This is a genomic window from Streptomyces sp. NPDC054932 (genome assembly GCF_053610205.1).
Genome location: NZ_JBSGXU010000011.1, coordinates 1 through 55,489, shown reverse-complemented (window position 1 = coordinate 55,489; position 55,489 = coordinate 1). Strand labels below are relative to the sequence as shown.

Below are 55,489 nucleotides of genomic sequence, written 5' to 3'. Positions count from 1 at the left end.
CAGAGCGTCTCGCGGGCGAGCAGGGTCACGATCCGGAGCCTGAGCGGGTCGGCCAGAACCCGGATCAGATCAGTGTCGACTGACGTCATCATGGACTGATACTGTCACATCAGTTGGGGCTGACACCAGCCCGAGCTGATCCTATTGGCTCCTTTGAACGGGATCGCCATGCCCTCGCCTTCCTCGCCGCTCCTGCCGGACGAACGCCTCGCCGCCGGGGCTGCCCGTCTCGCCACCCGATATGCCGGCCACTTCGCGCCGGAAACCGTGTTGGGCCTGCTCGCCGACTCCTACACGCGTCTCGCCGAGCAGGCACGGGTCCGTACGCACTTGGTCGTGCTGGCGGAACGGCTGACCGCCGACCGCCTCGACGCTCTCGCCCACACCCGGGGGCTGACGAGCGGGCCGAGCCGGGTGTTGTTCGTGTGCAGCCACAACGCCGGCCGCTCCCAGATGGCCGCCGCCCTCCTGGCCCACCGGGCGGGCGAGCGGGTCACCGTCTCCTCCGCGGGCACCGACCCCGCGGGCGGGGTGGCGCCGCACATCGCCCAGGCCCTTACCGAGGCCGGGGTGGACCTGGCCGACGCCTACCCCAAGCCGCTGACCGAAGAGGTCGTCCAGGCCGCCGACACCGTGATCACGATGGGCTGCGGTGACGCCTGCCCCGTGGTGCCGGGCCGCCGCTACCTCGACTGGCCCGTGGCCGACCCCGACGGGGCGCCGATCGCCGTCGTCCGCGACATCCGCGACGCCATCGACGCCCGCGTCACCGAGCTCCTCACCCAGCTCGCTCCCTAAAAGCCCCCGCATCCCCATCGCAGTCGCCTCACCCCAAGGAAGAACAGATGTCCTCCGCTCCTGCCGCCTCCGTCCTGTTCGTCTGCATCCACAACGCGGGCCGCTCCCAGATGGCGGCCGGGTTCCTGCGCCACCTCGCCGGCGACCGCGTCGAGGTCCGCTCCGCCGGTTCCGTGCCCGGCGAGCAGATCAACCCCTCCGCCGTCGCCGCCATGGCAGAGCTGGGCATCGACATCTCCGACCAGAAGCCCAAGGTCCTCACCCCCGAGGCCGCCCAGGCGTCCGACTACATCATCACCATGGGCTGCGGGGACGCCTGCCCGTACTTCCCCGGCAAGACCTACCTCGACTGGCAGCTCGAGGACCCGGCCGGCCAGGGCGTCGAGGCCGTCCGCCCCATCCGCGACGAGATCAAGGGCCTCATCGAGGGACTCATCGCCGAGATCGACGCCAAGTCGAAGGCCTGAGACACCTGACGTGACCGAGACGACCCCGACCGACGACGTCCGCGACGTCATCGTCGGCACCGTCCACCGCGCCAAGACGGTGATCATCGCGACCGGATCCGGCTACCGCAAGCTCGGCCTCCCCAAGGAGGACGAGCTCTCCGGCCGCGGGGTCTCCTGGTGCGCCACCTGCGACGGGTTCTTCTTCCGTGACCGCGACATCGTCGTGGTCGGCGGCGGCGACACCACCATGGAAGAGGCCACCTTCCTCACCCGCTTCGCCCGCTCGGTCACCATCGTCCACCGCCGCTCCGCCCTGCGTGCCTCCAAGGTCATGCAGAACCGGGCCTTCACCGACGACAAGATCTCCTTCGCCTTCGACAGCGAAATCGCCGAGATCAAGGAAACGAACGGCATGCTCTCCGGCGTCGTCCTGCGCGACACCTTCACCGGAAAGCTCCGCGACCTCGACGTCACCCGCCTGTTCATCGCCATCGGACACGACCCCCGCACCGAACTCTTCACCGGACAGGTCGACCTCGACGACGAGGGCTACATCAAGGTCACCTTGCCCTCGACCCGCACGAACATCCCCGGCGTCTTCGCCGCCGGCGACGTCGTCGACCACACCTACCGCCAAGCCATCACCGCAGCCGGCTCCGGCTGCGCAGCGGCCCTCGACGCCGAGCGCCACCTCGCCACCCTCAGCGACGAACACAGCACGACCGTCGACAAGGCCCAAGAAGAGCTGCCCTGGGCACACAGGAGGTGAAGGATTCAGCATCGGGCTCGGCACGCTGTGGCCACCAGTCCGGTTTCGACGGGTGGTACGAGACCTGGCTCAATGCCCTGATGCGTCTCACCCCTGCCGAGCAGAACAACCGCGCCTCCCCAGTGGCGGCACGATGGGCGCGTGCATACGACGCCCTGGAGCTGTCGATCAACTGCACCACGCGGGGCGCGGAATGGTGACCGACATCGCTCCTTCCATGGCCGAGCCGTGGTCGTGGCCAATGCCGGACGCGAGGGGATCGATCTGCCGTGGCCGGCCCAGCTCCTCCTCCGGGCCCAATCCGGGCGGTTCCCGCCAAGCTGACAACATCCCCAAGGTCGCGTTCTCGCCCGACGCCCACTGCTGATCGAACACACAACCAGCCAGGCGGATCCCCCACCTCGATCACCCCTCGAACGGAGCAACGTAGGTGTCAAAGTGACGTAGGGCCTGGGAATGCTCCCGCGCAGCTGCGAGGCGCACCGATGGCCGGAGCGGCTCGCAGGGAGCAGGGAGCAGTACCGCGACTTCCTCGACCCCTCGGGCCGGGTCGTGGGGCCTTCCGGCACCGGGACCGATGCCGGGTGTGCCGCTGTCGCAGCGCGGGTACCGAGCGCGCTGCGACAAGCGGAACACGTCTCAGGACGGGGTCAGAGGCGGTCGAGGAAGAGGCCGGCGTCGATGGTGTGGTCGACGGTGCCCGGTGCGCCCGTGGTCACCTCGGCCGTGGCGCACTGGCTCTTGGCTGGCTGGCCGCCGTTGGGGCGGGTGGGGGCGTTGTTCGGGCAGGCGCCCGTGCCCTCCCAGTCGAAGGTGCCGTCGGGCTTGCGGCAGGCGCGGTTGAGGTCGCCGCGCTGCGCCGCGCAGCGGCATGAACGCGCCGAACGCGAAGAGGGCAGCGGAGACGAGCTTGACGATCCAGTCGGGCAGGAGCCCGATCAGGCTGCCCGCCCCGACTGCGATCGACGTGCACGATGAAGGCGCTCGATGTGCCGAACCAGACGTAGAGCGGGCGCATGCGCGTGCCCATCGCCAAGGAGGCGACCATCGTCTTGTCGGGGAGCTCTGCGAGGAAGATCAGACCGAAGGCGGTGAGGATCGCCAGGGGGTCGAGGTGCATTCCGGGTGGCTTTCTGTGAGAGCCGGACCCCGGTCTTCGCGAAGTGCCACAGGCGACCGGAGGACCGCTCGGCCGGGCACGACGGTCGAGCCCGCAGGGCGCGGGCACGTCAATGCCTGACCGAAGGTCTCGCCCGCCCGCGTCATCCACAGGCCCGGCCACCGGGAGCCCGGGGGCTCAGTGTGTCGGCGACCGGTTCGCGGGGCCACTCCCCTTCGTATCCGCCAACACTCCACCACCTGGCCAGGGACCCTGGAACGCCTCTGGCTCATGGATGCAGTGTTGCCTCGCCCTTGACGAGGATGCCGGTGCGCTGGCCCGGGCGTACGGCGACGGGCCCGGCGACTCGGATGCCGACCGGGCTGTCCAGGCCGTCGACGGAGACGGTGACCATGGCGTCGTGGCCGTAGAAGGTCACGTCGGTGACGGTGCCCTGGGCGGCCGTCGCGGTTTCGGTGAGCCGGAGTTGCTCGGGCCGCAGCAGGACGGTGCCCTCGCTCCGTCCCACGGGGGGCGCTGCAAGAGGGAGGCGGCCCAGCGCGGTCGTCGCGGTGCCGTGGTCGGCGGTGCCGGGGACGAGTACGGCGTCGCCGACGAAGCGGGCCACCCAGGGGTCGGCCGGGCGCCGGTAGACCTCTTGCGGGGTGTCGCACTGGGCCACGCGGCCGTCCCGTACGACAGCGACCAGGTCAGCGGTGGAGAGGGCTTCCTGCTGGTCGTGAGTGACGAGCAGGGCGGTGGCTCCGGTGGCACGCAGGGCGGCTCGGACATCCGCCCGGACACCGGCGCGCAGGGCGCTGTCGAGGGCGTTGAACGGTTCGTCGAGCAGGACCAGAGCCGGCTCCGGCGCCAGGGCTCGGGCCAGGGCGATGCGCTGCTGCTGGCCGCCGGACAGCTCGTGCGGCATCCGGTCGCCGTAGCCGCCGAGACCGACGAGTTCGAGCATCTCCTCGGTGCGGCTGCGGCGCTCGGCGCGGTCGTGTCCGGTCAGCCCGAAGGCAACATTGTGGGCGACGCTCAAGTGGGGGAAGAGCGCCCCTTCCTGGGGGACGATGCCGATGCGGCGTCGCTCGGGGGGAAGGTGGACTCCGGGGCCGGACAGGGTGCGCCCGCCGACGGTGACAGTGCCCGCGTCCGCGCGCAGGAAGCCGGCGACGATGCGGAGCAACGTGGTCTTGCCGCAGCCGGAGGGGCCGAGGAGGGCGGCCAGAGTGCCGGCGGGGACGGTGAGGTCGAGGCCGCGCAGGACGGGCGCGTCCGGGCCGTAGGACTTCGACACTCCGGTGATCTGTACGTCGGTCATGTGCGGTGCCGCCCGAGGAGGTAGGAGGGGATGGCCGCCAGCAGGATGAGCGCCGCGGCATAGGGGGCCGCCGCGGCGAACGATCCGGTCCCGGTCTCTGTCCAGAGGCGGGTGGCGAGGGTGTCCATGCCGGTGGGGCGCAGCAGGAGCGTCGCGGGGAGTTCCTTCATGCACACGACGAAGGTGAGGGCGGCTCCGGCGGCGACCCCGGGCGCGGCCAGCGGCACTGTGATCTCGCGCAGTACACGCAGGGGGCGCCGGCCGAGCGAGCGGGCGACGTCCTCCAGCACCGGCGGGGACTGCAGTACGGCGGCCCGGGTCGCTGCCACTGCGACGGGCAGGAACAGCACCGCGTACGCGCAGACGAGCAGCGGGATTTCCTGGTAGAGCGGTTCGGCGTAGCGGACCGCGAAGAAGACCAGGGAGAGCGCGACGGTGATGCCGGGCAGTGCGTGCCCGGCGTAGGCGGACTGTTCCAGGAGGTGTGCGGTCCGGCCGCGGTGGCGGGCGGCGATCACCCCGACGGGCAGGGCGAGGAGGGTGGTGAGCGCGGCTCCCGCGGCGGCGACGCCGAGGGTGGTACCGGCGGTGTCGAGGAGCCGGGCCGGGTCCCAGGTCGCGGAGTTGCCCACGGCGAGCCAGTACCCGAGCGTGGCCAGCGGCATGAGGACGGCGATGGCTACGACCGCCGTACACCAGGCCAGGGCGGGTGTCCGCCACCGGCCGAGCGGCGCGGGGACGGCGGGGCGTGCCGTGCCGGTCCCGGTCCTGGCGTGTCCCGCGCGGCCACGGGTACGGGCCTCGGCGGCGACGAGCAGGATCGTCATCACGACCAGGACGACGCTGAGGGCGGCGGCCGGGGTGCGGTCGAAGCTGGCCCGGTAGGAGGTGTAGATGCCGCGGGTGAAGGTGTCGTACCGCATCAGGGAGACGGCGCCGAAGTCGGAGAACACGTACAGCGCGACCAGGACGGCTCCCCCGGCCGCGGCGGGGCGCACCTGCGGCAGCGTGACGCGCAGGAAGGTCCGCAGCGGCCCGTGGCCGAGTGAGCGCGAGACCTCCTCCTGTGCCGGATCGGCCCCGCGCAGTGCGGCGGTGACGGGCAGGTAGACGTACGGGAAGCTCACCAGGGTCAGCGCGAGGGCGGCGCCGCCGAAGCCCGCGAGGCCGGGGAACGCGGACAGCCAGGTGAAGGCGGCTACGTAGCTCGGCACGGCCAGGGGCAGGGTCACCAGGACCGACCAGGCCCGGGCGCCGGGCAGCGCGGTCCGTACGGTGAGCCAGGCCAGGGACACGCCGAGCAGCAGGGAGACCGATACGACGACGACGGCCAGTCCGAGGCTGCGGCCGAGCAGTTGCGCCGTGCGCTCGTTGGCGATGACGTCCCAGGCGAACGCGGGACCACGCTCCAGGGAGCGAACGGCGAGGTAGCCGAGCGGCAGCAGAGCGAACACGGCGGCGACGGCCGCCGGCAGGAGCAGGACGGCGGGCGGGCGGCGCCCGGCGCGCAGCCGCCCGGCGGGCACGGTGGCGCCTGCCGGGCGGGCTGCGGGATCCGCCGGTGCGACGGGATCCGTGGAGTGCATCAGGGTCAGACCATCCCGGCTTCCTGGAGCATCTTCAGGGTCTCCTGAAGCGAGTCCAGCCTGCCGAGGTCGATCTTGGGGGCGTCGAGGGAGGCCAATGGCGGCAGATCCTTGACGGTGCTGGTGACGCCGGCGGCCAGCGGGTACTCCTTGGTGTCCTCGGCGAAGTACTTCTGGGCCTTCTCCGAGAGCAGGAAGTCGACCGCCTTCTGTGCGGCCGGCGCCTGGTCGCTGCCCTTGAGGATGCCGACTCCGGCCGTGTTGACGAGGGCGCCCGGGTCACCGCCAGGCAGGAAGTGGATCTTCGCCTGGACCTTGCTCTCGCCCTTTTCGGCGACCTGCTCGTACCAGTAGTAGTGGTTGACCAGGCCGAGCGAGACCTCGCCCTTGCCGACGCCGTCGAGGACCTTGAGGTTGTTGTCGTAGACCTTCGGCTCGTTGGCCTTCAGACCCTTGAGCCAGGCGCGGGTGGCGTCGTCGCCCTCGAGGACGCGCATGCCGGTGACGAATGCCTGGAAGGAGGCGTTGGTCGGGACGTAGCCGATCTTGCCCTTCCACTCCGGCTTGACCAGGTCGTGCACGGTGTCGGGGGCCTTGGCGACCTTGGCGGGGTTGTAAGCGAGGACGCGGGCGCGCCCGGAGGTGCCCACCCAGTCGCCCGCGCCGCCACGGAAGGCGGCATCGACCTTGTCGAGCGAGGCCTGGGGCAGCTGCTCCAGCAGTCCCTTCTTGGAGAGCGCGCCGAGGGCTCCCGCATCCTGGGAGAAAAACAGGCCCGCCTTGGTCTTGTCGCCCTCTTCCTGGATCTGGGCGGCGAGTTCGGCGCTCTCGCCGTAGCGGACGGCGACCGTGGTGCCGACGGCCTTCTCGAGCTCGTCCAGGAGGGGCTTGACCAGCTTCTCGTTGCGGCCGGAGTAGATCACGAGCCCGGCATCGTCCTCGTCGACACCGCAGCCGGCGACAGCGGGGAGGAGAAGGGCTGCCGCGAAGAGCGCGGTCAAGCGTCGGACCAAGGGGCGTCGCATGGGAAGCCTTCCTGCACGTGCAGCGAGAACCTGAACGCCCAATAAGTAAGGTAAAGCTAACCTAAAGGCAAGGGTGATGCACGCAACATTTTGACCTCACCGGTGGTTCGGCGAAGCCGACCCTACCTGTGAATTCCTTATGGATCTTCAATGTCTCAGCTGTGACTTTCCTGTGACTATCCCCTGAGGTAAGGCTTTCCTAAGATGCGCTCGTGACAGCCCTTCCCGCCCTACTCCCGGGTACCAAAACCGTTCGGTTCGCCGGCGCCCTCGCGGCCCACGGCGGCCGCACCGCGGCCATCACCGCCGACGGCCCGGTGACCTACAGCGAGCTCGCCGCCCGGGTGGAAGCGACAGCCAATCGTCTGGGCCGGACGCGCCGTCTGGTCATGGTGATCGGCGCCAACACCGTCGAGGCGCTCGTCGTCCACCTCGCCGCTCTCGCGGCGGGGCACCCGGTCCTGCTGGTGCCGGGCGACCACCCGGAAGCCGTGCAGTCGCTCATCGACGCGTACGACCCGGACGTCGTGGCACACCCGGACGGCGGGCGATGGGTACTCGACGAGCGGCGCCCCTTCTCGGCACATGACCTGCACCCGGATCTCGCGCTGCTGCTGAGCACTTCCGGATCGACCGGATCCCCGAAACTCGTACGCCTGTCGCACGAAAACCTTCAGGCCAACGCTGAATCCATAGCCGATTACCTGGAAATCCGGGACACCGATCGCGCGGCCACGACGCTGCCTATGCACTACTGCTACGGCCTTTCCGTCATCCACAGCCATCTGCTGCGCGGCGCCGCATTGATCCTCACCGACCTTTCGGTGGCGGACAGTTGCTTCTGGAAGCTGTTCCGGAATGCCCGAGGAACGACCTTCGCGGGCGTCCCGTACACCTTCGACCTGCTCGACCGCGTCGGCTTCGCCGCGATGGACCTGCCCCACCTGCGCTACGTCACCCAGGCAGGCGGCCGGCTCGCCCCCGACCGGGTACGGCACTACGCGGCCCTCGGCCGTGCCGCCGGCTGGGAGCTGTTCGCGATGTACGGACAGACCGAGGCCACGGCCCGCATGGCCTACCTGCCACCCGCCCTCGCGGAAACCCATCCCGAGGCAGCCGGAATCGCGATCCCCGGCGGCTCCTTCCGGCTCCAACCGCTGCCCGAATGGCCCGCGGAGAACACCGGCGAGCTCGTCTACGCGGGGCCGAACGTCATGCTCGGCTACGCCCTCACCCCCGAGGACCTCGCCCTGGGCCGGACGGTGGATGAGCTGCACACCGGCGACATCGCGCGGCGTACCCCTGACGGACTTTACGAAATCGTCGGCCGCCGCAGCCGGTTCGCGAAAATCCTCGGCCTGCGCATCGACCCGGCACAGGTCGAGACGATGCTCGCACGGCACGACGTCACGTCCCTGTGCACCGGCGACGACGATGCCCTCGCCATCGCCGCCATCGGCACGGGCGCCGCGGCCGCGCGCCGGATACGAAGCCTGGTGACGAGCGAGTGCGGCCTGCCGGCCCGCGCAGTCCGCGTCCATCTCCTGGCCGACCTTCCCCGTCTGCCCACGGGCAAGCCCGACTACCGCGCGGTGCGCGAACTGGCCCACCCCGCCGGCACGGGCCCATCGACGCCCGAGCACCCTCTCGGCAGCGGCCCCGAAGACCTGTGCCTGCTCTACGCACGCATCCTCGACCGGCCCGAGGTGACGCCGGACAGCAGCTTCGTCAGCCTGGGCGGCGACTCGCTCTCGTACGTCGAGATGTCCCTCCACCTCGAAGAGCGGCTCGGCCACCTGCCAACCGGCTGGCACACCACGCCGATCCGGGAACTCAGGCCGCCGGACGTAGAGATACCCGCGCACAGGCGGGCGCTGGAGACCAGCGTCGCCCTGCGCGCCATGGCGATCTTCTGCATCGTCGGTTCGCACATCCACGTCTTCGGCATCAAGGGCGGAGCACACCTGCTCCTCGCCCTCGCGGGCTACAACTTCGCCCGCTTCCACCTCACCACCGCCGAACGCGGCGAACGCGTCCGGCGCGCCTGCCTCAGCATCGCGCGGGTCGCGGTGCCGTCCATGATGTGGATCGGCTTCGTACTCCTCCTCAACGACGACTACACCCTGGCCAACCTCGCCCTCCTCGACAGCGTGCTGGGGCCCGAGGACAGCAAGACGGGCATGCACTTCTGGTTCATCGAGGCACTGGTCTACATCCTGATCGTCGCCGTAGCCCTCCTCGCGCTCCCCCTCGCCGACCGGGCCGAGCGCCGATTCCCCTACGGCCTGCCCCTGACGCTCGCCGCCATCGGCCTGCTCACCCGCTACGACCTGCTCGGTCTCCCCGACCGCACCCAGATGCCCGACGCGGTCACCGTCTTCTGGCTGTTCGCACTCGGCTGGGCGGCGGCGAAAGCACGCGCCAAGACACAGCGAATCGTGGTCACGGCCGTCGCCCTGGCCACAGTGCCCGGCTTCTTCCCCGGCGACCCCGGACGAGAGGCGATCATCATCGCCACCTTCGCCCTGCTCGTGTGGGTGCCGTCCCTCCCCAGCCGCGAACGCATCAATCAGGTCGCCGGCCTCCTGGCCACCAGCTCCCTGTACATCTACCTGACCCACTGGCAGATCTTCCCGCTGATCGACGGCTTCTCAAGGCACTTGGCCTTCCTCGCCTCACTGATCTTCGGCATCGCGTACGGCATCGCAGCGACCCGCGTGATGCGTGCTCTGCCCTCGCTGCTGTCACCCGGTGCACTGCGCAGACGTGCCCGTCGGGGTCTCCAGGTGGTCAGTGGTCAGCCGTGGTCGAAGTCCAACGTGACGCCATGACCGGCGGGGCGCGTACGGCAGGCGAGGGCGAAGCCCTCGGCTGCCTCTGCGGGCTCGAGGTTGCTGGGGTCATGGTGGACGTCACCGCACATGACCTTGGCTCGACAGGTGCCGCAGATGCCTTCGCGGCAGGAGTACGGTACGTCGAGTCCCGTACGGAGAGCGGCGTCCAGCACTGACTCGGAGCCGCGGACGGACAGCGTTGTGCCGACGCCCCGGTCGATCACGGTGACGTCGTACGGCCGCGCTGACACGTCGCCGCTGTTTCCGCCCGCAGTGCCTGCGGGCTTCGCACCGGTCGGGGCGGTCGGCGCCACCGCGGTGAAGCGCTCGGAGTGGATGCGGGACGGTTCCATCCCGCGTTCGGTGAGGACCATGCGCACATCCGCGGTCATGCCGGACGGGCCGCACATGTACGCCTCGTCGACGTCGTCGAGATCGGAGCCCTTCTGCGCGATGAGTGCGCGCAATCCCACGGCATCGATCCGGCCCGATGATCCGCCGGGTCTCCGGCGACGGGACGGCTGAGGACCCGGAGAACACGAAGGCGCGTGGCGTACTCCTTCTCCAAGCGGGGGAGTTCCTCCCGGAAGATGGAAAAGCGGGTGCGGGGGAACAGGTGACGCGTTCACCGGGCAATCAGCTCGGCCACCTCGACCAGGAGCACAGCCAAGCTCTTCTCCCGGGCGTCGTAGAGCTGCTGGGCGAGCTCAGCCCGGTCGGCTGTGAGCTTCGGCCGGCGCCCGCCGACCCGGCCGCGGGCCCGCGCGGAGGCGAGCCCATCGTTCGTGTTCGCCGCGGTCAACTCTCTCTGGAGCTCCGCAAGCACGCTAAGCATCCCGAACATGACCCGGCCCTCCATGGTGGCGGTGTCGATGCCCTGCTCGATGACGTGCAGCCCGATCCCGCGCTCGCGCAGCTCGGCGCCGAGGGTCACCAGGTGCAGGACGGAACGGGAGAGCCGGTCGAGCCGGGTCACCTTCAACGTGTCGCCCTCGCGCATCAGCTGCATGACGAGATCGAGCTTCGGCCGGGACGCCTTCGCGCCGCTGGCGACGTCGACATGGATGTCGTCGCGGTCGACACCGTTGCGGAGAAGCGCGTCGATCTGATGGTCGGGGCTCTGGTCGGCCGTCGAAGCGCGACAGTGGCCAAGAAGCATCGTCGGAAACCACCCGAAGGACCGTTCTCCGACGTTGATTTCCGACGCGGGTTGTCGACGGTGCCCACCTGCGGGTTCGTGAGCGGGTGTGAGTGTCGGCAGACGGTCGTTTGCCGACACTCGCAGCCGTGGACCCAACCGCCGCTACGCTCACGCAATGCAACAATAATTACAGAGTGCTACTTGTCGCTTGACGGCAGCTCGGGGATACAGGGCCTCCTCAACCGCCACCGGATGCGACGTTCCTGCGCCGCAACCAGTGCCACCACCGGTTCTGTGGCCGTTGGGTGGACATGGCCAGCGCTGTCTCCAGCGCGTTGCGGGTGCTCAAGGTATGCGTGTGCTCGTCGCCCAGGATGCGGACGCGGTCATCGAAGGTTCGGCGCAGCAGGTCTATCGCCTCGGCCTGCTCACCTGCGCCGGTCAGAGCGAGAGCGAGGTTGTGGCGACTGGCAAGGGTATCCGGGTGCTCGGGGCTCAGGGTGCGGGTGCGGTCCTCCAGGGTCTGCCGGTGCATGCGCACTGCTTGTGCGTGCTCGCCCATTCCATCCAGCGCGAGACCGAGGCTGTCCCGGCTGGCCAGCGTGTGCGGATGCTCGTCGCCCAGAATGCGGGCGTGGTCGTTGAGCGCCTGCCGCAGCAGCTGTATCGCTTCCGTCTGCTCACCCGCCCTGGTCAGGGCGCTGGCGAGGTTGTGGCGGCTGAGCAGGGTGAGGTGGTGCTCGGGGCCCAGGACACGGATGCGGTCCTCCAGGGTGCTCCGGTGGATGCGCACTGCTTGTGCGTGCTCGCCCGTGCCATCCAGCGCGAGACCGAGGCTGTCCCGGCTGGCCAGGGTATGCGGATGCTCGGGGCCCAGGACACGGGTACGGTCGTTGAGGGTCTGCCGCAGCAGACCCACCGCCTCGGCATGCTCACCCGTCCCGTCCAAAGCGCATGCGAGGTCATTGCGGCTGGTCAAGGTATCGGGGTGCACGGGGCCCAGGATGCGGGTGCGGTCCTCCAGGGTCTGCCGGAGCAGGCGTATTGCCTCGGCCGGCTCTCCCATTCCGAACAAGGCATTGCCCAGGTTGTTGCGGCTGGTCAAGGTATCGGGGTGCTCGGGGCCCAGCATGCGGGTCTCGACGTCGAGGAGCCGTTCATGCAGCAGGCGCGCCGCACCGAAAGCGCCAGCCTTCTGCAGCACCTGCGCCAGGGTGTTGAGAGTGGTGCGGTGGTGCGTGGCGGTGCGCGGGTCCGCGTAGTCGAGCAGCAGCGGCAGGTGGGGGGCGAGGAGCACGGCTGCAGGCCAACCAGCGCGCCCGCGCTGGTTGGCCTCGTGCACAGCCGTGGTCAGCCGCTCGGCAAGAGCCCGGTGCCACACGGCGAGATCGGAGGTCTCGGCCGTGAGGGCGACAGCGTTGATCTCTCGGATCAGGGGATGCAGCACCACCTGCGCCCCCTCACTGCTGCCCGACGCCGGGCCGGTGCTGCCGGGAGAGTGGGGCAGGCCGAGGAGACCGTAGCGGTGCAGGCCGGCGAACGCGGCGTCCATGGACACCGCGCTGACGTTGTGTCCGGTGACGACGGACAGCAGGTCCGGGGTGATCAGGGACAGTGGGACGGGGGCTTGAGCCAGCAGGGCCAGCAGTCGCAACAAGGGGCGGGCCAAAGCGTTGCCCTCCCCGGCGAGCTGGTCCAAGGACACTTCCCAGGTGTGCCGCACCACGGCGCGGGCGACCTGCGGATGAGAGGCATTCGGGTGCGCCGCTCCCAACAAGAACCGCAGTTCCTGTTCCAGGGCCTGGCGGTAGGCGGCAAAGGTGCGGTAGCGGCTGGTGGGTCCGGCCAGATAGGTGCCGGCCGCGTGCAACGCCAGTGGCAGCCCGCCCAGTCGCGCCGCCAGCTCCCGGGCCTGCTCGGCGGTGCCGGCCGCGGGAGCAGCGTCCAGCAGGACCTGCCCCGCAGGTCGCACCGGCAGCGGCTCCAGTGGCAGCAGCTGTGCGCACGGACCCCAGGTCTGCTCGCTGCCATCCCGGCTGGTCACCACCAGCAGGCCCCGGCCGTGAGGACGGATCCAGCCGCGATAGTCGGCCACCGGCTCCCCTGCCGGGCCGATCTCGTGCGGCTCGTCGGCGTTGTCCACCACCAGCAGCCACCGCGGCACCCGGCCCAACTGTCGCCAGACCACATCCGGCAGGCTCGCCCGCCCCGCTCGCGCGGCCTCCAGCTCTGCCTCTGGCAGGCCGCAGGCCAGCGCCGCCTGCACCATCTGCTGCGCCAGCTCGGCGCCGTCGCGCCAGCGCACCCAAAACACTCGCCAGCCCGCCGCCTCGGCCTGGGTGGCCAGTTGCGCGGCCACCGTTGTCTTGCCCATCCCGCCGACCGCGCACAGCACCGCGAACCGGCCTTGTGGCCGCCGAAGCATGCCTGTCAGCACGGCGAGTTCTCCCTCACGCCCCCGCACGCGTTGAACATGCGGGGGGCGTAACGAAGCCTGCTGGCCTCGGGCCAGTCGGCTCACCGGTGCCGGCCGCGCCGGGGGCCTTGGTGCGGCATCCAGATGCCGGCCCCACAGCAACAGCCCGATGCCGACCACCACCAGCACGGCGAACACCGGCCAGATCACCCACGCCTGCGCCGCCCAGCCAGGCACCGCGTCACTGGCGTAGTTGGTCACCGGCCCCAGCACAGCCGCCACCAATGCGGCCCCTCCCGCTACCGCCGACCCGGCCCACGCACCCCGTCCACGCCCCACGGTCTGCCACCCCCCGTCCACCGTCACCAGGATGCTCCCGCCTGGATCACGTCCATGGAAGGGTGCGGGTGGTCACGACGCGGGCGGCGGTGTTGCTCCGGTTCAGCGGCCGGATGCCGAGCCTGCTGCTTGAACGTCGTCATCCGCCGCGCGGCGCGGCCCGGGCACCAGGGCAGGCAGCAGGAGGAGGAACAGCTCTTGAGCTGCGAGTAGATGCAGACGTTCTTGCGCTTCACGTGCCAGTAGATCACCACGCCGTTGCCGGAAGCACGCGGGTTCGCGGATTCCTGGATGCGAACGAGTCAGAACCCGCGCGCGGTTGGGAGTCCAGCCGTCGGTGTCAGCTGGGGTTCATCGCGTACGTGGCACGGTCACGTGGTCAAGCGGCCGGTGCTGCGCAGGACGAGGGAGATGAGGGAGGCGAGCCGCTCGAAGAGGTGGTCGATCGCGGCATCTGTGGGGAGGTCGGTCTGGTCGTGCTCGTGGTGCCGGATTTCGGCATCGAGCTGGAGCGGATGCCCGAGGCCCGCTCCGGGACCTGACAGCATCTGTCGCGGGCCCGGCGGCCCGCGGCAGATGCTGAATTGCTAGTGCTGCCAGAAGTCGGAGAATTTCTGCGCCCAGGCCCTTGCCTTGGTGATCTGCGCGTTCGTGATGCGGATCCCCGGTCCCGGATCGTTCAGGACGTTGTCCTGCTCCGTGCTGTGCACCTGGGAATCCGTGATCAGGTGGCCGATCTCATGGGCGATTGTCGCGAACCTGTCCGACGAGCCAGCGGATATGCCCACGCACTGGCTGCCGATGAGGGCGCGGCCGATGTGCGCCGACTCCTGGTGCTCTATGCGATGCATGAAGATGACCTTGAGTACACTCTTGTCCGAGATGTGCTGCTGGTGGCTGGACAAAGTGTCGTTGTTCTCCCGAAGCGGTCTGTCGTCCGCGCCCTGCCCCGTCACCGGGGCGGTGTGCTGGTTGTCCGTCTTGATGTCGATGTAATTGACCAGTCGGAACCTGATTTTCGCCTTGCCCCAGATACTGTCCGGTGAGACCCAGCCGAGATGGGTGTAGAGGCCCTCGGCGTTGGGCTCGGGCCAAAGATCCCATGCGCGCTCCGCGAACCTCAGTTCTCCGGAGCCGCCGTCCACGCTTCGGACGTTGACAGTCGGACTGATGACGGGGATCTGGTCCCACAGCGCCAGTTGGCCAGCCGCCGTGATCTCCGAGACCGGGACGCTGTCGGAGAAGAAGCGCGCGACTTCGACGGGGACGAGAAGCACTTCCGGGTCGAGCGCGATGCGTGCCTGCTCGACCGGGTTGGCGGCGAAGCCCTTGGGGGCCTCGACCAGGAGCTTGATGTCGACCGGGTGGTAGCCGACGCGGATGCGGGACAGCAGCTTGACTTCGGAACCGGCGTCGCCCCTGAACGTTCCCGGGGTGGCGGGCCAGGCGTATGCGCTGTCGCTCAAGGATCCGGCCCGGACGGGGCGCGCGATCGATCCCGCGTCCGCTTCGCCGTTGGCGACGGAGAGCCGGACGTCTCCGTTGGTGAAGTGCCAGGTCTTCTCCTCCCGGATGAGCTCCTGCGGCACCATGGCGTTCGCCGACTCCGAGCGCACTGTGATCAGCTTGGTCGTGGACTCGACCCGGGGGTTGTCCGTGTCGACGAAGGTGATCCCGTCGTGAATGTTCACGGTGCCTTCGACCACGAGTGAGAGCGTTTGCACGGGCGGCGGTTGCGGCACGTCCTGTGGCTTCAGCAGTGACCCGAAATCGGTATGCTCCGTCGCGTAGCGATTGTTGAACCCTTCGAGTATCGCCTCCTTGAGGACCTCGAAATCGACGTCCTCAAGCCGACGGGGCGATGGATCGCCCGGCGAGTGCTCGTAGTTGAACACGATGACGTCGAGGAAGACCGGGCGTTGCAACATACGCCCGTCGAGCAATGAGAGCAATCCCGCGGAGAGTGCCGGGTACGGCGTGAACTCGGCGTTGCCCAAGAAATCGGTGAGAGCGGACTTCGGAATACTGAAATCCACCCCTGCGCCATCGAGGGCATGAATCGTGGCTTCGGGATCCATGTCGATCGGCATGACGATCGCCCCTTCGGAGCGGAGCTGTTCCGGTAAACGGCGCGGTGACGAGCTCTTTTCGGAATGATCGCGATGCATCTGCTACAGAAGGATTTCCATCCTCTCACGGCATGCGGCAGGGTGCCACGGCTGTCCTGGCAGCCCTTCCGGTATCGGGGGCTCGCAGACGGGGCGGTGGTGATTTCGGGGCCCGGACAGCTATCGCCAGAGGGTGGACCGGCGTTCGGGGAGGGCGGTGTCGATGTACTTCATCGCGGTCTCGGCGGCGATACCGAAGACGCGCATGAGGTGGACGGGGTCGGCGGTCTGGCGGGCCTCGTCGAGGATGCGGTCCTGGCGGAGCTTGGACAGAGTGAGGCCGAGCGGACGGAAGATGTCGTTCACGACCACGGTGGAGACGGGCGGCAACCGGTCGTCCGCAACGGTCTGCTGGCTGACCAGCAGGTAGGGGTTGGCCGTCACGGGCCACCGCTGGTGTCGGTCGCGGAGCCGGTCACTCGCGAGGATGTGGGTGACTTCGTCGAGGTAGACGGTGTGCCGTAGGTCCCGCCGGACCGTCGGACGACCGCGAGCGAGGTCGAGATCGGTCAGGAGGAGGCAACGGGGCTCACGCCGGCCGAGCGCGTGGATGGCGACGAGCGCGACGGCAAACTTCGCCATCGGAGTGTCGGCCGGTCAATCAGGCCGCGGAGGCGGTCGGTGGGGATGGGCACGGGCAGGTGTTCGGAGGTGGACAGTGAGACGCCGCGGGTGGGTTCGCGGAAGATCACCCCTTCCTGCTTGAGGGCCTGGAAGAGGCTGCGAAGAGCGCTGAGATGGTCCCGCCCCGTAGAGCCGGGACGTTGCTTGAGGGCGTCTCGGACGTCGTCCTTGGTGAACTCGCGCAGGCTGGTGACACGGGCCGCCCAGGCGGTCAGGACTGGGTAGAGGTAGCCGAGGTACTTGCGGATCGTCTCGAACGGCATCGCGGGGTGTTCCCGGCGGCCCTCGCCCCGCAGGACCAGCACCCAACGGCGGAGTTCGTCAGCGAGGGCCTCGGGGAAACTCTGGACGCGCTGGTTGATGGCCCGCTGATGGATATCGACCTGCCGGGCAGGGTCGGGGGTGACCGGCCCGCGGCGGCTGAGGAACTGCAGGATCCGGCGTGCACTGGTGCCGGGCCGGTCGGCGGGCAGCGACCGGACATCGGCCTCGTGGATGGGGGCGTCGGCGCCGATACGGGCCAGCAGGATACGCAGGGGCTTCTCGCCCCAGCTCAGGCAGACCCGACACTGTCCGACCGGCCATGCTTTCCGCCGTGCCACGGTGTCAGTTCGGCGGCAGCGAACGGCGCGAGCGCCCCTGGCTTCTGCGCGGGGTCGGCCGCATCCGGCGGTACGGCCCGTCCTCGGCCCCGACCGCCGGCTTGCCGGTCTCCCGCTCTCCTCCGTCGGCGGCGGCCAGCGGCTCGGCTTCCAGCAGATCGGCGACCGTGCAGCTCAGCGCGGCGCACATCTTGTCCAGGTCATCCAGCCTCACCGAGATCGGTTTGCCGCCCCACAGGGCCGCGGCCTTGCTCAACAACGGGTTGAAGCCGACCTGTTGGAACGCGGCCAGCAGATCGCTGGGCCGCCAGATGTCACGCTTGGCCGCGGCCCAGCGCAGATTCCACTTCACCGCAGATTCCCCTTGTCCATCAAGAGTCGCTGCACTGCCCGCCCGGAGGCGGCCAGACTCGCCGTCTCCGGGTCGGCATGGGCGGTGGCGAGGTACGAAACCGTGGTCGTTGGCCGGTCGTGTCCGAGCATTTTCTGTACCTCCCACAGCGGCATCCCACACTCATAGTTGTGCGTCGCGCAAGCGTGTCTTAGCAGTGGGGGTGGAGACGGGTGACCGGGCCGGTGAGGAACCGCTGCCCCGCCGTCTTCAGCGCCTTGCGGAAGGTCGAGGGTGTCACCGCGATGCCCGGCGTCGGCATGTTCAGCGCCGAGACCGCCGGCAGCAGGCGTTCGGAGAGGAACAACGGCGCCTCGGATCCTCCGGATCGTCGCTGAACTCTCCGCGGACCTCCTCGATATACCACCACAGGAGGTCACGGCCCTCCTGGAACAGCCGCCGGATGAGCACCTTCGACCACAAGGTCGTGGACGGCTTCATTCGCACCATGGAGCGCAACGGCGCCGGCCTGGCCACCCAGTCCAACGCGTTCGACAAGGTCAAGTCGGTCCTCCTCGACGCCTACCGCCTCGGCATCTACACGGAGAACCCCGTCCTGGGTGTGAAGCCCCCGCAGTACGACCCAGAGCGCGCGGTCATCCCCTCCCCCGCCCAGCTCCGCAACATACGCACCGCCGGCGACGACCGGTTCCTCCTGATCGCCGACCTGATGAGCGGCTGCGGCATGCGCAACGGGGATGCCTTCGCCGTCAACCTCAACAACCTCGTCGCCGGCGACGTCCACCACATCACCGAACAGGTCAATCAGACCACCAAGACGTACGGCCGCCTCAAGCACCGCAAACCCACCGACTACCGCGACGTCCCCCTCCCGGCCCGCATCCGCGAGACGATCGAGTGGTACGCCGACAAGCACGGCACCGTCGACGGCTACCTCCTGCGCCACCCCCAGGACCCGACGAGGCCGTTTCTGGCCTACTACCTGCAGAACCAGTGGCAGCGCATCAAGCGCGCCGGCGAGGTCGACGTCCCCGACGGCATGGTGATCTACAGCCTCCGCCACTTCTTCGCCTCGAACTGCCTCACCAACGGCATCCCCATCACGGACGTCGCCGAATGGATGGGCCACAAGACCCTCGACATCACCTTCAAGATCTACCGCCACCTCATGCCCGGCTCCATCGGCAAGGCCGCCAAGATCCTCGACGTGGGCCTGGCTGCGTAGTGCGCCAGCCGAACCTGCCCTAGGTTGTGGGTTGAGCCGCAGCCCCGGCAACCATCAAGTGCGGTCCTCGGTGAAGACTGCCAGCCCCCACACGAATGGGAATGGGCCGCCTCCGCACGTACTTGGTGCCCGACCGGTCTGCCAACGCCCACCACTGCAACGGGAGTGGGTGCGCTCATTTGAACCTCGTCGAGATAGTGGACCAGCCGGGAGCGGTGGGCTGGGCCCGAGTCGGCCATCCCCTACCTCGGTCTCCTGCCCCTCGCCCTGGGCCTGAAGGCAGCCTGGCAGGCGTGGAAGCACCGCAACGAAGACGGAGGCGACGAGGGCGAGGCCCCACAGGGCGGGCGACCGTCATGGCGGTTGCCGCCGTCACCTTCGCCAATGGTGGCGACAACATCGGCGTCTACGTCCCCGTGTTCGCCACCGCCGGCATCGGCGGGATGAGCGTGTACGCCGCGGTGTTCCTGGTCCTCGTCGCTGTCTGGTGCTTCGCCGGCAAGTGCTTCGCCACTCGCCCCGTCATCGCCAAGGCCCTCGCCCGCTGGGGGCACATCCCGCTCCCCGCAGTCCTGATCGCCATCGGCCTTCTCATCCTCATCGAAGGCGGAGCCTTCGGACTCTGAGCCGAGTCCGTCCACGCTCGACGGCCATCGGTCCAGGCTGACTGTCACCGGACACAGCGGCAGGCCAACCAACAGGGATCGGCGGAGCTCAAGACCGGCCTCCCAGGTTTTGAGTCTTCCAGTTCTGTGATCTGCTGGAGATGTCACCAGACCCGTCTCGGCTACACGCGGGTACACCACCGCCATCGGTGCGGGACGTGTCTGAGGCGGCAGGCAGCTCGCGTCCCTGGGAGACATTCCATGCCGCACCTCCGCCTGGCCCCGCCAGCACCCACGCGGCCCGGAGCCCTCCTGCCCGCGCGTGACCTGGCGGTCGCGTGGTTCCTGATGGTGCTGCTGGCCGCGCTGGCGTGGGTACTCACCATCGGCCAGTCCCGCCACATGGGAATGGAGCCCGGCACCATGGGCCTGGCGCTCCCCCTCTTCCTGCTGCTGTGGGTGGTCATGATGGCCGCGATGATGCTGCCCTCGGTGGCACCCGTGGCCATCACCTGGGTACGCGGCATCAACCGCCGCTCGCCCGGACCCGCCCGCGCTCTGCGGATCGCCGAATTCGTCAGCGGGTATCTCCTCGCCTGGACCGGATTCGGGCTACTCGCGTACGGCGCCCTGGCCATAACGGGACACCTCGTGGACCGCGATCCCGCGGCGGGCCGCTGGATCGGCGCCGCCGTGTTCCTCCTCGCGGCGGCCCAGCAGTTCGGGCCACTGAAGCGCGTCTGCCTGCGGCACTGCCGCAACCCGATGTTCCAGCTGCTCCAATACTCACGATTCAGGCCTTGGGCGAAGGACCTGCGAGTGGGCGCGCACCACGGGCTCTACTGCGTCGGGTGCTGCTGGGGTCTGATGATCGTCCTGATTCCCCTCGGCGTCATGAACGTGGCCGCGATGGCCGCACTGGCGGCCGTCATCTTCCTGGAGAAGCTGTGGCGGCAGGGACCCTGGCTGACCTGGGCCGTCGGCCTCGCCTTCCTCGTCCTGGCCGTACTCGCCCCCTTCCAGGACTGGCTGCTCCCGGGCCTGGACACATCGGGTCCCCCCATGGACCGGATGACCGGCTGGACAGGCTGAGCGGTCGCCGTGCACCCCGCGGGAGGCGGCCCATACGGCGGTCGCCCTCCCTCGTTCAAACGAAGCCGGCTGTTGCGCGCCCGCCTCAACCCCGTCCGGTGGGCGCGCCCTCGAGCTGTTCGCTGGAGAAGGCGCAGTCGGACACCTCGCCGTACGCATCCTCGAACGACAGCCCGAATGCATTCGAACTACCGGCGCGGCCCAGCGTGAATTCCGGAGAGAACCCGAACATCGCGTTCTTCATCGTCGTGAGCCAGCCATCGGGGCCCCTCAGGGGTTCGAATTCCAGCTCGGTCTTCCCGCCGACGCTCAGCCTGGGCTTCTCTCCATCGGACAGGGAGACGCTCGCCCGCTCCACGCCCAGATTCTCGCCGTAGAACTGCGAGAGTTCACCGAACGCACCACCTTCACTCCCGGACACGGTACGCGCCACCGCGTCCGTCTGTTCGTCGGTGGCCCCTCGTCGATGACCAGGCCGACCTTCCAGTTGCCGGAGGTCAGGTTGGAGGGGAAGTGGTTGTACAGGACGAAATCCACCCCGGACAGGTTCACATCGTCCAAGCGCCCTTCTTCCACATGGAAGGCGGCACACCCGAGGAATTCCTCACGCCCCTGCGGGTCGTGCGGCTTCGCATCTACGGCGCAGCCGCACACCACCGCACATGAGCGACCGGCCAGGTAGTTGCCGGAGATAGTCCACGTCATGACTGCTCCCGATCGCTTGACGATTGTCGTCATCCGACTGCGCGGATGGCGTCGGCATCGAAAACGATCGGCGGTGAGCGTGCGGCAGGCGGAGCGAACACACCGGGAAACGCGCGTCCACCCCGGGCGACGGCGGCAAAAGACGCCCCTCTGCCCTCCCGAACAGCGCAAGTCTCCATGACCGGCTCACTCCACGGGCAGATGTCCGGACCCCGGGAGTTCTTCTCTTACAAGGCTAGGCGTGCTCACCGAGGGTGTACAGATCACCGCACGCCTTGACCGGTGCCCGCCCCGATGGCCGCGCTCGCGGGCACCAGGCTTTTGCCCACGTGACAGCGGGAGGAGAATGGAAGACGACCCGTGCACCGAGCGCCTGTATCGACGCCCGGCGGGGCAATCGTCGACGTGATTCCCATCCGTACGGGCCACGAGGAGGCGACGAGATGTCCGAGACCACAGCGACGGTTCCCAGATGGCACGCGGTCGGCGACTGGTTCGATACGTGCAGGTGCAACGTTCCCTGCCCCTGCTCGTTCGCCCAGCTGCCCACCTACGGCGAATGCGACGGTGTCCTGGCGTGGCACATACGCGAGGGTAACTACGGCGACGTACCGCTTGACGACCTCAATGTACTGATGCTCGGCTCCTTCGTCGGCAACGTGTGGGCCGAGCACACCGACACCTACGCGGCGATATTCCTCGACGAGCGCGCCGACGACGCGCAACGCGCAGCCCTACAGATGATCTTCGGCGGCCAGGCCGGCAGCTGGCCCGCCGAGATGGTGACCATGATGGCCCCCGAGATGCGGGGCATGGACTTCGCCCCCATCCAGATCGAGGTCGACGAAGACCTCGGCGGCTGGCGGGCTACGATTCCCGACCGGGTCGAGGCAAGCGCTCAGGCGCTCACCGGACCGACGACTCCCGAGGGCGCCCGGGTCCAGTCGACCAACCTGCCGGGCTGCGAGACCGGGCCGGGCCAGGTCGCGACCTGGGGCCGCTCCACGGCGGACCGCGCCGACGCCTTCGGCTTCCACTGGAGCCGCGAAGGCCAGTCCAGCAAGCACATCACCTTCGACTGGACAGGCCCCGACTAAGGAAACGGGTGCTGATCCGAGGCACGGGTCGGCAACGACACCGCATGAGTTCCTCGGTCGGTCGTGCCCGGGCGTGACCGGCGCGATGCTGGGCGCATGGAGATCGAGGCCCTCGTCGTTCGCGCCGAGTGTCACCCTCTCCCACAGCGGTCCGTGCCACCGCGGCCGGTGCGCCGCCCGCGAGCTGGCGCTGCGCGACCATTGGGACAAGAACCCCACCGAGGCGTGGCCCTGGGGCACGCCCGGTACTGAGCGAGCCACCCTCTGCCACACCGCCAAGCCGACGGTGGGGCAGAGATGCGTCTACCGCTTGCTCAGGGGGTGAGGCGGTTCGGCCCCCTGAACAGGAACGCGGCTTCGCGGATCGAGTCCAGGCCGAGCATGACCATCAGGATCCGGCCCAGGCCGGCGCCGAGGCCACCGTGGGGCGGGCACCCGAAGCGGAAGATGTTCATGTAGTCCTGCATCGGCTCGGTGTCCATGCCCTTCTCCTCCGCCTGCTTGAGCAACACGTCGGAGCGGTGCTCGCGCTGGGCGCCGGTGGTGACCTCCAGGCCCTTCCACAGCAGGTCGAAGCTGAGCGTTAGGTCTGGCTGCCCCTTCGGGCGCATGTGGTAGAAGGGCCGGATGCTCGCCGGGTAGTACGTGATGAACGCGAACTCGTGCCCGGTCTGCTCCTTCATGTGTGCGGCGATCCGACGCTCACCGTCCGGGTCCAGGTCCTCCTTCACCCCCTCCGGGTCCCAACCGCCGGCCCGCAGGACCTCCTGCGCCGCAGCCATCGTGATCCGCGGGAACGGCGTCTCAGGCACCGCCACCTCGACCCCGAAGACCTCCCGGATCCGCTCCCCGTGGACCGCCGCGACCTTGGCGATGGCGTGGGCCAGCATCCGCTCCTCGAACGCCATCACGTCCTCGACGCCGTCGATCCACGACAGCTCCACGTCCACACCGGTGAACTCGGTCGCGTGCCGCGAGGTGAACGACGGCTCGGCCCGGAAGACGGGACCGATCTCGAAGACCCTGTCGATGCCAACTCGGCGACAAGCTCCAAGCCGCCGAGCTTGACCTGGGCCGTGTCCACGACGCGCCCGGTGATCCGCACGGCGGACTCCGGGGTGAGGGACTCGAGTACGGCCTCCAGCGGGCCGCCGTCGCGCTTGTGGGTCACCTGAACCATGCCGGAATGGTCGCGCAGGATCACGAACTGCATCTTGCGCTGCAGCCGGAGGGCGTTCACCCAGCCGGACACGGAGACGGTCTGGTCGATGTGGCCGCGTAGGTCAGAGGTCGGAACGCGGCTCGTAGTGTGGATCATCGCAGCCCTCCAGGGGCGTCGTCATGATCCCTTGGGAGTGCGGGCGAGAAGGGAACTCGCGGTACCACCGCACTTTCGCCACCGCCCGAAGGCAGCAGCCTCATTCAGCCCTGTGACGGGGGCGAACCGGCGGGGCATTGGGCCGGGCAGCCGTTCCTCCCCGCGCTCGGGAGGGTCTTCACCACGGGTGCGAGTTCGCCTTCACAGCTGCCGGCGACTCTCTCTGCTCGCGTGATCCGTGGCTACTCGTCTCCGTCAACGCATGGAGATGAGGATACGGACACGGTCAGATTCGACACAACGGAAATGATCGAGACACGCTGGCAGCGGTCAGGACCGGCGACTGCTGGCCGACCATGCCAGCGGGATGGCCGATCGGGCGGCGACAAGGGTTCACGCACCGGCGGCAGGCTCGGCATCGCACACCCGAACGGGGGTCAGGCGTCGGTCGGCCGAATCGGTGGCAGTCGGGGCCTTCGCGGGCCGGCCGATCGACAGAATTACGCTGATTCGACAGCAAGTTGGGGGCCTAGACTCTGGGCTTCCCCCGGACACCGACCGATCGCGGTCGGCCACAGGACAAGCAGGCCCCGGTCCTCCACCGGGCCGGGCTCATGGACCAGTTCCTGTACCAAGTGGAGGTCGCTGCAAAGCCCGAGAAGGTCACGAAGGAAAAGGTCCTCGTCTACGTCGTGCGCGACGGACGCCTGCTGGTGTTCCGCCACACCGACTACTCCTACGAAGAGGTCGGCATCCAGGTGCCCGCAGGCAGCATCCGCCCCGTTGAGACCCCGGAAGCCGCCGCCCTGCGCGAGGCCCGCGAGGAGACCGGCCTGTCGGACTTCAAGATCGTCCGAAAGCTCGGCGAGACCGAGTACGACATCAGCCCGTACCGGTTCGAGATCCAGCACCGGCACGTCTTCCACCTGGAACTCACCGAACCGACCCTGGCACGGTGGATGAGCCAGGAGAACCACGACGGCGAGCAGGAGCCGACCTACTTCGAGTGCTTCTGGAGGCAGCACACATTCTCCAGTCCGGCCAAGGCGCGCTACTGGGCCGTCTGTCCGACTAGCCACTGCAAGTGGGGGCGCGGAGGCACTGGCTGACAGTGGCGGCGCTCACCTCGGCGCCCAAGGCCCTCGACCAGCTGGCGCCGACCAAGGACTGGAATCAGAATGAGGCCTCCAAGGCTGGAGAATGACGGTAAGTCATTTCGTGTAGGGCGCGGTCCTGAGGGCTATGGAATCTGGACTCCGGACCAGTCATCGACTTCGCACTGTCTCTCGGCATTGTTCCCTGCGGTCACGACTGTGCCGTTGGCACGGAGGCCAAGGGTGTGCGTTGAACCGGCCGCCACGGCGACAATGTCGTGCCAATCGCCGACTTCGCACTGTCGGTAGCTGTTGTCTCCGGCTGCGAGGACCCGTCCGGACGCAGTGACCCCGACGGTGTGGTAGCTACCCGCGCTGAGCGCCAGCACGTCTTCCCAGTCATCGACCTCGCACGCCCCGGCCGCCCCGTCTCCGGTCGCGACTGCCCGCCCGTCGGCTCTGAGACCGACGGTGTGGAGATACCCAGCCGAAATGGCGGCTAGGTCACGCCACCCTTCAACGGCACACTGCCGTCGTCGGTTGTTCCCCGCGGCCAGCGCAGAACCGTCCGACCGGACGCCAACCGAGTGCCAGTCGCCACACGAGAGGAAGACCATCTCACGCCAGGACTGCACGTCACACTGTCCTTCTGAACTCCGGCCGACTGCCAGCACGCGGCCATTCGCGAGCAGCCCAAGTGTGCGGCGCCAGCCTGCGGCCACGGCCGTGACGCCCCGCCATCCTTCGACGTCACATTGCCCATCGCCATTCCACCCCGTTGCCAGCACCGTGCCGTCCGACCGGAGTCCCACCGTATGAGACCTGCCGGTGTTCGTCGCGGTATGGACGTTGCCAGCCGCCACAGCGACGACGTCTTCCCATCGCTCAACACGACATTCAGCGGCTGCGGTATTGCCCACGGCGAGAACGGTTCCATCCCGGCGCCGTCCCACCGAATGAGCCCTTCCGGCCGCCAGCACCGACGAGTTAGCGAGCATTCCGCCTCCTTGTTTTTCGGCGCGAGTTCGCGACATGGGATGTCACCTTACTTTGGACTTGGATCAGAGCGAGGTCCTCAGTCGTTGCCAGCAGATGACGGCACAACCGAGTGTGATGAAGGCCTGGTGGATTTCGTCGCGGATCTCTCAGCGGATGCGTAGGCGGCGGAACCAGTGCAATAGCGCGATGGCGCCTTCCACGGCCAAGCGGTGTACGCCTAGTCCGGAGCCGTGTTCGCAGCAGCCGCAGTGCACCGTAGGCGCCGTCGGGGCCGATGCACTTCGGCATTGGCCCCCACGGCAAGTCCACAAAACCGGAAGCTACTTCGCAGCCTCTGCCCGAAGGGCGCCGGCGCCGATGGCGCCCCGGAGGACGTGAGCGATCTCCTCGGGCTTGAGGTCGATGCCGTCGAGCCCCGCCACGGTCAGCGGGATCTCCTCCAGCGCGTACTCGCCGCGGCCCTCGGCGGTGAACTCGGGACCGGTGCGGTCGTCGAAGGACCAGGTGGCAATGCGGGCGAAGTAGAAGAGCTGACGCTCGTCGTCGGACTCCATCGTGTGGAGGAGTCGGACGATGTCGGCCTTCCCCGCGATCTCCTCGTGGATCTCCCGGTGAAGGGCGGCCTCCCGCGACTCATCGCTGGGTTCGACGCCGCCGCCGGGCAGGACCCAGTACACGGGGGTGCCGGGCTTGGTGCGGCGGATGACCAGCATCGTGTCGTCAGCGGTGACGAGGACGGCGCGGACTCGTTCGATCATTTCGGTCTGTCTCCTTGCTTGTTGACGGTCTCAGTGCAGCAGCCAGCCGCCGTCGACGTGGACGGATTGCCCAGTGATGAACGATGCGGAGGGGCCTACGGGGTCCTCCGAGCTCCGGGGTAGTGGGTCTGCTACCGGGTCGAGCCGTCCGTGCTGGGCGCCGTGGGCACGCTGCTGGCCGGCGCCGCGAAGACGACGTGACCGCGCTGCGGATCGAGGCGCTGCTGCCCGAGCAGCGTGCCGAACAGATGCTGGGCATTGCCAGTCAGGGCGGCCAGCCCCTGGCCGGACCGGCTGGCAGCAGCCCAGTGCGGGTTCGGCGCCGGACTGCCTCCGCCTTCACCAGGCCCTCCAACGAACGGCACAGCTCGTCTTCCGTCACCTGCCTCACCCGGGTGACCGGGTACTCCGCTCCGGCGTCACGAGTGAGTCGACGTACCTGGTGGTGTCTAGCGGGGTCGATAAAGACCGGGCTGTGCGTCGCGTACATCACCTGCGTACGCCCCGAGGGAGACGACGTCACCAGCTCGCGCAACACCTTCGCAAAGGTCCGCGCCTGCGGCGGGTGCTGGAACAGCTCCGGCTCCTCGACCGCCAGGCACAGCGTCCGCGATCCGCTCAACGGCCGCCTGCGGTCGGCCAGGTACTTCAGCGCCGCGATGATCAGTGCCCTCTGGAATCCGTGCCCCTGCCGGGACACGGAGGTCTCGGCCGCGCCGTCCTTGATGCTCACCTGGAAGGCAGTCTTGGCTGGCCTCGGCGCCCGCACAGTCGGCGTCACGACCACTTGCCGTCCCACGGTGAGCTTGGCGACCTCGGCGGAGAGAGCGGCGGAGACATCTTTGAGGGCCGGTCCGTAGACATTGTCGTGGACCAGCTGGCGGGCGAGCTGAGCGTTCTCCTCGATCTCGCCAAGCTGTGTGTCGGCCTCGGTGCGGTCGACGGCGTGGTCGAGGATGCGGGCGACGGCGGAGGCCTTCTGGTCGTCAGCTTCCTCGTACGCGCGAAGGTCGGCAGAGACAAAGACGAAGTCGATGAGCTGGGCGAGCTTGCTCTGCCCGGCGAACCCGAAGAAGTGGGTGTCCTCGATCTTGGCTTCGGTGAGCTGGTCCCGATGGTCCCGCTCCCAGGCGAGCATGGCCTCGTTCACAGTCTTCTCGCTGCCAACGCTCGGCAGGCCAAGGCCGGGGGCCCTGTCCTGAAGCTCGTTGTACGCCCTGCGCTTCGGTATCGCGCCGCCGGCCACGCTCCGGACCTCCTCGAAGGGCGCGTACGCGAGGGCCTTGCCGGTGATCTTGTCCGCACCATCTTCCCAGGTACGCCAGATGCTGACAGTGTCAGCGTCGTCCGGGGCATACCGGCCGAGGGCCGTACGGTCGAAGTCGCTTAGGCCGTCAAACTCAACCTCAACGGAGATGCGCTCGCTGCCGTCGGCCACCGCCGAGTGGACGTCCTCGGTGGTCAGAGGCGATCGACTTTTCACCGTTGAAGAACCAATCGAGTGCACGGAGCACGGTGGACTTAACGACGCCGGTCGGGCCGATGAACGAGGTGATCTCTTCAAAGGCAATGTCCACCTTGTACAAACAGCAGAAGTTCTCGATGCGTACGCGCTTGATCTGCACAGCCGTCCTGAACCATCGTGCGGTGCGGGCCCGTTGGGCTCGCTGTGACGAATCAAGACTAGCGATGCAGATGACACCACATCAGGATTTTTCGCGTTCACAAGAATTCACGAGGACGTAGTATCCGGGCAGAGCGAGATCCGTCCGGCGCACGCACTGCGGCAAGGCAGGAGCCCGGAATGAACATGGCCCTCCCCGTCGGTGTGCCGCAGCTCCGCTAGAGCCTGATTCGCCCTGCTCCGAGCCGACGACAAGGACCCCTCTCTCCGGACGAGGAAGGGCGTCGGCAGCCACACCTAACGCTATCCCCGCGCGGCTGGGTCCGTATGGCCCTATGGCCCGCCGATCCCCCCTCCAGATCACCCCCGCGACGTCCGGCCCACCAACCGTCGCCTGCCGGTCCCCACTCGCTGGCAGGCTCGGGAGCTCCATACTTGCTCGTGCCTACGACGCGCTGCCGTGCCTTCGATTCCGCGTTCGGATCACGAGGGTGCCCACCTGCCACAAGCGACGCTGCCTGATTCCTGCGGCACGGCGAGATCTACTGCTCGATACGGAGCGTTACACCGGGCGACTCGGGTCCCGATCGCCACCGCTACCCAGGCGGCAGGACGCCAGCAGAGCTGACGAACTGTCACCCAAGTCAGCCTTGGGTCAGCATTGGTCCTGGCGAAGCTGACCCCAGCTGGTCATGCCTGGGAAACGTCGAGGGTCCCGAGAGGGCCTTCCAGAGCCCCCAAGTCGCCTGCCCCGCCGGAAGGATCTCCGTACGGGATGCGGCCTCTCCTCGGCCGATGTCGACTGATCAACCTGCTACAGAAAAGGCAGGTCAGCGCACTCGCCCGCGTGCCTTCAGCGGCCCCGGCGGGAGCGCAGGCGCAGGGATCGGGGGGCCGTCGTAGCCCTTTACTTCGCCGTAGCGGGTGCCTTCCATCCAGTCCTTGCGGAACTGGACGATCTCCTCGTTGCTCCGGCCGATCCAGTTCCAGAACGTAATACGAGATATCCGTCTTCATACAGGTCAGGAACTGATTGGAACCTCTGGGGTCAGCAAAAGGTCAGCATTGGCGCCCCAGGAGTCGCGCACCGCACGGCAACGAAGTCGCTCTCCCACGGCATGGGCACCTTCTACAAGGACTGCGAGCACCCGCAGTCCGGCTGGTCGAATTGCCCGCACGAATACACGCTCCGTTACCGCCGCGCGGCCGGGAAAACGGCAGGGCCTGGTTCCGGGCCGACCGCAGTCCGTCTTCGGTCGCTGCGTACCGCGCCTCCGGGCTCCGGCGCTGGAGCGTGGAAGTCCCGAGCGACCAACCCGTCGGGCGCGCCGATCACCACCGCGTCAGGCATGGCGAGCCCCTGCGTGATCCTGTTCCACGGTCCTGGCCAGGCGGGCGAGCATCCCCCGGTGGCGGAGCTGGAGCAGTACTTCGATCGCGGGGTTGTGCAGGGTTCCGCCCACGCCGCGCAAGGGGTGCTCGTCGCAGACGACCAGGGTCTCCTCGCCCCACGGCCGGAGCTGAAGGAAGATCCTCGCAGTGCCCAGCGACTTGAACGACGCTTCCGGTTCCAGCTCCCGGCCGGCTTCCCCATGGCGTACGGTCGTCACCCCTTCTGTCGACCAGGGGCCCAGCCGCACGGTGTAGCGCAGCCGGGATCCGACCTCCGGCCAGGCCTGATCGAGCGGTGTGGACTCGGACGGGCCCACCACCCACTCCCCGTACAAGGTCGGATCGGCGAGCACCGCCCACACCGCCTGCGGGGACCGGTGAATCAGCTGGTTGCGGACGGCCATGAGAGAAGTCCTCCTGCCGGAACGGACACTGTTCCTGGACCGCCGACGGCCTGGCGACCCGGGGCACTGGGCGAAGCCCTTCGTGTGCCGGTAGCGACGCTCGTGCCCTCGTCCTTCGGCCTCGCGTCGGCTCAGCGCGAAACGTCGGCCCGCGACCACGGACGGCTGTGACCGTCTCGGGGACTGCCGTGGCGCACCGCAAGGATGGCGCACGCCCAGACTGCGCTACCCGCGGCCGCGCTTGTCGGGCGGGTCCTGGGGGGCCACACCCGTCGAGGCGGAAGCGCCCTTCGTTCCGCTGGGACGCTGCGACCGGCCCCGGGGGCCCAGGTCGTGCATGCCCTTCGCCCCAGAGCCCTTGCTCTGGTCCTCCCCGCGTGCTCCCCTGCTCTTCACCGGCTTGCCGTGGGGGTTTCCGGCCTCTTCCTTGGAAACCGTCCTGCCGGGCCCCTTGTCCGGGGCGTACTCATCCGGGTGGAAGGAACGGTGGGCACTCGGGTTCTCCTGCTGACGGGTCTCGTCCACGTCCGGCGACCAGCCGTGCTGCCTGGTGCCCTCGTGGGGACTCGGACCCTTGCCGTGGGCGGGCTGGGACGGCTTCGGCTGCTTCGTCATTGGCCCGGCCTGCTGTCTGTCTCGGGATGGGCGCACGGGTACACGCGCCTCTACCGCTGTCTTCCAGTTGGCGGCGACAGCCTGAAGCGTCAGGATCAAGGGGCGCATGTGGTCGGCCGGCGCGAGGACTTGACCACGCCCGTTCACCCCGACGTGGATGTGGCAGCCGCACACCATCCCGTCGTGCGAGCGACCGGGGAGGGCCACCGGGCGGGCGTCCGCTCGCAGGAGCGCCGTTCGGCTTTCACTGCACGCCGCCTCGGACGGGTGGGAGCCGGAACCGACTCTCCCGCAGCACCTCGCGCCCACCCCGCCGCTCGGCCGCCGGTCGCTGCCGGGAGCCGCCCCGTCGACGCACGCGCCCTTGTCACCGTAGACCGGCGCAGGGGCCCTTCGCTGGCCTACCATGCCTTCGAGGGCTTCGGGACAGCGCGGCCGGAGGACAAATGCCAAAACAGGGCCAGGAATCCGGAGCGGAGCCGGGGACCGCACAGCGGCGGGCCATGAGGCTGGCCGGTCTTTCGGCAGCCTCCGATACCGGAATGGACCGGTTCGCCCGGCTGGTTTCACGACTGCTGCGCGTGCCGGTGGCCTTCGTTTCGCTGGTCGAGGAGGAGCGGCAGATCCTGCCCGGACTGTTCGGTCTGGCGGAGCCCTGGGCGGGGAGCCGCGCGCTGCCGCTGTCGCACTCGCTCTGCCGTTACGTGGTGGCCTCCGGGCAGCCCTTGGTCGTGCCCGATGCCCGCGCCGATGACCGGCTCCGTACCAACCCGGCCATCGGGGATCTCGGGCTCATCGCGTATGCGGGGATGCCGCTGACCGACGCCGACGGGCTGGTCCTGGGCTCCCTTTGTGCCGTCGACCACGAGCCGCGGACGTGGAGTGAGGGCGAGCTGACCGACTTGAAGGATCTGGCCGCTGCTTGCTCCGCCGAGCTGTGCCTGCGCATCCTGTCGGCGCAGAGCCGGTCCGTGCAGACGGTGCTGGAGACCGCGCGGGCCGCCGCCGAGCGGGCCCGCAGTGACGCGGAGCGCTTGGAGCAGGAGGCCCAGGCCGGCATGGATCATGCCGAGCTGCTGCTGAGGGCCTCGGAGGAACTGGCCCAGACGTCCGGGCTGGAGGACGTCCGGCGCCGGCTCCGGGACCTTTTCGTCGGTGCCGGGAAGCCCTCGTACGTCGGCCTGTTGGTCGCTGACAAGGACGAGTTGCACCGGGTTGCCGACCCGGACGTCGAGCACTCGGTGGAACGGGAGGTCCTCACACTGCCCGTGAGCGCCGCGTTCCCGAGCACGCGGGCCATGCGGGAACGGCGGGCGGTCTTCGTGCCCGACCGTGAGGCGCTCGTCGCCGACTACAGCCCCGAAGCGGTCGGCTTCTTCGATCGCATGGGCTTCACCACCGTGCTGTGCCTTCCGCTCTGGGGCAGCCGCGCCCTGCTGGGCGTACTCGCCGTCTGCTGGGCCAAGCGGCACGACGTGGGGGTCACGGAGCGGGCGACGCTCACCGCCGCGTCCGGTTACATCGCGCAGGCGGTGGAGCGCGCCCTGCACCTCGACGAACGCATCTCCGTGGCCCGGCAGCTCCAGGAAGCCATGCTCACCGACCTCCCCGTTGCCGACGGCATCAAGATCAACGCCCTGTACGAGCCGGCCGCGGTCGGCGACATGATCGGTGGGGACTGGTACGACGCCTACCACCTGCCGCCCGCCTCACCCGGTGGCGAGCCCGGAGCCCTCATGGTGACGGTGGGTGACATCACCGGCCACGACATGCACGCAGCCACGATCATGGGCCAGATCCGCAGCATGCTGCGGCAGGCCACCCTCGACCACCCGCCCTACAGCCCGGCCACGGCGCTGACCGCCCTCGATACCGCTTGTTCGATCCTGCCCTTCGAGGCCGGCGGCACGCTGGTCCACGCACGCCTCGACCTCGCCGACGGCGGTCCCGGCTGGACCCTGACCTGGTCCAACGCCGGCCACCCGCCGCCGCTGCTCCGTACCCCCGACGGCCGGGTGACCCTCCTGGAGGAACACGACATCCTCCTCCACAGGGACCTCGGGCCGTCCCGCCGCACCGAGGCCCGGCGTGCTCTTCCCCCTGGCTCGACGCTGTTGTTCTACACCGACGGGCTCATCGAACGCCGCGGCCACGACATCGATGCCTCCCTCGCGCAACTCGTCACCCTGCTCGCCCGCCACGGTGACCGTCCGCTGCCCGAACTGCTCCACCTGATCAGCCACAGGCCGGCGGACCCTGCTCCCGGGGACGACGTCGTCGTACTGGCGCTGCGCGTTCCCTGACGGCGTGACCGGCCGCTTCCTGGATCCAGCAAACGTCCGATGACCAGCGGAATGAGGATGGTCCAAAGGATCGGAATTCCCGTCACGAAGCGGATGACGAGGAGAATGACGCCGATGACAGGACCAATGTCTTCCGTTTCGGCGTGACGGTTCACAACCGGGGTAGACGCCAGCCGTGTCCGGCGGCTCGTTCGGGCGCGCATCCAAGGAGCATTACATGATTCTCATCCTCGGGCTCATTATTCTGATCGCCGCCATCGTCGTCGGCCTGGCCGGAGTATTCGGCAATACCGGCGCGGGACATGATCTCGGCGTCGGCGGCGATTTCTCGATTTTCGGCTACCACGTCACCGGTTCGACCGGATCCCTCTTTCTGAGCGGAATCATCGTCGGAGCCGTCGCCCTCTTGGGTCTGACTCTGGTCATGATGGGCGCCCGTCGTTCGGCCCGTCGCTCGGCGCAGGCCCGACGGGACCGCGGCACATCACGCCGTGAGGCCGCCGTCGTCGACCGCGAGCGCGACGATCTGATCAAGCAGCGCGACGATGCCCGCGCCGGGGCCGGTGCTCCGACGGCCGACGTGCCCCGCGCCGAGACCGGTGCGCAGGTGACCGACGTCCCCCGCGGCCGAGGCCACTGGTTCGGCCACCGGGCCGCGCACCGCTGACGGCAGTCTTTGCCGTTCCGCAGAACCTGTCGGCCTTGTATGCGAGCGCCTCGATGGTCTGCCCGAGTTCGTCGCGGGTGTGCTCGACCTGCTTGCGCAGCTCGTCAGGAGTGGCGTGCCGATATGCGTTCGGGGTTGGTCCGTCATCGGTGCACCTTCTCCTTGATCTCGGCCAGGTCGGCCTTGAGGCTGTCCATGGTCTGCTCCGGTACGGGTGCGCCTGCCTGTGCGATCTGCTTCTTCCCTGCCATGGCGATCGCTGCGGAAAGCACCGCCAGCCCCACCGTGACGATCAGGGCCGATGCCCAGACCGGACTATCAACGCGAGAGCTGCGATGCATGTTGCTGTCAGGGCCTGGGCTGCCAGGATTCCGATCAGGCCCGCCGCGCCGAAAGGGCCTCCGCCCTTGCCGAAGCGTTTGCCCTTCTGGGTCATTTCCACTCGAGCCAGCTGCATCTCCTCGCGGACCAGCTCCAAAATCTGCTGGGAGGCGCGCGAGACCAGCACACTCACGGATTCATCGGAGATGTGGATCTGCCGCTCTATCGTGCTCATGCGGAGTCTCCCCTTCACGATGCGCACGCTGTTGTCATGACGCGCCTACCCGGTAGACGAACAAGCACCCACACCACGAGCGGAAGCTTCTGCGCGCACCGTGGCGCAACGGCAGAACCACCGGAATACTCCGGCCGCCGTGCTGGTGCCGGACAAGTGGCCCGTATGGCTGATGGGCCATCACGGCCACCCGCACCGGGTGATCGGCGTCGCCGCCGGCCTCACGGCCGACCCGAACAGCGGAAAGGCTCTGACCTGTAACGAGCCGAGCCCGCCTCGGGCGGCAGGTCGGAGCCGCATCAGCGTTCGGCGCAGAGACGTTCGCCTGTACGAGGCATCCCCTCCGGTCAGCAGTGTCACCACCGCCCCACTGGGTACACGGGTCAGGGCGGTCGGCTGCTCGCCCGATGGACGACGGAAGGAGACCCGGTGGACGGGATCGTACTGCTCAAGGAAGACCACAAGACGGTGGAGAAGCTCTTCAAGCAGTTCGAGAGGGCCGGCGACGGCGCGCACGTCACCAAGCGGAAGATCGCCGACCAGGTGATCGAAGAACTCACCACGACACCTGGATCGAGGAGAAGATCTTCTACCCGGCCGCCCGCGAGGCGGCTCCCGACACCAAGGACCACGTCCTCGAAAGCATCGAGGAGCACCACGTCGTCCTGTGGATGCTCTCCGAACTCAAGGACCTCGATCCGACTGACGAGCGGTTCGACGCCAAGATGACAGTCCTGATGGAAAATGTCCGCCACCACGTCGAGGAAGAGGAGAAGGAGTGGTTCCCCGAGGTCCGCAAAGCCATGGGCCGCAACCGCCTCACGGAACTCGGCGAACAGATGGAAGCGGCGAAGAAGGCCGCACCCGGCGACCCCTTGGCCGTCCCCAGCGCCGACCACTACTAGGGCCTGTATCGAAAGTGGATCTTTCTTCATGAATGATCTTCGTTCATGGGGCGGGGTGATCTCACTGATGAACAGTGGGCGGTGTTGGGGCCGTTGTTGCCTACGGGGACGAGGGCGGGGCGGCCGCCTGTCTGGCCCCGGCGGCAGTTGATCGACGGCATACGGTTCCGGGTCCGAACGGGCGTTCCGTGGCGAGACGTGCCTGCCGAGTACGGGCCGTGGGGCCGGGTCTACGACCTGTTCCGCCGGTGGCAGCGAAACGGCACCTGGCACCGGGTCTTCAGCCGGCTCCAGTCTCTGGTGTCCGCGTACTCATTGAGGTGCTCAGCAAGGTACGGATGAACGTGCTCAGCTTGGCGGCCGTCCAAGGGCCGTCTTGTGAGGACGGAGAAAGCCTCGGGGCAGAAACTCCTGGCTTGTGAGCCGGAGAGACCTGATGATCGACGCATGAAACGAGGCGCCTTCGACGACATCCCCTTGACCACGCTGTTTCCCGGCCTGTCGCCTGCTGGCGTGGAATCCCTGAACGACGGGGCCCGTGCTGTTGATGCGGCTCGGGTCAACGAAGCTGGGGCGGAATGGGAATGGGCTCTGGAACACGCGGTCTGCCCTGCACCTCAGCCAGGGACGCCGATCATCCTCGGCCTGGACGTCATTGAGCATGCCGACGGGAGCGACCAGATGGAGTTCCTGCTCCAGGTCGTGTGGACAGACCTGGGCCAGCTCGCGGTCGACGCGGCGGTGAACGTTGCCTGCTGGTGCGACACAGATCACGCCACCCACGACGTCGATGTCTTCAGCCATGACATCGCTGATCTGGCCTTGCTTCCCGAGGCCTTCCGTGCAGGCGCTGAACGCCTGATCGGATGGCTGGCGGACCCACGCAACGCAGACCACTGGCGTGCCAAGGCGGGGCTGCCCGCCCGCCGGCCTGGCTAGGAAGCCGGCGGGATGTCGATGGGGAGACGTCTACTTCGGCTGATCAGGCCACGTTGGCATCGCGCTCGATGGCGGCGAGTCGGTTCTTGAGTCGGTAGCTGGGGCCGTTGATGGAGACGACGTCGCAGTGGTGCAGGAGGCGGTCGAGGATGGCGGTGGCGAGGACCTCGTCACCGAACACCCGTCCCCATTCACTGAAGGTCTTGTTCGAGGTCAGGATGATCGAGCCCTTTTCGTAGCGCTTGGAGATCACCTGGAAGACCAGGTTGGCCTCGGCCCGCTCCAGCGGCTGGTAGCCGACTTCATCAACGACGAGGACTCCGGGGCGGAGATAGGTGCGGAGCTTGCTGTTCAGCCGCCCGGATGCCTCGGCGGTCCTGAGCTGTCGGACCATGTCGTCGAGGGTGGTGAAGTAGACGGAGAAGCCGGCCCGGCAGGCAGCGACCGAGAGAGCGACTGCGATGTGCGTCTTGCCGACTCCGGGTGGTCCCAGCAGAGCCGCGTTCCCCTTGGCCTCGGCGAAGGCGAGGGTGGCAAGGTCTTTGATCTTGCGGGGGTCGAGCTCGGGCTGGAAGGTGAAGTCGTATTCGTCGAGCGTCTTGTGGTGCGGCAGTTTGGAGAGCCGCAGGCCCTGTCGGAAGCGGCGGTCGTCACGCACGGCGAGCTCTTCGGCCAGGACGAGGTCGAGGAAGTCGAGGTAGCCCATCTTGGCCTCGTCAGCCCGACCGGCGTACTGCTTCAGGCTCTCGGCCAGGTGGGCAGACCGAGCTTGGCGGCCGTGGTGCGGATGCGGGTGCTGACCAACTCACTCAACTGGGCTCCTCCGGTGTGGGGTGGGCGGTGAAGGGACGGGTTCCGGTCAGTTCGTCATAGACCGACAGGGGGCGGCGGCCGACCTCGACTCGGACGGCTGCGGCCCGGGTCAGCAGAGCCATCAGCGAGAGGGCCTCCTCGCCGAGAGCACCCTGCTGGCGGCGCTGAGGAGGAACATCACCGGTGGTGGTCCGTCTGTTCTTTCCGTCGGGGAGTCCGTCCCAGTGCTTCTCGTCGACGACGCAGGCTCCGCGGCCGACGGCCCTGCGGTGCATCGCGAGGAGAGTGTCGCCTTTGGCGTCGGGAACGGTGGAGTGAAGGATGACCTGGGACTTCGTGGCTCTGACTTCCACCAGCTGACGCGGGCGGACCTTGCGGGCCGGCACTGAGTAGAGGTTCGCGTCGAAGGCAACCAGGCAGTCCTTGCCGACATAGCGAAGGTGTCGCTGGGTGATCACGTAGGGCGTCGCCGGAAGCGGTCGCAGAGCCATGTGGTCGCGGACCGCGCGATGGCCGATGACCTCGCCGTGGGTGCCGTGCACCTTCGCCCGGCGCAGGGGCACCCAGGCGTTGAAAGCGGAGTCGAGTTCCTCGACGGAGGCGAAGGAACGTCCGGATAGGACGTGGTCGCGGACGATCAGGACCTGACGTTCGACCCGGCCTTTTCCGGTGCGGTAGGCGGCCAGCACATCGATGTCGAAGTCGTAGTGTCCGGCGAACCCGACCGCCTCCGGGTGCAGGGGCACCGCCTCGCCCGGTGCGACGTGGCGGCGAACGACGGTCTTGGTGCGGTCGTAGACGATCGACATCGGCACGCCGCCGAAGTGGGCGAAGGCCTGACGGTGGCAGTCGAAGAAGGTGGCCAGGTCCTGGCTGGTAGTGAAGCAGCAGAATGGATCACGTGAGTAGGACAAGGTCATGTGGAACGAGTAGACCTTCGGAATGCCCACATGGGCGAGGATCTGGCCCTCGTCTCCCCAGTCGACCTGGGCCTGAGCCCCGGGCACGACTTCGAACCTGCGATGCAGGCCGGCCAATTCGCCAGGGCTGATGCCCAGTTCCTGAGCGATGCGGGGGCGGGCTTCCTGCATGTAAAGCTTCACTCGCTGGTAGGTGCCGGTGAATCCGTACTCGGCCACCAGCCGCTCGTGAACCACGGCGCCTTTGATCAGGATCTCGGACCGCAGCATCGCATCGATCAGCGGCGCAACCTCATCCACCATCCATCGGCGAGCGCGACCCCGGCGAGCCGCAGACCGCCGAGGCGGTGCGGCCGGCGCCCCGGAAGACAGGTACTTGCGCACCGTGCGGCGGTTGAGCCCTGTCTCTCTTGCGATCTCCGACAGGCTCATAGCCCCGGACTCAAACAGCCCCCGCAAGCGTCGAAGCTCCATCCACCGTTGCGGATCCAACACCACGGTCAGCCGCCCTCCACCACCCCGAACAGGCCAGCGGCAGACTGCCCACGAACGATCCCCGCTACGTCAGCAGTTGGGCACGTTCATCCGTACGTGACTGGGCACGTTCATGTGTACGCCGACATCTGGCCGATGCGAAGGGTGCGATCGTGTGGGATCTGAGCGTCGATTCCACGGTGTGCCGCGCCCATCAGCATGCGGCTGGAGCGCGGAAGCAGGGTGATCTTCAGAAGGAACCACCGGGTGGTGTGTTCGCCGAGCCCGGAGATCATGCGCTGGGACGCTCGCGCGGCGGCTTCACCACCAAGGTGCACCTGGCCGTCGAGCAGGGCCAGAAGCCCATGTCGATCGTGGTAACGGCCGGGCAACGCGGCGACTCGCCGCAGTTCGAACCCGTGCTGAGGAAGGTCCGCGTGCCCCGCATCGGGCCGGGCCGGCCGCGCGTCCGTCCTGATCGGGTGCGTGCTGATAAGGCGTACGCCTCCCGCAAGAACCGCGCCTATCTGCGTCGCCGGGGGATCCGCTGCACCATCCCGGACAAGGTCGACCAGGCTCGACACCGCAAGCAGCGCGGCTCTCGCGGCGGCCGGCCGCCGAAGTTCGACCCACTCGACTACCGTGAGCGCCACGCGGTTGAGTGTGGGATCAACCGCCTCAAGAGGTACCGCGCCGTCGCCACGCGATACGACAAGCTAGCGGTCCGCTACGAGGTGACCGTCCTCATAGCGGCCATCGGCGAATGGCTGTGACCAGCACACATCAAGCGCGTCCAAAACAAGCCCGCAGGCGTGGAGGTGCTCTCACTCCACGGCAGCATTGAGGAGAATCTGCGCCAGCTCGCGCGGCTGGGAGAACATCGGCCAATGGCCGGTGTCCATCTTGTCCAGCCGCCAGCGCTTGCTGTTCAGCAGCTCGGCCACATCTTCGTCGGGCTCGGCGTCGTCTGGTTCGGCACCCGGCATCACGCACAGGATGTATGTCGCCGGAAGTTCACCGAGCGGCCCCGCCAGCACAGCGGGCTCGGTCAGCGTGGCACCTGGGTGAGGCGTCGAGCCACGCACGAGGCGTGCGATCTGCTCATCGGTGAGACCTTCGCCGTCGTAATGAGCAGCTGGCGCGAGCGGCCAAAACCCTCCGTTCTCGGCGATCGATGCCTCCAGTGCCGCCCCGCCGTCCGGCCAGGCGGAGACAAACGACTCGCCGTCAGTTGGAACACTTGAGTCGACGAATACCACGCGGGCCAGTCGGTCACCGATCCGCTCCGCGGCCTGACCGACCGGGATGCCCGAATAGCTGTGACCCACCAGGACTACGTCACGCAGACCCTGGCGTTCTACCTCGGCAACGATGTCCTGGACGTGAGTCGCTTGCCCCGCCGGTACACCCCGCTTGTCAGCAAGACCGGACAGCGTCAACGGATAGACGCCGTGGCCAGCCGCACGCAGATACGGCACCACCTCGCCCCACGCCCACGCCCCGAGCCGTGCACCTGCAACCAGCACGAAATTCACCATGCCCGCACCGTAGTCGGGCAGCCTGACGATCTCCTAGGAAATACTTTCGACACACGCCCTAGAGCCTGTTCTGAGTTGAGATCACGGGATCGGTCATTCCCGCTTCAGGAGGGTGCTGGGTGCGGTAGACCGGTCGCGTGACTCGTGGTGATCTGACCGATGCCGAGTGGGAGTTGATCGAGCCGCACCTGCCACTGGGGGCGTTCGGGCCGATCCCTGACTTGCGCAGCTACTTCAACGCTTTGATGTGAAGGTTCCGGACCGGCAGCCTGGCTTTAATCACGGAATCGTGACGTCAGTTGTTCACGAGTTTGGGAGTCACCCGAAACCACGGACGGGTGATGTTCACGAGTTTCGACGTCACCGGGGTACTTGCCAGGCAAGCATCGGGACTGCTCCTGGTGAAAGGCCCTGGTCATGCCGCAGATGTCGAAGGTCGAGCTGTACGCCGCGATCCGGCGCGACCACCGAGACGGCATGACGATGCGGGAGATCTCGCGCAAGTACAACGTGTCGTGGCGGACGATCAGGAAGGCTGTGGACTCGGTCTGGCCGGAGCCGAGGAAGAAGCTCCCGCCCCGGGCAACCGCGCTGGACCCGTACAAGGCGGTGGTCGACGGGATCCTGCGGGCGGACCTGGACGCGCCGCGCAAGCAGCGGCACACGGTCACCCGGATCTTTCACCGCCTGGTCGAAGAGCATGGTGCCGAGGTCTCCTACCAGCAGGTCCGCCGCTATGTCGCCGATCGCAAACCGCAGGTTCTCGTGGAATCGGGCAAGGCTCCGATCGAGGCGTTTGTCCCGCAGACGCACCAGCCCGGCATGGAGGCCGAGGTCGACTTCGGCGACGTGACCGTGAAGCTCGCCGGCGAGGTGGTGACCTGCTATCTGTTCTCCTTCCGTCTGTCCTACTCGGGCAAGTCCGTCCACCGTGTCTTCGCCTCCTGCGGGCAGGAGGCGTTCTTCGAGGGCCACGTCCACGCGCTGCGGACGCTGGGCGGGGTTCCGCGGAGCAAGGTCCGCTACGACAACCTGAAGGCGGCCGTCGCCCGGGTGCTGGGGCTGAGCCGGGCACGGGTGGAAGCCGACCGGTGGATCGCCTTCAAATCGCACTTCGGGATCGAGAGCTTCTACTGCCGGCCCGGCATCGAGGGCGCCCACGAGAAGGGCGGCGTCGAGGGCCAGATCGGCTACTTCCGCCGCAACCACTTCGTGCCGGTGCCGGAGGTCGAGTCGCTGGCGGAGCTGAACGAGCTGGTCGAGCAGTGGGACCGGCACGACGGGCGGCGCCGGATCGGGTCCAGGGCACGGACGATCGACGAGTACTTCGAGGACGAGCGCTCGCGGCTGCTGCCGCTGCCGGAGGATCCGTTCGAGACGGGGCGGGTGTTCACTCCGCGGGTCGACCGCTACGGCCAGATCGCGGTCCGCACCAACCGCTACTCGGTGCCGGTGAGGCTGATCGGCAAGCGAGTCCGGGTGCTGCTGCACGCCTCTCACCTGGTGGTCTACGACAAGAGCGTCGAGATGGCCCGGCACGAGCGGCTGATCGCCAAGGGCAGCTGTCGGCTGGAGCTGGATCACTACCTGGAGGCCCTGATCCGCAAGCCGGGCGCCTTTCCCGGCGCGACCGCGCTCGACCAGGCCCGCTCCGCGGGGAAGTTCACCCCTGTCCATGACGCCTGGTGGGCCGCGGCGGTCCGAGCGCACGGCGACACCGAGGGCACCCGGGCTCTGATCGAGGTGCTGCTGCTGGGCCGCCACCTCGCACACGAGCACATCGTCGCCGGCCTGGCCACCGCACTGCGGGCCGGGGCTTTGGCCGCGGACGCGGTTGCGCTGGAGGCCCGCAAGGCCGCCCAGGCCGAGGACGAACCCGCTGCCGCCAAGGTCTCGGCGCCGCGGCCGGCTGCGGGGCTGGGAGGGGCGAGCGTGACGTTCCTGCACGAGTGGAAGCTCAACCATCTTCCGCCGGACACCAGGCCGCTGCCCTCGGTGACCCACTACGACCAGTTGCTCCGACACCGCCGCGCCGGCGGTGACCTGCGAGAGAGAGAAGCTCCATGACCACCCTGCCCCGCCAGCGGAACCTGACAGAGCAGGCCGCGACCACGGCCATCGACACCGCCTGCCGACTGCTGCGGCTGCCGTCGATCCGCAACGAATTCGCCGAGATCGCCGACCGGGCCGCGAAGGATCAGATGACCTACCGGGGCTTCCTCGCCGAGCTGCTGATGACTGAATGCGACGACCGGGCCCGACGCCGCTCGGAGCGCCGGATCAAGGCTGCCGGGTTCCCCCGGGACAAGTCGCTGAGGACCTTCGACTTCGACGCCAATCCCAACATCGACCCGGCTGTGGTCAACACCCTCGCCAGCTGCGAGTGGATCAAGAAGAGCCAGCCGCTCTGCCTGATCGGCGACTCCGGAACAGGCAAGTCCCACATGCTCATCGCGCTGGGCACCGAGGCCGCGATGCAGGGCTACCGCGTCCGCTACACGCTCGCCACCAAGCTGGTGAACGAGCTGGTGGAGGCCGCCGATGAGAAGCAGCTGAACAAGACGATCGCCCGCTACGGCCGTGTCGACCTGCTCTGCATCGACGAGCTCGGCTACATGGAACTCGACCGCCACGGCGCCGAACTCCTCTTCCAGGTCCTGACCGAACGCGAGGAGAAGAACAGCGTCGCCATCGCTTCCAACGAGTCGTTCGGTGGCTGGACCAAGACCTTCACCGACCCCCGCCTCTGCGCGGCCATCGTCGACCGCCTCACCTTCAACGGCACCATCATCGAGACCGGCACCGACTCCTACCGCCTCGCCTCGACCCGGGCGCGGACCGAAGCGCCCGCCAAAGCCGGCTGACCGCTGCATGGTTCAGCTTGATGGTCCTCCACCCCAAGGATCGTCAAGCACTGTTTCGGGGATGTTCGCCGTGAGCATCTCGCCGATGCAGCTGCGCAGCCCGACGCCGGTGGGGTCGATCCAGGTGAGCCACGGCACCGGCTGGAGCAGGCCGTCGTATTGACGGGTGCCAGGGTCGGTGAGGAGGGCGCAGAGCTCGTCGGGGGCGGGGTCGGTGACCAGGCACAGCCAGGCCAGACCGGCGCCGATGCGGACCTCGGGCGGTCGTCCGGGATCCGACCACAGGCCCCGGGCCCACCTGGGAGCGTGTTCATCCTGGTGTTCGCGGGCGAGCTGGGCGATCGCCAGGATCAGGCTCACCCGCACTACCGCATCGTCTTCCTTCGCCAGCCTGGACTGCAGAGCAGAGGAGACGTGCGAAAGCTCGCCGGTCGCCGCCGCCAGAACGTAGGCGGTCACAGAGCGGACCTCGGGGTCGGGGTCGGAGAGAAGCGGAAGCAGACAGTGAAGGTCGTCCGTGACGGCCTGACGGGCAGCCTGGATCGTCCAGTCCACCGGGCACATCGTGCTGCCCTCGATCATCAACGGCTCCTCGGCGACCTGGAGCAGGCCTTCCCGCGATCCGTCCCCCATGTGCTGACACCGGCCGATCTCGGCGACCAGGCGAAGGGTTCGGGCACGGAGTTCGGGGCGCGCGGTCGCCGCGATCCGGAGCAGGAATGGCACCGCCAGTGCTCCCACCGCGATCGTGCCGCCCTGGTGGTGAAGACTCGTCCAGAGCTGCCACAAGGCCCTGTCGGCAGCTTCGGCGTCCCCGGACGCGAGCGTGGCGAGCAGGCCGGGAATCTCCTCGCCCGGGCCGTAGAAGTGCGGGAACCGCTGCCAGGGGACCTCGTCGTACCTGAACCCGTCCTTGACCTCCCGCGGGATCGCGCTGACGGCCGCCCGCACGTCGCAGTCCGTGCCGACCCACCTTTCCGGCCAGTCGTCCCAACGGTCATCGTCCACGGCTTGGCCTTCCAGTCCATCAACAGCATCCGAACGCCGGGAGTCTAACGACCGGTGATCAAGAGACGGACCGCTTCTGCCGCACTCCGGTGGCACTGCACCACGGCGACGTCATTTCTCGTGAGCATCTGCAGCACTCAAGATCGCCAACTGCTGCCCAAACTGCTGGTCAAACGCTGCTACTTCACGTGAACGAAGCCATGCCCCAGGACACACCGCAGGGGCCGGTCAGCGTGGTCGGAGACTTCAATCACTGGAACCCCGCCGCCCACCCCCTCGAACCCCGGGGCGACGGCACCCGCGCGGCCGAGGTCTTCCTCCCCGCGCACAGCAGCCACTCGTTCCGCTACCTCGCGGCCGGCGACTACTGGTTCGACGACGAACAAGCCGATCACCACGACGGCATCAACAGTCGCGTCCACACCTGATCCCGCACTCGCTGGTCCCGCCAGCACAACATCGCGGCCCATGAACCTCCGCAGCTAGGGTTGTTTCACAAGTCCCGTTGGCTGCGAATCGGGTCGCTTTGACGCAATTCAGCCACGCCGTTCGATGGAAAGGGGTCAGCCAGGCACTGTCCCGGCGATCAACAGTGGAAACCTCTTGGGCCGAGCGATCACGCATCCGTCGCCGCGCCAAGGTAAGGGGCGAAATGCTCGGCGACCTCTGCCGCCACAGCCACCGCGTCGAGCGTCCCGTCGACTTCGATGACGCGGATGCCGAGGCGGCGGGCGTTCTGTGCTGCGTCCTCGGCGACCAGCCGGTCACGGGCGAGACGGTTGGTCTGGGAGCGGGCCGGGTCAGTGACAGGGACGTTGAGAGTTCCCGCGCGTGGGAGGGTCCGGAGTTGGTGCTCCCGGAAGCCCTCGGTGGGGACGAGAACGACCATTCGCCGGAGTGAGTCGAGCAGCGGCGCGACCAGCTCCGGTCGCAGGCCCCATCCCTCAGCGATCGCCGGCCGGGCGGTGAACAGTGCGCGCAGGTCGTCCAACGCCCATTCGAAGCGGACCGGGAAGCCGGCCAGCGTCTCGGCGGCCATCTCCTCCGGACCCTGGTCCAACCAGACATGGTCCGGGGGTGGGATCTCCCACGGGCTCACCAAGGGCGACCCGACGCGCGATCCGGCGATCCTGATGGCCGCGGGCGTCGTGATAGTCGTAGTGGTACACCGTCAATCCGTACTTTCTGGCAATGACTTCGGCAACGGTGGTCTTGCCGGACCACTGTGCGCCGCCGATCCACAGCGCGCGCTGCAGGCTGCCATGTGGATCCCAGACGTCTGACATGAGTTTCCTCCCGTTCCCGAGCGGTGCAGCCTCCGCTCGGGAACGAGTTTCCTGGTTTGACAGCAGAAATTGCAGTCTTGTGTTCGCTGGGCGGTTGGCAGAGAGTGGAAAGGGAGGGGTGGTTCGTTCCCCTCGCGCTCCTGGCCGTGGCCGCTCAGTCGAGTCGCTGATACCACTATCGGGAGTAGGAGTGACCTGACGAATGCCCAGTGGGAGCGCCTGGAGCCGCTTCTGCCGATGAACAACGGGCGTTGTGGCAGGTGGAGGGACCATCGTCAGGTCGTGAACGGGGTGCTGTTCCGGATACGCACGGGCGTACAGTGGCGCGATCTGCCGGAGCGGTACGGACCGTGGAAGACGGTGCACGAGCGGCATCGCCGCTGGTCGGCGGACGGAACGCGGGAGATGCTCTTCCGGCGGATCCAGGCCAAGGCGGACGTGGCCGGCGAGATCGACTGGGACATCTCCGGTCGACTCGACATCCCTGCACGCGCACCACCACGCCGCCAGCGCCCGCCCCCAAAGGGGGCCGCGCCCGGACGGTCAAAACCGCTCGGGTCCGAGCGGGACTGATCGACCGCCAGGCGGACGTGGTCCTGAAGGTGAGGGCCTGGGCCGCTCGCGCGGCGAGTTCGCCACCAAGCTCCATCTGGGCGCGGACGTCGCTGCCGCCCGTTGTCCCTGGCCGTTACACCGGGACAACGGGCGCACTGGACCCAGTTCGAGCCGGTACTGGAGAAGATCCGCGTCCCGCAAGACCGGACCGGTCAGGCCCCGCAAGAAGCCTGACAACCTGGCGGCGGGCCTACAGCGATTGCGCATGCCCCGGTGCAGACTTTGTCGCCCGGCACGTCGCCGAACTAGAGCCCGCCGCCAGCGTTTTCCACCCCCACGCAACGGTCACGGATCATTCGTTCGACGCTGTCGCGGGCTCCAGTGTCAGCAATGATGCGGCGGACAACGTCGGCCTGGGCGTCGGTGAGGCCGGGGTGGGCGAGAAGCCGGCGTAGCTGGTCTGCCTGGTCGGGGTGGGCACTGTGAAGGGCGAGAGCGGTGAGCGCAGTGTGCTTGCCGTCACGCAGATCGTCTCCGACGGGTTTTCCGGTCTGGGTCTGGGTGCCCCAGATGCCCAGGAGGTCGTCGCGGAGCTGGAAGGCCTCGCCCAGGGGGAGGGCGATGGCGCTGAGGGCCATCAGCCGCCCAGCCGACGGCCCGCCGGCCAGCTGAAAGCCGCGAACCGACGCCGCGATCAACGTCAGCAGCGCCACATACCCGCTGGCGGCAACCCCCGCGCGGACCTCAGGACTCGTGATCGCGTCGAAGACCTCCGGCACAGCTCCTCGCCTTCCGCCGAGGTAGGCATGAGGGCCGACTCGTACGGCCGGTAGGCCGGATCCGTCACCACGTACGTACTCGCACCGCCGCGGATCTCCACCCGCCGGGCCTGCAGAGCGGCCAGTTGCCGCTCGCTGGGTACGGAGCTCACCATCCCGCCCCGGGCGGCCTGCCACATGTCGAACACGGGATAGCTCCGACGCAGGTCCCGCACATGGTCAGGCGAGAGCGCCGGGAGAGGTCCGGACGGCATGATCCTCCTCTGTTGATCCGAATACGCCACCAGGCCGCCATACGACGCGGCCGAAGTGACCCTCCCCACCAGTTGACCCGTACCCTTACCGGTGGCTCGCCCGAGGCACGGGATCTCTCACACCGCGACGCGTGTATCGCGCGCCAGCCGGCGCGCCGGATGGGCTCTCCCGTGCGACGCCCCGCGCCCGCCCGGACGCCGCTCCGCGCAACGGAGCCCGCGCATCTTCCGGTGTGGGGGCTCCGCCAGGGGCGTAGGCCTGGCCGTCAGCTGTCCTTGCCTCCCGAGAGGGCGTCGGCGAGTTCGTCGTGGCTCATGCCCGACCGACCGCGGATGCCGGCCTTGGTGGCCTTCTCGTACAGCTCGGCCTTGGTCAGTGACTGCAGCGACCGGCCTGGGGTACCGGCCCGCTTCTTCGCGGCAGGCTTCTTCCTCGACCTTGTGGTGTGGGAGGTGCTGGCCTTCTCGCCGGTGTCCTTGGGGCTGCGGGCCCGCTCGACGGACGCGCGCAGGGCCTCCATGAGGTCGACGACGCCGGTGGGCTTTGCGGCCGGCTCGGCCTTCTCCACGGTCTCGCCTGCGGCCTTGGCCTGGATCAGCGCCTTGATCTTCTCCTGGAACGTGTCGTGGAAGGCTTCGTACGGCGCACCCGCTTTCGGGGTGGCGGGGCTCTGAACCCTCGTAGGTCATTCACCGTCAGGGGTGTTGGCGGCGCGCTGGTACCAGACTTGTGCCTCGGCCGTGCGGCCGGTGTTCTTGAGCAGCAGCGCGAGGTTGTTCATGGCGAGGTTGTTTCCGGCGTCGGCGGCGCGTTGGTACCAGGTTTCTGCCTCGGCTGTGCGGCCGGTGTTCTCCAGCAGCACTCCGAGGTTGTTCATGGCGCCGTTGTTTCCGGCGTCGGCGGCTTGCTGGTACCAGGTTTCTGCCTCGGCTGTGCGCCCGGTGTTGGCCAGCAGCACTCCGAGGTTGTCCATGGCTCTGCTGCTTCCGGCGTCGGCGGCTTTCCGGTACCAGGTTTCCGCCTCGTTGGTGCGGCTGGTGTTCTCCAGCAGCACTCCGAGGTTGTCCATGGCGTCGATCTGTCCGGCATCGGCGGCTTTCCGGTACCAGGCTTCCGCCTCGTTGGTGCGGCCGGTGTTGGCCAGCAGCACTCCGAGGTTGTTCATGGCGTCGATCTGTCCGGCATCGGCGGCTTTCCGGTACCAGGCTTCCGCCTCGTTGGTGCGGCCGGTGTTGGCCAGCAGCAGTCCGAGGCTGAACATGGCTCCGCTGTTTCCGGCGTCGATGGCTTTTCGGTACCAGGTTTCTGCCTCGTTGGTGCGGCCGGTGTCGGCCAGCAGCAGTCCGAGGTTGTTCATGGCGTTGATCTGTCCGGCGTCGGCGGCTTTCCGGTACCAGGTTTCCGCCTCGTTGGTGCGGCCGGTGTTGGCCAGCAGCAGTCCGAGGCTGTGCATGGCGCCGTCGTGTCCGGCGTCGGCGGCTTGCTGGTACCAGGTTTCCGCCTCGTTGGTGCGGCCGGCGGCCTCCAGCACCACTCCGAGGTTGTGCAAGGCGTCGATCTGTCCGGTGTCGGCCGCTTTCCGGTACCAGGATTCTGCCTCGTTGGTGCGGCCGGTGTTGGCCAGCAGCAGTCCGAGGTTGGTCATGGCGTCGGTGTGTCCGGCGTCGGTGGCCTTCCGGTACCAGGCTTCCGCCTCGTTGGTGCGGCCGGTGTTCTCCAGCAGCACTCCTAGGTTGTTCATGGCGCTGATGTGTCCGGCGTCGGTGGCCTTCCGGTACCAGGTTTCCGCCTCGTTGGTGCGGCCGGCGTCCTCCAGCAGCAGTCCGAGGTTGGTCATGGCACCGGTGTGCCCGGTCTCGGTGGCCTTCCGGTACCAGGTTTCCGCCTCGTTGGTGCGGCCGGCGTCCTCCAGCAGCACTCCTAGGTTGTTCATGGCGCTGATGTGTCCGGCGTCGGCCGCTTTCCGGTACCAGGTTTCCGCCTCGTCGATGCGGTCAGCCTCTTTCAGCAGCCGCGCGAGACTGAACATGGCGTCGGAGCCTCCGGCTTCGGCGGCCCGTTGGTGGCGCTCGTCGTCGGTTTCCGGAGCCTCCGCGGCAGGGCCGGTAGTTGGCCCAGGTGCGAGGTGTGCCGAGCGCAGGCGTGCGCCGACCTCCTTGGCAGTGAGGGGACGGTCGGCGGGGTCTTTGGCAAGGAGGGAGGTGATGAGGGCGTCGATGCCGGGCGGTATGGCGGGCCGGTGGGTGCTGGGCGGTTCGGGAGTGGTGGACAGGTGCATGGCGATGACGGCGTACGCGGAGTCCGCGGTGAACAGGGGACGCCCGGTGAGGAGCTCGTACAGGCTGACACCCAGGGCGTACAGGTCGGCCGAGTGCGTCGGTGTCTGGCCTCTGAGCTGTTCGGGAGCCATGTAGAGAGGGCTGCCGAGCAGCGCTCCGGCCGTGGTCAGGCCGATCGTGCCGTCCTGGATCTGGACGATCCCGAAGTCGCAGATCTTGACGGTGCCGTCGTCCAGGAGCATGAGGTTGGCCGGCTTGATGTCGCGGTGCACGATGTTCTGCGTGTGTGCGGCGGCCAGCCCGTCGCACACCTGGGCGCCGTACTCCAGCACCTTCTCCGGGGGAAGCCCGCCGGGGTGGTCCTCGTGCAGGACCGTCGCGAGATCACGCCCTTGAAGGAACTCCATGACGAGGAACGGGGAGACTTCCACCTGCCCGCCGTCTTGCGTCTCCTTGTGCTCGCCCAGGTCGTGGACGATGGCGATGTTGCGGTGGTTCAGCCGGGCGGCCGCCTCGCCCTCACGGCGGAAGCGGGCCAGGACCTGGGCGGCCAGCCGGTCGTCACGCAGATGTGAGGCGAGCACCATCTTGATCGCGACGGTGCGGCGCAGCCTCAGATCGGATGCCGCCCACACCTCGCCCATACCGCCGTGCCCCAACCGGCTGTCGAGTCGGTAGCGGCCCGCCAACTCCATCCCCCTGTACATGCAGGTCACCGTATGCGACCCGCCCGCGATGGGACAATTCACCAGCAGCCTGTGATGTGGAGCGGGACCGGCGCTGCTGGACATCGCAGCCGGCTGCGGCGGTGATGAGGAATCACGAAAGCGGCCAGACCCGCTCTCGAGTGAGACGGGGGTTCAGGAACCTGTGGGCGAAGACGGGCACGCCAGCCGGTGCGCCGAAACCCACCAGCCCGGGCCCCGGGCGGCCGCTTGGCTCCAAGAACCGACAGCCGGCCACCCGCTACGACGTCGGACGAGTCCTCGCACCGGCGAGTCCTACACCCGACCCGCGCACCACAAGCAAGTTTGTAGCAGCACAGGGCTGCGATGGAGAAGCGTCGCTGGGAACGGCCGCGGACCCGGATGACCGGTGTCGTTCCGCGACGGCTCCAGGTGCGGGAGGTCGGCGGCATCATCGAGAAGCCCGCTTCGTCGCTGAGTAGGCCCGGGGCGCGGTGCCGGGATTGCTCCCGGTCCGTTTCCCCGGACCTCTCGCCGAACCCGCCGTGCCTATTACTAGGCAACGGGCTCTCCACGGTCTCTTCCGTCAGGTGGTTGCAGGGGTCCAGGGAGTGGGGATCGTGTTGCCGCGGTAGCGATACCGGGTGACCGGGATCGCGCTGATCTTCCGCAACTCGATCTCGCCCACGCTGATCGGCCGCCACCGCCCGGTGGGGGTGGTGAGCCGTCCGCGGACGTCCGTCCAGTTCCAGCGATGCCGCTCTTGCAGCAGCCGGATGACTCGCCACCGGACGAGGTTGTCCAGATTGCTGAAGGTGCGCTTCGCGACGGCATGCCTGAAGTAGTTGGCCCATCCGTGGGTGACCTGGTTGAGGTTCACCAGGACCACGGCCAGGTCCTGCTGCGATGTCCTGTGGGTGAGGGTACGGATCTTCGCCTTCACCGATCGGAGTGGCCGGTCGGCGATGAAGGTGTAGACGTACCACTTGTCCGTTCCGCGTTTGCGGCGCCACTGGATGTGGAACCCCAGAAAGTCGAACCCCTCGCTCAGGTGCACCAGTTGGGTCTTGGCTTCCGAGAGCCGCAACCCGATCGGTGCGAGGACCTGGACGATCCCCTCGCGCAGTGCCTCGGTGTCCTGTCTGGTCCCTTTGACCAGGACGACGAAGTCGTCCGCGTAGCGGACCAGCCGCCACGAGGGCAGGCCCCTGGCAACCCGACGTTCACGCCGACTGCTGGTGGACAGTTCCCCGTCCGGTTCCCATGGCCGGTGCAGGCGCTCATCGAGCGCCGACAGGGCGATGTTCGCCAGAAGCGGGGAGATGATGCCCCCTTGCGGCGTGCCGGTGAATGTCTCCTGATGTTCTCCGAGCTCCGTGAGGAGGCCGGACTTCAGGAATGCCTTCACCAATGCCAGTACTCGTTTGTCTTTGATCCTCTTCCGAACGCGGTCCATCAGTGCAACGTGGTCGATCTCGTCGAAGCACGCCGCGATGTCCGCGTCCAGCACCCATCGGTAGCCGTGGGTGCCATAGAAGTGGATCTCGGCAATCGCGTCCTGAGCCCGCCGTCTGGGCCGGAAGCCGTAGGAGACCGGCTTGAAGTCGGCCTCGAAAATCGGCTCCAGCACCAGCTTCAGCGCGGCCTGGACGACCCGGTCAGCGATCACGGGAATCCCCAGCCGCCGCACCTTCCCCGACCCGCCCGGTTTGGGAATCTTGCGCTCCCGCACCGGTAGCGGCCGGAACAAGCCCTGCCTGAGCTGGGCCCGTAGGTCGTCCAGGAATCCGGGGACCCCGAGTCGCTCCTCGACGTCGGCGACCGTGAGGCCGTCCACGCCGGGAGTACGGGCTCCCCGGTTGCCGGCGACCCGGTCAAACGCCACGATCAGCGTCGCCGGGTCGTGCACGAGGTTGAACAGATCATCGAACCGGCGGCCAGGATCGGCCGCCGCCCAACGGTGAAGCTTGGCCTGCATCTCCGATACCCGCTGACGCGGCCCTACCGGGGCCGACTCCAGCAGGGCGCCGCTGTTCAGCGGTGCGTCTTTCGGCATTGCAGTCTCCTTGCTCTCTCGATACCGCTGCCGCCCTTCCCCATGTGCTCGGGCTTTCCCCGGCTCGGAGTACTACGGCGGCTCCGCCCCACACGGCCCGTTCGGCGGTCGATGCGCCTATCCCCACCAGCTGACTGGAGGCCCGCAAGAGAGGAGTTGAGACCGGTGGTTCCCGTGTTCACTGTGATTCGCTCGTCGAAGTAGGAGCCCGACTGTGTCCCTGCGGCATCGCCACGAGTACGCCGTAGTCCTTCCTCGTGGCCTCCCGGACGGCTTCGAAATACCGGCCAAGGAGTTCCCCACCGCGAACGGCGGCGAGTGCGCACCGCTTCCGGCCCAGATCCACCAGGTTCGAGCCGGTGTAGTCGTTAAGAGACGTAAAGACGCCGGTTCCTCGCGTACTCCTCTCCGTCCCGTTCGCCGGACCCGCACCATCCTGGCAGTACTGGCACGTCCCGGCTTTGTCAGGGCCGCTCCCGCCCTCCCCGGCATCACCCGGATCAGGCTGCCCTCAGCTCCACCTCCCTGCTACGACAGGTCAGCGGTGAAGGTCTCTCACCTCCACACGAATCACAGCGCCTCACGGCGCAACTCGAAGACGATCCAGGCCCCGAGCGCCGCCGCGGTGCTTCCACGTGCGGCCACACGTCCTTCACCCAGCCGGCCACCGCCGCCTCGTCACGTTCGACCGCTCGACGGGCCGGAACCTGATGACGCGAGCCGTGTCTCCGCAGCATCTGCGAGATACCCGACAGCGTCATCGACTTGTGGAACCTGCGGCCGATCAGGGTCTTGATCCTGGCCAGCGTCCATCCCTGGTCCGGCCAGCCATGCGCGACCGGGCCTTTGGCCAGCTCCTCCTCAAGCACCGCGAACAGCGCGTCGCTCAACTTCGGTCGGGACGCCGTGCCATGGGAACGGACCGCGTCCTGACCGTCCTCCCGCCATGCCCGCCGCCACCGCTGGACCGACCGGACGCTGACCCGTGACGCCTTCGCGATCTCCGTACTGCCCGCCCCTCGGCGAACATACCGACCGCTTCCGTTCGGACCCGCTCACGGAAAGCTTGCCTCTCCGCGGTCAGACCCCCACCCTGCGGATACCTCATACCTCCGGCATACCGCGACAAGCAGCAACCGTCAGCCCCTACGACAAGACCTCGTCATCCTCCTGATCGGTGCCTTCTGGTATGGGAGCCGACGCAGGCGCCGCGGAGTTCCGCCGACCAAGCAGAATCCCGTCGCGCAACGCCGCGCGGACTCCTGGCAGACCCCGGAAGAGCACGCGCGCGATCAAAAGGACCAAGAGTATCCCCGGCCTTGAGTGGACGGACCGGACCCGCTGATCCGTGGACCCGGAATAGCCGAATGGATATCAGGGACCCGCAGGCTCGTGCAGTTGCGAGAAGAAGAGACTTCACCGGAGGAAAAATGACGCACGGAGAGAACGACCGCATCACCTATCACGACGGACGGCCGGATCCGCAGAAGGGGCGGATCGAGGAGGTCCGCGACGAGGGCCCGCATGCGGTGTACCGGGTGCGGAACGAGGAGACCAACGAAATCCAGGTCATCACGCAGGGCCAGATCGACTGAAGCGTCCGTCCACCCGCGGCAGGGCTCCGAAGTGTGGGCATGGCCGCCCGGCTGCGCCCCGAGCGCACGTTCAGCCATGGTGAGTCACCATCTCCGGTGAAGGCGGGGGTGCTGGACGGTTCGGGCGGCGCCGGCCTGATCGGGGAAGAGGGCCGGCACCGCCGGTGGGTCAGCCCGGCCAGGCTCCGGTCACACGACGTATGGCCACGGCGCCCGATCGCTCGACCGACGACTTGACCACGGCGAAGATCGCTCCCTGGATCGCAGCGGCGAGCAGGAGCTGCGTCCACGTGCGGTCTTCGTCAGTGGCGTCCGGGGCATCACCCTCACCTTCGATGATCTTCAGGCCTGCTTGAACACAGCCCCCGCGACCATGCCGCTCGCCGCCCCGAGGAGGAGCCCGACGGGCTTGTAGGCAGCGCCGGAGGCCTTCATCGGCGACGTGCGCGGCTGCGACGCACCAGCACGAGGGCGATGATCACGGCGCCGGCGACCAGGAGCGGGGTGCGGTTGCCTCGTGTGGCCCTCGCAGCTTGGTCGGCCCTCTCGAGCAGCGGGCCGGGGGTCATGTCCGCCGCGTACTGTCCGGCGCGAGTCGCGCCGTCCCACACCTGCGTGGCGGCCTGGGCGGTCTTGTCCAGGACCGAGCCGGGGGTGTGTCCCGCACCAGCCGGGCGGCTTGTTCCGCCTTCTCGCGGATCTGGTCGGCGATGAGGGAAGCCTTCTCGACGGTTCGCTGCTTCATGGCGGCGGTCTTCTCCTTGGTTCGGGCCTTGCTTGTCGGCCTTGGCTGCCAGAGCCTCGACGGTCTGGCTGAGCTCGTCGCGAGTGCGCTCGACGTTCTTGCGCCGCGCTTACCCCCGCACGGCCCCAGCACCCGCCCCACGAGCAAGAGCTCTGCGCGGGCCTTCGCAGCAGGACTGCAATGAAGAGACCACGACCCCTCGGCGGGCCTGTCGTTCGGGTGCAGTCGGCGCCAGGCCGGGATGGCGGCGTGGCAGGGGGTAGGCGTCGTGTATGAACTCACGCACCCTCGACACCTCGCCCGCTGCCGGGCCGACCGCGGCCCTCGACACTGCTTCGGCCTGCTGGCTGAAGACCCTGGACCGGCTCGAGCGAACCACGGTGGCCGATCCGGCCATCAGGGTGCTGCAGCGGGGAATCCGCTCCCTCCCTCTGGGCGGCATGCGCGATCTGCTGCGCGGCAGACCGCTGGGCCACCCCGTGCACCCCGTGCTGGTGCAGGTACCCATCGGATGCTGGCTGTCGGCCTCGGTACTCGACTTCGTGCCCGGGACACACCACGCGGCAACCACCCTGACCGCCGTCGGACTGGCCGGCGTCGCACCTGCAGCGGTCGCCGGCTGGGCGGACTGGGCGGACCTGCCGCCCGAGCAAGCCCGGGTCGGCCTGGCTCACGCAGCCTCCAACATCGCCGCGGTGGCCTGCTACACCACGTCCCTGACCGCACGGCTCCGCGGCCGCTCGGCGAAGGGCCGCCTGTGGGCCCTGGGCGGGATGGCTGCCGTAGCCGTGAGCGGTGCGCTGGGCGGGCACGTGGCCTACCGGCAGGCCGTAGGAGCGCACGCCGCAACGTGAGGGAGCCCCTGCGCGCCCGCTCCATCCCCCCTGAGGAGCCCCGATCGGATCTGAGCGCCGGTACGCCTCCCCACGAGCCTTCGCCGAGCCGCGTCTTCTTTCAGGAGGGGGCGTTGCGGTGTGGTCAGGGTGGTGGGGGGGTACGGCGAATCGTTTTGAGGCGGGCTTCCAGAAGGTGGTCGCGCCCGCCGGCCACCTCGACGACGATGTCGCGTTCCACCGCGGCAAAGGGCCGGTAGTAGGTGGCGTTGTAGGCCTCGATGATCTGGAACGTCCAGTGCCCCGGAATGACGTTGCGGCCGACGATCTCGCGCTCGACCAGGGCGGCCTGCTCCTCGTAGCCCGCCTCCCGCAAGAGGCGCGCCGCGTCGCCGAGCTCGAAGTCCGCCGTACCGGTCAGCTGATGGAACCCGTAGAGGTGGCCACGGGCCCGCTCCGTGGTTTCGAGGGCCTTCGAAAGCGCACCCAGAGCGCGCACCGTCTTCTCGTCGACGCCGTCCGGAACTCGGTGTGCCGGATCCATCTCCTGCTTGCTGTCCATGGGGATGTTCTGCCCCAAGGACGCCTCCCTGGTGGGGTAATTGGGCCAACCAGCGTAGGAAGGTCTCCCCGGATGCATCGGCTCCGAGGTGGCTCCGCCGAAGCGGGCTCGTGGAATGGAGGCAAGATCTCCTGCCCAGCCACCGGGATAAAAAACACATAAGAATCGAACGCATTTCCTGGATGCGGTCGGGCAGACGGTGCTTCGGAGGTTGATAACTATGGTTCCCCTGCTTCTCGTTCTTCTGCTGGTCCTGATCCTCTTCGGCGCGGGTTTCGCGGTGAAGATTCTCTGGTGGGTAGCGATCGCAGTCCTGATCCTGTGGCTGATCGGGTTCGTTGCCCGCCCGAAGGGCAGTAGCGGCCGCTGGTATCGCTGGTAGCCGTACGACAGCGCAGTTCTGACACTGCCTGGCGG

Annotated in this window: 49 protein-coding genes and 14 pseudogenes (1 of these 63 cut by a window edge); 23 read left to right on the top strand and 40 right to left on the bottom strand. The window is 68.1% G+C overall.

Annotated elements, in window-relative coordinates:
- Positions 1–92, bottom strand: partial view of an ArsR/SmtB family transcription factor gene (locus tag ACWGE1_RS05335; protein WP_390140778.1) — the start only. It extends 223 nt beyond the left edge of the window; the window shows 92 of its 315 coding nt (coding positions 1–92); its start codon is at positions 90–92; the stop codon falls past the left edge of the window.
- 76 nt (positions 93–168) lie between these two features.
- On the opposite strand from ACWGE1_RS05335, the gene ACWGE1_RS05330 reads away from it, so the two are divergent.
- The 3 genes and pseudogenes from ACWGE1_RS05330 to ACWGE1_RS05320 form a co-directional block, all read left to right on the top strand.
- Complete coding sequence (locus ACWGE1_RS05330; protein WP_453419205.1) at positions 169–798, top strand: arsenate-mycothiol transferase ArsC; 630 nt, start codon at positions 169–171, stop codon at positions 796–798.
- Positions 799–845: 47 nt separating this feature from the next.
- Positions 846–1,265: an arsenate reductase ArsC gene (locus ACWGE1_RS05325; protein ID WP_266608171.1), complete on the top strand. Its 420-nt coding sequence runs from the start codon at positions 846–848 to the stop codon at positions 1,263–1,265.
- A 52-nt stretch (positions 1,266–1,317) separates the two neighbouring features.
- A pseudogene (locus ACWGE1_RS05320) lies at positions 1,318–2,016 on the top strand (NAD(P)/FAD-dependent oxidoreductase); the annotation flags it as partial.
- A gap of 855 nt (positions 2,017–2,871) precedes the next feature.
- Here the strand turns inward: ACWGE1_RS05320 and ACWGE1_RS05315 are convergent.
- From ACWGE1_RS05315 to ACWGE1_RS05300, 4 genes and pseudogenes are all read right to left on the bottom strand, one after another.
- Positions 2,872–3,136: pseudogene (locus ACWGE1_RS05315) on the bottom strand (TMEM165/GDT1 family protein); the annotation flags it as partial.
- Between the two features lie 268 nt (positions 3,137–3,404).
- Positions 3,405–4,439, bottom strand: a complete 1,035-nt coding sequence (locus ACWGE1_RS05310) for an ABC transporter ATP-binding protein (RefSeq protein ID WP_453419204.1) — start codon at positions 4,437–4,439, stop codon at positions 3,405–3,407.
- Entirely contained in the window at positions 4,436–6,025 is a 1,590-nt protein-coding gene (locus ACWGE1_RS05305) for an ABC transporter permease (protein ID WP_453419203.1), read from the bottom strand. Before ACWGE1_RS05305 ends, ACWGE1_RS05310 begins: the two co-directional genes overlap by 4 nt.
- Positions 6,026–6,030: 5 nt before the next feature.
- Positions 6,031–7,050, bottom strand: coding sequence for an iron ABC transporter substrate-binding protein (locus tag ACWGE1_RS05300; protein ID WP_453419202.1), 1,020 nt, complete (start codon positions 7,048–7,050; stop codon positions 6,031–6,033).
- Between the two features lie 212 nt (positions 7,051–7,262).
- On the opposite strand from ACWGE1_RS05300, the gene ACWGE1_RS05295 reads away from it, so the two are divergent.
- Complete coding sequence (locus ACWGE1_RS05295; RefSeq protein ID WP_453419201.1) at positions 7,263–9,881, top strand: AMP-binding protein; 2,619 nt, start codon at positions 7,263–7,265, stop codon at positions 9,879–9,881.
- Here ACWGE1_RS05295 and ACWGE1_RS05290 read toward each other — a convergent pair.
- From ACWGE1_RS05290 to ACWGE1_RS05240, 11 genes are all read right to left on the bottom strand, one after another.
- Complete coding sequence (locus ACWGE1_RS05290; RefSeq protein WP_453419200.1) at positions 9,848–10,357, bottom strand: 2Fe-2S iron-sulfur cluster-binding protein; 510 nt, start codon at positions 10,355–10,357, stop codon at positions 9,848–9,850. The genes ACWGE1_RS05295 and ACWGE1_RS05290 overlap by 34 nt on opposite strands.
- Positions 10,358–10,509: 152 nt before the next feature.
- Complete coding sequence (locus tag ACWGE1_RS05285; RefSeq protein WP_453419199.1) at positions 10,510–11,043, bottom strand: recombinase family protein; 534 nt, start codon at positions 11,041–11,043, stop codon at positions 10,510–10,512.
- A 220-nt stretch (positions 11,044–11,263) separates the two neighbouring features.
- The gene (gene fxsT, locus ACWGE1_RS05280) at positions 11,264–13,702 is read right to left on the bottom strand and encodes an FxSxx-COOH system tetratricopeptide repeat protein (RefSeq protein WP_453419198.1); all 2,439 of its coding nucleotides are present in this window, start codon (positions 13,700–13,702) and stop codon (positions 11,264–11,266) included.
- Between the two features lie 101 nt (positions 13,703–13,803).
- The gene (locus tag ACWGE1_RS05275) at positions 13,804–14,016 is read right to left on the bottom strand and encodes a hypothetical protein (protein WP_453419197.1); all 213 of its coding nucleotides are present in this window, start codon (positions 14,014–14,016) and stop codon (positions 13,804–13,806) included.
- Positions 14,017–14,151: 135 nt separating this feature from the next.
- A complete protein-coding gene (locus tag ACWGE1_RS05270) occupies positions 14,152–14,328 on the bottom strand; it encodes a hypothetical protein (protein ID WP_453419196.1) in 177 nt (58 codons plus the stop codon).
- A 39-nt stretch (positions 14,329–14,367) separates the two neighbouring features.
- Complete coding sequence (locus ACWGE1_RS05265; protein WP_453419195.1) at positions 14,368–15,870, bottom strand: hypothetical protein; 1,503 nt, start codon at positions 15,868–15,870, stop codon at positions 14,368–14,370.
- Positions 15,871–16,068: 198 nt separating this feature from the next.
- On the bottom strand, positions 16,069–16,332 hold the full coding sequence (locus ACWGE1_RS05260; protein WP_453419194.1) for a hypothetical protein: 264 nt from the start codon (positions 16,330–16,332) through the stop codon (positions 16,069–16,071).
- Between the two features lie 125 nt (positions 16,333–16,457).
- Positions 16,458–17,174, bottom strand: coding sequence for a site-specific integrase (locus ACWGE1_RS05255; protein WP_453419193.1), 717 nt, complete (start codon positions 17,172–17,174; stop codon positions 16,458–16,460).
- Positions 17,175–17,178: 4 nt separating this feature from the next.
- On the bottom strand, positions 17,179–17,526 hold the full coding sequence (locus ACWGE1_RS05250) for a helix-turn-helix domain-containing protein (RefSeq protein ID WP_453419192.1): 348 nt from the start codon (positions 17,524–17,526) through the stop codon (positions 17,179–17,181).
- Positions 17,523–17,681, bottom strand: a complete 159-nt coding sequence (locus ACWGE1_RS05245; protein WP_453419191.1) for a hypothetical protein — start codon at positions 17,679–17,681, stop codon at positions 17,523–17,525. The genes ACWGE1_RS05250 and ACWGE1_RS05245 overlap by 4 nt, the downstream gene beginning before the upstream one ends.
- A gap of 35 nt (positions 17,682–17,716) precedes the next feature.
- Positions 17,717–17,872 (bottom strand): hypothetical protein, encoded by a 156-nt coding sequence (locus ACWGE1_RS05240; RefSeq protein ID WP_453419190.1) that lies wholly within the window; start codon positions 17,870–17,872, stop codon positions 17,717–17,719.
- 96 nt (positions 17,873–17,968) lie between these two features.
- On the opposite strand from ACWGE1_RS05240, the gene ACWGE1_RS05235 reads away from it, so the two are divergent.
- The 3 genes from ACWGE1_RS05235 (at position 17,969) to ACWGE1_RS05225 (ending at position 20,448) form a co-directional block, all read left to right on the top strand.
- A complete protein-coding gene (locus ACWGE1_RS05235) occupies positions 17,969–18,751 on the top strand; it encodes a tyrosine-type recombinase/integrase (RefSeq protein WP_453419189.1) in 783 nt (260 codons plus the stop codon).
- A 356-nt stretch (positions 18,752–19,107) separates the two neighbouring features.
- Entirely contained in the window at positions 19,108–19,377 is a 270-nt protein-coding gene (locus tag ACWGE1_RS05230; protein WP_453419188.1) for a cadmium resistance transporter, read from the top strand.
- 240 nt (positions 19,378–19,617) lie between these two features.
- Entirely contained in the window at positions 19,618–20,448 is an 831-nt protein-coding gene (locus tag ACWGE1_RS05225; protein ID WP_453419187.1) for a DUF2182 domain-containing protein, read from the top strand.
- A gap of 85 nt (positions 20,449–20,533) precedes the next feature.
- Here the strand turns inward: ACWGE1_RS05225 and ACWGE1_RS05220 are convergent, their stop codons facing one another.
- Both ACWGE1_RS05220 and ACWGE1_RS05215 read right to left on the bottom strand, forming a co-directional pair.
- A complete protein-coding gene (locus tag ACWGE1_RS05220) occupies positions 20,534–20,881 on the bottom strand; it encodes a DUF1326 domain-containing protein (protein WP_453419186.1) in 348 nt (115 codons plus the stop codon).
- Positions 20,882–20,967: 86 nt separating this feature from the next.
- Positions 20,968–21,153 (bottom strand): annotated as a pseudogene (locus ACWGE1_RS05215) (DUF1326 domain-containing protein); the annotation flags it as partial.
- A gap of 443 nt (positions 21,154–21,596) precedes the next feature.
- On the opposite strand from ACWGE1_RS05215, the gene ACWGE1_RS05210 reads away from it, so the two are divergent.
- On the top strand, positions 21,597–22,250 hold the full coding sequence (locus ACWGE1_RS05210; RefSeq protein ID WP_453419185.1) for a DUF1326 domain-containing protein: 654 nt from the start codon (positions 21,597–21,599) through the stop codon (positions 22,248–22,250).
- A gap of 314 nt (positions 22,251–22,564) precedes the next feature.
- On the opposite strand, the pseudogene ACWGE1_RS05205 reads toward ACWGE1_RS05210, so the two are convergent.
- Positions 22,565–23,568: pseudogene (locus tag ACWGE1_RS05205) on the bottom strand (amino acid--tRNA ligase-related protein).
- 614 nt (positions 23,569–24,182) lie between these two features.
- Between ACWGE1_RS05205 and ACWGE1_RS05200 the strand changes: the two are divergent.
- Positions 24,183–24,677, top strand: coding sequence for an NUDIX hydrolase (locus ACWGE1_RS05200; protein ID WP_453419184.1), 495 nt, complete (start codon positions 24,183–24,185; stop codon positions 24,675–24,677).
- Positions 24,678–24,808: 131 nt separating this feature from the next.
- Here ACWGE1_RS05200 and ACWGE1_RS05195 read toward each other — a convergent pair whose 3' ends face one another.
- The 7 genes and pseudogenes from ACWGE1_RS05195 to ACWGE1_RS05165 form a co-directional block, all read right to left on the bottom strand.
- On the bottom strand, positions 24,809–25,660 hold the full coding sequence (locus ACWGE1_RS05195) for an RCC1 domain-containing protein (protein WP_453419183.1): 852 nt from the start codon (positions 25,658–25,660) through the stop codon (positions 24,809–24,811).
- Positions 25,661–25,981: 321 nt separating this feature from the next.
- Positions 25,982–26,419, bottom strand: coding sequence for an NUDIX hydrolase (locus ACWGE1_RS05190; protein WP_453419182.1), 438 nt, complete (start codon positions 26,417–26,419; stop codon positions 25,982–25,984).
- Positions 26,420–26,684: 265 nt separating this feature from the next.
- Complete coding sequence (locus ACWGE1_RS05185; protein WP_453419181.1) at positions 26,685–27,857, bottom strand: ATP-dependent nuclease; 1,173 nt, start codon at positions 27,855–27,857, stop codon at positions 26,685–26,687.
- A complete protein-coding gene (locus ACWGE1_RS05180; protein WP_453419180.1) occupies positions 27,826–28,044 on the bottom strand; it encodes an AAA family ATPase in 219 nt (72 codons plus the stop codon). Before ACWGE1_RS05180 ends, ACWGE1_RS05185 begins: the two co-directional genes overlap by 32 nt.
- An 829-nt stretch (positions 28,045–28,873) precedes the next feature.
- Positions 28,874–29,041, bottom strand: a pseudogene (locus tag ACWGE1_RS05175) (pirin); the annotation flags it as partial.
- Positions 29,042–29,386: 345 nt separating this feature from the next.
- The gene (locus ACWGE1_RS05170) at positions 29,387–29,839 is read right to left on the bottom strand and encodes an SRPBCC family protein (protein ID WP_453419179.1); all 453 of its coding nucleotides are present in this window, start codon (positions 29,837–29,839) and stop codon (positions 29,387–29,389) included.
- A gap of 225 nt (positions 29,840–30,064) precedes the next feature.
- Entirely contained in the window at positions 30,065–30,454 is a 390-nt protein-coding gene (locus ACWGE1_RS05165) for a hypothetical protein (protein ID WP_453419178.1), read from the bottom strand.
- 542 nt (positions 30,455–30,996) lie between these two features.
- On the opposite strand from ACWGE1_RS05165, the gene ACWGE1_RS05160 reads away from it, so the two are divergent.
- Positions 30,997–32,757 carry a SpoIIE family protein phosphatase gene (locus tag ACWGE1_RS05160; RefSeq protein WP_453419177.1) on the top strand — a complete coding sequence of 587 codons (1,761 nt, stop codon included), beginning with the start codon at positions 30,997–30,999 and terminating at the stop codon, positions 32,755–32,757.
- A 217-nt stretch (positions 32,758–32,974) separates the two neighbouring features.
- Positions 32,975–33,424 carry a hypothetical protein gene (locus ACWGE1_RS05155; RefSeq protein ID WP_453419176.1) on the top strand — a complete coding sequence of 150 codons (450 nt, stop codon included), beginning with the start codon at positions 32,975–32,977 and terminating at the stop codon, positions 33,422–33,424.
- 143 nt (positions 33,425–33,567) lie between these two features.
- Here ACWGE1_RS05155 and ACWGE1_RS05150 read toward each other — a convergent pair.
- A pseudogene (locus tag ACWGE1_RS05150) lies at positions 33,568–33,980 on the bottom strand (phage holin family protein).
- Between the two features lie 407 nt (positions 33,981–34,387).
- On the opposite strand from ACWGE1_RS05150, the gene ACWGE1_RS05145 reads away from it, so the two are divergent.
- The 3 genes and pseudogenes from ACWGE1_RS05145 to ACWGE1_RS05135 all read left to right on the top strand — a co-directional run bounded on the left by ACWGE1_RS05145 (position 34,388) and on the right by ACWGE1_RS05135 (position 35,824).
- Positions 34,388–34,885 (top strand): hemerythrin domain-containing protein, encoded by a 498-nt coding sequence (locus tag ACWGE1_RS05145; RefSeq protein WP_453419175.1) that lies wholly within the window; start codon positions 34,388–34,390, stop codon positions 34,883–34,885.
- Positions 34,886–34,930: 45 nt separating this feature from the next.
- A pseudogene (locus tag ACWGE1_RS05140) lies at positions 34,931–35,194 on the top strand (transposase); the annotation flags it as partial.
- 138 nt (positions 35,195–35,332) lie between these two features.
- Entirely contained in the window at positions 35,333–35,824 is a 492-nt protein-coding gene (locus ACWGE1_RS05135) for a hypothetical protein (protein ID WP_453419174.1), read from the top strand.
- Positions 35,825–35,867: 43 nt separating this feature from the next.
- Here the strand turns inward: ACWGE1_RS05135 and istB (ACWGE1_RS05130) are convergent.
- Positions 35,868–36,637 (bottom strand): annotated as a pseudogene (istB, locus tag ACWGE1_RS05130) (IS21-like element helper ATPase IstB).
- Entirely contained in the window at positions 36,634–38,031 is a 1,398-nt protein-coding gene (gene istA, locus ACWGE1_RS05125) for an IS21 family transposase (protein WP_453419238.1), read from the bottom strand. Before istA (ACWGE1_RS05125) ends, istB (ACWGE1_RS05130) begins: the two are co-directional and overlap by 4 nt.
- A 149-nt stretch (positions 38,032–38,180) precedes the next feature.
- Here istA (ACWGE1_RS05125) and ACWGE1_RS05120 point away from each other — a divergent pair.
- Positions 38,181–38,804, top strand: a pseudogene (locus tag ACWGE1_RS05120) (IS5 family transposase); the annotation flags it as partial.
- A gap of 51 nt (positions 38,805–38,855) precedes the next feature.
- Here ACWGE1_RS05120 and ACWGE1_RS05115 read toward each other — a convergent pair.
- Complete coding sequence (locus ACWGE1_RS05115) at positions 38,856–39,569, bottom strand: alpha/beta fold hydrolase (RefSeq protein WP_314254844.1); 714 nt, start codon at positions 39,567–39,569, stop codon at positions 38,856–38,858.
- Positions 39,570–39,995: 426 nt separating this feature from the next.
- Between ACWGE1_RS05115 and istA (ACWGE1_RS05110) the strand changes: the two genes are divergently transcribed.
- Both istA (ACWGE1_RS05110) and istB (ACWGE1_RS05105) read left to right on the top strand, forming a co-directional pair.
- Positions 39,996–41,636 (top strand): IS21 family transposase, encoded by a 1,641-nt coding sequence (gene istA / locus ACWGE1_RS05110; RefSeq protein ID WP_453419237.1) that lies wholly within the window; start codon positions 39,996–39,998, stop codon positions 41,634–41,636.
- Positions 41,633–42,433, top strand: coding sequence for an IS21-like element helper ATPase IstB (gene istB, locus ACWGE1_RS05105; RefSeq protein WP_450213032.1), 801 nt, complete (start codon positions 41,633–41,635; stop codon positions 42,431–42,433). Before istA (ACWGE1_RS05110) ends, istB (ACWGE1_RS05105) begins: the two co-directional genes overlap by 4 nt.
- 12 nt (positions 42,434–42,445) lie before the next feature.
- On the opposite strand, the gene ACWGE1_RS05100 is transcribed toward istB (ACWGE1_RS05105), so the two are convergent.
- On the bottom strand, positions 42,446–43,441 hold the full coding sequence (locus ACWGE1_RS05100; protein ID WP_453419173.1) for a hypothetical protein: 996 nt from the start codon (positions 43,439–43,441) through the stop codon (positions 42,446–42,448).
- Positions 43,442–43,629: 188 nt separating this feature from the next.
- On the opposite strand from ACWGE1_RS05100, the gene ACWGE1_RS05095 reads away from it, so the two are divergent.
- The gene (locus tag ACWGE1_RS05095) at positions 43,630–43,869 is read left to right on the top strand and encodes an isoamylase early set domain-containing protein (RefSeq protein ID WP_453419172.1); all 240 of its coding nucleotides are present in this window, start codon (positions 43,630–43,632) and stop codon (positions 43,867–43,869) included.
- Between the two features lie 188 nt (positions 43,870–44,057).
- On the opposite strand, the gene ACWGE1_RS05090 is transcribed toward ACWGE1_RS05095, so the two are convergent.
- A complete protein-coding gene (locus ACWGE1_RS05090; RefSeq protein ID WP_453419171.1) occupies positions 44,058–44,480 on the bottom strand; it encodes a hypothetical protein in 423 nt (140 codons plus the stop codon).
- A 316-nt stretch (positions 44,481–44,796) separates the two neighbouring features.
- Here ACWGE1_RS05090 and ACWGE1_RS05085 point away from each other — a divergent pair, with 316 nt between their 5' ends.
- On the top strand, positions 44,797–45,300 hold the full coding sequence (locus ACWGE1_RS05085) for an IS5 family transposase (RefSeq protein WP_453419170.1): 504 nt from the start codon (positions 44,797–44,799) through the stop codon (positions 45,298–45,300).
- Positions 45,301–45,587: 287 nt separating this feature from the next.
- Here ACWGE1_RS05085 and ACWGE1_RS05080 read toward each other — a convergent pair whose 3' ends face one another.
- From ACWGE1_RS05080 to ACWGE1_RS05070, 3 genes are all read right to left on the bottom strand, one after another.
- Entirely contained in the window at positions 45,588–46,061 is a 474-nt protein-coding gene (locus tag ACWGE1_RS05080) for a polyprenyl synthetase family protein (protein WP_453419169.1), read from the bottom strand.
- A gap of 520 nt (positions 46,062–46,581) precedes the next feature.
- Positions 46,582–46,884, bottom strand: coding sequence for a hypothetical protein (locus ACWGE1_RS05075; RefSeq protein ID WP_453419168.1), 303 nt, complete (start codon positions 46,882–46,884; stop codon positions 46,582–46,584).
- Between the two features lie 117 nt (positions 46,885–47,001).
- Positions 47,002–49,302 (bottom strand): tetratricopeptide repeat protein, encoded by a 2,301-nt coding sequence (locus tag ACWGE1_RS05070; RefSeq protein ID WP_453419167.1) that lies wholly within the window; start codon positions 49,300–49,302, stop codon positions 47,002–47,004.
- Between the two features lie 128 nt (positions 49,303–49,430).
- Here ACWGE1_RS05070 and ACWGE1_RS05065 point away from each other — a divergent pair.
- Positions 49,431–49,583, top strand: a pseudogene (locus tag ACWGE1_RS05065) (NF041680 family putative transposase); the annotation flags it as partial.
- A 3-nt stretch (positions 49,584–49,586) separates the two neighbouring features.
- Here the strand turns inward: ACWGE1_RS05065 and ACWGE1_RS05060 are convergent.
- From ACWGE1_RS05060 to ACWGE1_RS05050, 3 genes and pseudogenes are all read right to left on the bottom strand, one after another.
- Positions 49,587–49,754 (bottom strand): annotated as a pseudogene (locus ACWGE1_RS05060) (IS630 family transposase); the annotation flags it as partial.
- A gap of 113 nt (positions 49,755–49,867) precedes the next feature.
- Complete coding sequence (gene ltrA, locus ACWGE1_RS05055; protein ID WP_453419166.1) at positions 49,868–51,337, bottom strand: group II intron reverse transcriptase/maturase; 1,470 nt, start codon at positions 51,335–51,337, stop codon at positions 49,868–49,870.
- 593 nt (positions 51,338–51,930) lie between these two features.
- A pseudogene (locus ACWGE1_RS05050) lies at positions 51,931–52,445 on the bottom strand (winged helix-turn-helix domain-containing protein); the annotation flags it as partial.
- A gap of 322 nt (positions 52,446–52,767) precedes the next feature.
- Between ACWGE1_RS05050 and ACWGE1_RS05045 the strand changes: the two are divergent.
- Complete coding sequence (locus tag ACWGE1_RS05045; RefSeq protein ID WP_399750572.1) at positions 52,768–52,932, top strand: hypothetical protein; 165 nt, start codon at positions 52,768–52,770, stop codon at positions 52,930–52,932.
- A gap of 169 nt (positions 52,933–53,101) precedes the next feature.
- Here the strand turns inward: ACWGE1_RS05045 and ACWGE1_RS05040 are convergent.
- Positions 53,102–53,367: pseudogene (locus ACWGE1_RS05040) on the bottom strand (DUF4235 domain-containing protein).
- Positions 53,368–53,949: 582 nt separating this feature from the next.
- Between ACWGE1_RS05040 and ACWGE1_RS05035 the strand changes: the two are divergent.
- Positions 53,950–54,531 carry a DUF2231 domain-containing protein gene (locus ACWGE1_RS05035; RefSeq protein WP_453419165.1) on the top strand — a complete coding sequence of 194 codons (582 nt, stop codon included), beginning with the start codon at positions 53,950–53,952 and terminating at the stop codon, positions 54,529–54,531.
- Between the two features lie 108 nt (positions 54,532–54,639).
- Here ACWGE1_RS05035 and ACWGE1_RS05030 read toward each other — a convergent pair.
- Positions 54,640–55,072 (bottom strand): annotated as a pseudogene (locus ACWGE1_RS05030) (hypothetical protein); the annotation flags it as partial.
- A 220-nt stretch (positions 55,073–55,292) separates the two neighbouring features.
- On the opposite strand from ACWGE1_RS05030, the gene ACWGE1_RS05025 reads away from it, so the two are divergent.
- Positions 55,293–55,454 carry a hypothetical protein gene (locus tag ACWGE1_RS05025; protein ID WP_030832548.1) on the top strand — a complete coding sequence of 54 codons (162 nt, stop codon included), beginning with the start codon at positions 55,293–55,295 and terminating at the stop codon, positions 55,452–55,454.
- Positions 55,455–55,489 lie beyond the last annotated feature (35 nt).

What these genes read in the sequence shown, in the direction of transcription:
- ACWGE1_RS05330 (WP_453419205.1), top strand. Translation starts at nt 169, where the DNA reads ATGCCCTCGCCTTCCTCGCCGCTCCTGCCGGACGAACGCCTCGCCGCC.
- ACWGE1_RS05325 (WP_266608171.1), top strand. Translation starts at nt 846, where the DNA reads ATGTCCTCCGCTCCTGCCGCCTCCGTCCTGTTCGTCTGCATCCACAAC.
- ACWGE1_RS05310 (WP_453419204.1), bottom strand. Translation starts at nt 4,439, where the DNA reads ATGACCGACGTACAGATCACCGGAGTGTCGAAGTCCTACGGCCCGGAC.
- ACWGE1_RS05305 (WP_453419203.1), bottom strand. Translation starts at nt 6,025, where the DNA reads ATGCACTCCACGGATCCCGTCGCACCGGCGGATCCCGCAGCCCGCCCG.
- ACWGE1_RS05300 (WP_453419202.1), bottom strand. Translation starts at nt 7,050, where the DNA reads ATGCGACGCCCCTTGGTCCGACGCTTGACCGCGCTCTTCGCGGCAGCC.
- ACWGE1_RS05285 (WP_453419199.1), bottom strand. Translation starts at nt 11,043, where the DNA reads ATGCTTCTTGGCCACTGTCGCGCTTCGACGGCCGACCAGAGCCCCGAC.
- ACWGE1_RS05270 (WP_453419196.1), bottom strand. Translation starts at nt 14,328, where the DNA reads ATGCTGTCAGGTCCCGGAGCGGGCCTCGGGCATCCGCTCCAGCTCGAT.
- ACWGE1_RS05265 (WP_453419195.1), bottom strand. Translation starts at nt 15,870, where the DNA reads ATGCCGATCGACATGGATCCCGAAGCCACGATTCATGCCCTCGATGGC.
- ACWGE1_RS05245 (WP_453419191.1), bottom strand. Translation starts at nt 17,681, where the DNA reads ATGCCGCTGTGGGAGGTACAGAAAATGCTCGGACACGACCGGCCAACG.
- ACWGE1_RS05235 (WP_453419189.1), top strand. Translation starts at nt 17,969, where the DNA reads ATGAGCACCTTCGACCACAAGGTCGTGGACGGCTTCATTCGCACCATG.
- ACWGE1_RS05230 (WP_453419188.1), top strand. Translation starts at nt 19,108, where the DNA reads ATGGCGGTTGCCGCCGTCACCTTCGCCAATGGTGGCGACAACATCGGC.
- ACWGE1_RS05225 (WP_453419187.1), top strand. Translation starts at nt 19,618, where the DNA reads ATGCCGCACCTCCGCCTGGCCCCGCCAGCACCCACGCGGCCCGGAGCC.
- ACWGE1_RS05210 (WP_453419185.1), top strand. Translation starts at nt 21,597, where the DNA reads ATGTCCGAGACCACAGCGACGGTTCCCAGATGGCACGCGGTCGGCGAC.
- ACWGE1_RS05200 (WP_453419184.1), top strand. Translation starts at nt 24,183, where the DNA reads ATGGACCAGTTCCTGTACCAAGTGGAGGTCGCTGCAAAGCCCGAGAAG.
- ACWGE1_RS05195 (WP_453419183.1), bottom strand. Translation starts at nt 25,660, where the DNA reads ATGCTCGCTAACTCGTCGGTGCTGGCGGCCGGAAGGGCTCATTCGGTG.
- ACWGE1_RS05190 (WP_453419182.1), bottom strand. Translation starts at nt 26,419, where the DNA reads ATGATCGAACGAGTCCGCGCCGTCCTCGTCACCGCTGACGACACGATG.
- ACWGE1_RS05170 (WP_453419179.1), bottom strand. Translation starts at nt 29,839, where the DNA reads ATGGCCGTCCGCAACCAGCTGATTCACCGGTCCCCGCAGGCGGTGTGG.
- ACWGE1_RS05165 (WP_453419178.1), bottom strand. Translation starts at nt 30,454, where the DNA reads ATGACGAAGCAGCCGAAGCCGTCCCAGCCCGCCCACGGCAAGGGTCCG.
- ACWGE1_RS05160 (WP_453419177.1), top strand. Translation starts at nt 30,997, where the DNA reads ATGGACCGGTTCGCCCGGCTGGTTTCACGACTGCTGCGCGTGCCGGTG.
- ACWGE1_RS05155 (WP_453419176.1), top strand. Translation starts at nt 32,975, where the DNA reads ATGATTCTCATCCTCGGGCTCATTATTCTGATCGCCGCCATCGTCGTC.
- ACWGE1_RS05145 (WP_453419175.1), top strand. Translation starts at nt 34,388, where the DNA reads ATGGACGACGGAAGGAGACCCGGTGGACGGGATCGTACTGCTCAAGGA.
- ACWGE1_RS05135 (WP_453419174.1), top strand. Translation starts at nt 35,333, where the DNA reads ATGAAACGAGGCGCCTTCGACGACATCCCCTTGACCACGCTGTTTCCC.
- istA (WP_453419238.1), bottom strand. Translation starts at nt 38,031, where the DNA reads ATGGAGCTTCGACGCTTGCGGGGGCTGTTTGAGTCCGGGGCTATGAGC.
- ACWGE1_RS05115 (WP_314254844.1), bottom strand. Translation starts at nt 39,569, where the DNA reads ATGGTGAATTTCGTGCTGGTTGCAGGTGCACGGCTCGGGGCGTGGGCG.
- istA (WP_453419237.1), top strand. Translation starts at nt 39,996, where the DNA reads ATGTCGAAGGTCGAGCTGTACGCCGCGATCCGGCGCGACCACCGAGAC.
- istB (WP_450213032.1), top strand. Translation starts at nt 41,633, where the DNA reads ATGACCACCCTGCCCCGCCAGCGGAACCTGACAGAGCAGGCCGCGACC.
- ACWGE1_RS05090 (WP_453419171.1), bottom strand. Translation starts at nt 44,480, where the DNA reads ATGGCCGCCGAGACGCTGGCCGGCTTCCCGGTCCGCTTCGAATGGGCG.
- ACWGE1_RS05070 (WP_453419167.1), bottom strand. Translation starts at nt 49,302, where the DNA reads ATGTACAGGGGGATGGAGTTGGCGGGCCGCTACCGACTCGACAGCCGG.
- ltrA (WP_453419166.1), bottom strand. Translation starts at nt 51,337, where the DNA reads ATGCCGAAAGACGCACCGCTGAACAGCGGCGCCCTGCTGGAGTCGGCC.
- ACWGE1_RS05045 (WP_399750572.1), top strand. Translation starts at nt 52,768, where the DNA reads ATGACGCACGGAGAGAACGACCGCATCACCTATCACGACGGACGGCCG.
- ACWGE1_RS05035 (WP_453419165.1), top strand. Translation starts at nt 53,950, where the DNA reads ATGAACTCACGCACCCTCGACACCTCGCCCGCTGCCGGGCCGACCGCG.
- ACWGE1_RS05025 (WP_030832548.1), top strand. Translation starts at nt 55,293, where the DNA reads ATGGTTCCCCTGCTTCTCGTTCTTCTGCTGGTCCTGATCCTCTTCGGC.